This is a genomic window from Cryobacterium sp. TMT2-14 (assembly GCF_004402465.1).
GTDB classification, from domain to species: Bacteria; Actinomycetota; Actinomycetes; order Actinomycetales; family Microbacteriaceae; genus Cryobacterium; species Cryobacterium sandaracinum.
Genome location: NZ_SOFV01000011.1, coordinates 1 through 57671, shown reverse-complemented (window position 1 = coordinate 57671; position 57671 = coordinate 1). Strand labels below are relative to the sequence as shown.

Genomic DNA, 57671 nt, shown 5'->3' with positions numbered 1-57671 from the left:
GCGATGTCCGGCACCCGGGTGCGCCTGAGCTACCGTGAACTTCTGGGACGCGTCGAGCGCTTCGCCGGGGTGCTCCGCGCCAGCGGCGTCGGCCAGGGCGACCGGGTGATCGTCTACCTGCCGATGATCCCGGAAGCCATCGTCGCCATGCTGGCGTGTGCCCGCATCGGCGCCATCCACTCCGTCGTCTTCGGCGGCTTCGCAGCCAGCGAGCTCGCCGTGCGGATCGACGATGCGCGACCGACCGTGATCGTGACCGCCTCCGGCGGCCTCGAACCGGGCCGGGCGGTCGAATACCTGCCTCTGGTCGAACGCGCCCTCGCTCGCAGCAAGGGCTCGGTGCACACCGTCATCGTGCGCGACCGGGAGATGGTCCCCGGCTGCGCCGCCGACTACGCCGGCACCAGCGACGTGGCCTGGCTGGACTGGGCCCACGAGGAGAACGAGGCCTCTCCGGCCGCGCCGATCAGCCTTCGCTCCGACGACCCGCTCTACATCCTGTACACCTCCGGAACGACCGGCAATCCGAAGGGGATCGTCCGCGACAACGGCGGCCACGCCGTGGCGCTGGCCTGGTCGATGGCCAACATCTACAACGTCAAGCCCGGCGACGTCTTCTGGGCGGCCTCTGACGTCGGCTGGGTGGTCGGCCACTCCTACATCGTCTATGCCCCGCTGCTGGTCGGCGCCACCACGGTCATCTATGAGGGCAAACCGGTCGGCACCCCGGATGCCGGGGCGTTCTGGCGCGTGGTGGAGGACTACCAGGTGTCAGTCCTGTTCACGGCGCCCACGGCCATCCGTGCCATCCGCCGCGTCGACCCTGACCTGGTCGAACTGGCGGGGCACGACATCCAGAGCCTGCACGGGCTGTTCCTGGCCGGCGAACGCCTCGACCCGGAGACATACCACTGGGCCAATGACGGGCTGCACTGCCCGGTGGTCGATCACTGGTGGCAGACCGAGACCGGCTGGGCGATCTGCGCGAACCCGCGGGGCATCGCCGACATCCCGACGAAACCGGGCTCGGCCACGTTCCCGGTGCCCGGCTACGACATCGCCATCCTTGATTCCCAGGGCAAGCCGGTCACGAAGGCCGGCAAGGACGGCAACATCGCCATCCGCCTCCCGCTGCCGCCCGGCGCCCTGCTCGGGATCTGGGGCAGCGAAGACCGCTTCGAAAGCTCCTACCTGTCGGCTTTCCCCGGCTTCTACGCCACCGGAGATTCCGGCCACTTCGACGAGGACGGCTACCTCTATGTGATGGGCCGCACCGACGACGTGATCAACGTTGCCGGGCACCGACTGTCCACCGGCTCGCTCGAGGAGGTGCTCACCCTGCACCCCGCGGTCGCCGAGTGCGCGGTGCTCGGCGTGCGCGACCCGCTCAAGGGGCAGCGCGCGGCCGGCTTCGTCACGCTCAAGTCCGGGGCCACGATCGACCACGACACTCTCGGCGCAGAGCTCATCGCGCTGGTGCGGGAGCATGTCGGGCCGGTGGCCGCGTTCCGAGACGTGACCATCCTGGACAGGCTGCCGAAGACCCGGTCGGGGAAGATCCTCCGCAAGACCATCCGGCAGATCGTCGATGGCGAGGCCTACACCGTACCGCCGACGATCGAGGATCCCACGGTTCTCGACGCCCTCAAGCAGGCCGTGCATGGAGTCGGCCCGAACGCCTGAAGCACCAGTCGACCCCCACAGATCACCCCAGCACCATCCCACACAGTCACATCCCTTCACCGGAGCAAAGGAGCCCGCATGGCGGAATCACTGAAAGACAAACTCCCGGACGGAGTAAAACCGTCCACCATCGACTACATCGCGTATGAGAAGACGCCGAAGTTCATCCAGCTGAAGAAGCAGCGCCGCGGGTTCGTGCTGCCGCTGGCCGCCTTCTTCTTCATCTGGTACTTCGCCTTCGTGCTCGTCGCGGCCTACCTGCCCGACGTGATGGCAATCCCGGTCTTCGGCAAGTTCAACCTCGGACTGGTGCTCGGCCTCGGCCAGTTCGTCACCACCTTCGCCATCACCATGTGGTACGTGTCGTACTCGAACCGCCGTCTCGACCCCCTCGGGGCCGAGCTGCGTGCCGAGCTTGAGGAGATGGACAAGAAATGATCGCAACCAGCATTCTGCAGTCCCTGCCGGGCCGCCTGGCCCAAGCCGTCGAACCCGCGGAAAACAACCCCGTGCTGAACATCTCGATCTTCCTCGCTTTCGTGGCGGTCACCCTGATCGTCGTCATTCGCGCCGGGCGCAACAACAAGACCGCGGCCGACTACTACACCGGCGGCCGGTCCTTCACCGGCCCGCAGAACGGGTTCGCCATCGCCGGCGACTACCTCTCCGCGGCGTCGTTCCTCGGCATCGTCGGGGCGATCGCGGTCAGCGGTTACGACGGCTTCCTGTACTCGATCGGCTTCCTCGTGGCCTGGCTCGTCGCCCTGCTGCTGGTGGCCGAGCTCATGCGCAACACCGGCAAGTACACCATGGCGGATGTGCTCTCCTTCCGCCTGCGTCAGGGTCCCGTGCGCGTGGCCGCGGCGACGACCACCCTTGCCGTCTGCTTCTTCTACCTCCTCGCCCAGATGGCCGGAGCCGGCGGCCTCGTGTCGCTGCTCCTCGGCATCAACGACAAGGTCGGGCAGTCCGTCGTGGTCACCGTGGTCGGCGGCCTGATGATCATGTACGTGCTCATCGGTGGCATGAAGGGCACCACCTGGGTGCAGATCATCAAGGCGTTCCTGCTCATCATCGGCGCATTCGCGATGACCGTCTGGGTGCTGGCCATCAACGGCTTCAACTTCTCGGCGCTTCTCGACTCGGCCATCGCCGCCTCGACGAGTGTGCCGGCCGACGCCATCCTGGTGCCCGGCCTGAAATACGGCGAGAACCCGCTCGACTTCGTCTCGCTCGCCATCGCCCTGGTGCTCGGCACCGCGGGCCTGCCGCACGTGTTGATGCGCTTCTACACGGTGCCCAGCGCCAAGGAAGCCCGTCGCTCGGTCGTCTGGGCGATCTGGCTGATCGGTGCGTTCTATCTGTTCACGCTGGTGCTCGGCTTCGGTGCCGCCGCGCTCGTCGGAGCAGATGTCATCCTCGCCGCTCCCGGCGGAGTGAACTCGGCCGCGCCGCTGCTCTCCCTCGCGCTCGGCGGACCGCTGCTGCTCGGCTTCATCTCGGCCATTGCGTTCGCCACGATCCTGGCCGTGGTGGCCGGGATCACGATCACCGCCGCGACCTCCTTCGCTCACGACATCTACATGAGCGTGATCAAGAAGGGCAAGGGTGACCCCGACGCCGAGGTCAAGGTCGCACGTCGTACCGTCGTCATCATCGGCATCCTCTCGATCGCCGGCGGCATCGGCGTGCAGGGGCAGAACATCGCCTTCCTGGTGGCCCTGGCCTTCGCCGTCGCGGCGAGCGCCAACCTGCCGACCATCCTGTACTCGCTCTTCTGGCGCGGCTTCACCACCCGCGGCGCCGTGTGGAGCATGTACGGCGGCCTTGCGGTCACCGTCGGTCTGATCATCTTCTCGCCGGTCTTCTCCGGCACGGAGACGTCGATGTTCGGTGCAGACGTCGACTTCGCCTGGTTCCCTCTGAGCAACCCCGGCATCATCTCCATCCCAATCGGGTTCTTCCTGGGCTGGCTCGGCTCGGTCACCAGCACTCGCAAGGAAGACCCGCTGCTGGCCGCGGAAATGTCCGTGCGGTCCATGACCGGCTTCGGCGCCGAGAAGGCCTCCGAGCACTGATCGAAACCGTACGACCCGCATGACCACTACTCCCCTCGGCTGCACCCCAGCCGGGGGGAGTAGTGTCGTTCCGCGGGCCGGAGGGCCAGACCATCCGCCTGCGCCGAGCCTTTGACGCATGACTGGAGAAGATTCTCAATGAAAGCTGCACGTTTCCACGGCCAGAAAAACGTCCGCATTGAAAGCATCGAAGAGCCGGAGACCCGCAGCGGCACAGTGAAGATCGCAGTCGCCTGGTGCGCCATCAGCGGCACCGACCTTCACGAGTATCTCGACGGCCCGATCTTCATCTCGGCGCCCGGCCACCCGCATCCGCTTTCGCATGAATCCCTCCCGGTCACCATGGGCCACGAGTTCGACCTCACCAGCGAGGGCTTCGACACCCTGATCAACCACAACGACACCGCTGTGAAGATCCTGGTCCACCCCTAGGCAGAACGCTTGAGTGCGTCAGTCTTTGGGTGCCAGCGGCCCCCGCGCGACTCGCGTGGGGGCCGCCTGCGCAACCGGCTTGATCACGATCAGGTCCAGATTGACGTGGGCCGGGCGTTCGACGCTCGACACGATCGTCTCGGCAATATCTTCGGCGGTGAGCGGATTCGGCACCCCGGCGTAGGCCGCGGCAGCCTTCTCCGCATCACCGTTGAAGCGCACCAGCCCGAATTCCTCGGTCTGCACCATCCCGGGGGCAACCTCGATCACCCGGATCGGCTCGCCATTCAATTCCAGGCGCAAGACTTCCATCAGGGCGTGCGCGGCGAACTTCGCCGCGTTATACCCTCCACCTCCGAGGTAGGCGACATGACCCGCAATGGACGTGACCGTGACGATGTCGGCGGCGCCGCCCTCCGCCCGGATCCCGGCCCGCAGCAAGGGCAGCACGGCGCTCGTGACCCGCTTGACCGCGAGCACGTTGATCTCGAACATCCAGGCCCAGTCCTCGATCTTCGATTCCTCGACGGTGTCCAGCCCCACTGCGCCGCCCGCGTTGTTGACCAGCGCGTGCACCGGCCCGGACGCCGCGAGATAGTCGCGCAGCGCGTCCACGTCGGCCTGCCGGGTGAGGTCGGCCGTGAAGACCTGCGCCCCGGTCTCCGCCTGCAGCGTCGCGAGGCGGTCGGCGCGGCGAGCCACCCCCACCACATCCCAGCCCCGCTGGCGGAACAGGCGCACGGTGGCGGCACCGATCCCCGAACTCGCACCGGTCACAACGACTCTTTTTGTACCCATGGTTCCATTCTGGTCGGAGAAGCAGCATGATGAGCCCACGCGCCGCCGGAATACCGCACGTGCAGAAACGACGCGTGCCGCTCTGGGACAATGCGCGCTGGATCGCGATCGCCCTGGTTGTGCTCGGGCACGCCATCCTGAAACTCATCGCCGAGTCGGATGTCGCCTACGAGTTCTATCTGTTCGTCTACGCCTTCCACGTTCCGCTGTTCGTCGCCGTCAGCGGGTACTTCGCCCGGTCGGGCCCGCTCGGCACCCGCCAGCTGCATCGTCTGGTCACCGACATCGTGCTCCCCTACGTGATCTTCGAGACGATCTGGACAGTCGTGCACTGGCTACTCGGCGGCGAATTCCGTCTGGACTACTCGTCCCCCTCCTGGACCCTGTGGTTCCTGATCGCCCTCCTGGCCTGGCGCCTCGCCCTACCCTTCCTCGTGCTGCTGCGCCATCCGCTGCTGATCAGTGTGATCATCTCCGTCGGCGCCGGGTACTTCGCGTCGATCGACAGCACCTTCGCGCTGTCGCGCACGCTCGGGCTGCTGCCGTTCTTCGTCTTCGGCTGGCAGCTACGCCAGTGGAAGCTCACCGACCGCTGGCTGGGGCTGCACGCCACCGCGGTATGGCGCTGGCGGATCGGCGCGTTCACCCTGTTCACGGCACTGCTGGGCGTGATCGTGGCGAACATCGACGCCCTTCGTGAGGCGCAGGTGCGCCAGTTCCTGCTCTACGACGAGGCCTACCCGGCGTTCGGCTACGACCAGCTCTGGGCCGGCGTCATCCGTCTGGGTCTGCTGCTGCTCGCGTTCGCCCTCATCGTGGCATTCCTGGTGCTCATGCCCCGGCGACGGCTTTGGTTCACGCCCTACGGCGCGGCCACGATGTACATCTACCTGCTGCACAGTTTCGTGCTGTTCCTCCTGCGCGAGAGCGGGGTGCTCGGCGGACCCCAGCCGGGCTGGGTGCTGCCCGCGATGATCGGGTTCAGCGTGCTGATCTCCATCGCCCTCTCGCAGCGGATCGTGCGCAGGGTGTTCCACCCGCTGATCGAGCCGCGCGCCCGCTGGCTGTTCCGCAAGAAGGCGCGCACCGACACCGGCACTATCGTGCTTCCGCACCTCGACGCGCCTGCCGGCACGCTCGCCGCCGAGCCTCCCGCAGAGCCTCCCGCAGACGCACCGCCCGCAGACCCTGCCGTCGGCACACCGCGCGACACGCCGCGCTGACCGCTTCGTGACGCTGTGTTGCGGTGTCCGTTGCCAGCTCGACAACCCCCTGCCTAGAATCGCTGGCAGAGCGCTGGAAGGTCCACGCTCGTCGAGGATCACCCGGGAGATCACCTCATGAGCGACAACGCTGCAGACTGGAAGTTTGAAACCAAGCAGGTGCACTCCGGTGCCCAGCCCGACCCGACCACCAATGCCAGGGCCACCCCGATCTACCAGACCACGTCCTACGTGTTCGACAGCGCCCAGCACGCGCAGAACCTGTTCGCACTGGCCGAATTCGGCAACATTTACACCCGTATCATGAACCCGACCCAGGCCGTCGTCGAAGAGCGCGTCGCCGCCCTCGAAGGGGGCACCGCAGCCCTGCTCCTGGCCTCGGGCCAGGCCGCCTCCACGTTCGCGGTGCTGAACATCGCCCAGGCCGGCGACCACATCGTCTCGTCGAGTTCAATCTACGGCGGAACCTACAACCTGTTCAAGTACACGCTGGCCAAGCTTGGCATCGAGACGACCTTCGTCGAGAACCAGGACGACCCCGAGGAGTGGCGCCGGGCGCTGCGCCCCAACACCAAGCTCTTCTTCGCCGAGACCATCGGCAACCCCAAGATCAATGTGCTCGACATCCGTCTCGTGGCCGATGTGGCGCACGCCGGCGGGGTGCCGCTCATCGTCGACAGCACCATCGCCACCCCCTACCTGATCCGCCCGTTCAAGCACGGCGCGGACATCGTCGTCCACTCGGCGACCAAGTTCCTCGGTGGCCACGGTGCCGTCATCGGCGGCGTCATCGTCGACGGCGGCACGTTCGAATGGTCCAAGAACGTGGAGAAGTTCCCCGGCCTCACCGAGCCGGACCCGTCCTACCACGGCGTCAGTTACACGGGCGCGGTCGGCGACGGCATCGCCTACATCATCAAGGCGCGCGTGCAGCTGCTGCGCGACCTCGGATCCGCGATCGCCCCGGCGAGCGCCTGGCAGCTCATCCAGGGCATCGAGACTCTCAGCCTGCGCATCGAACGCCACGTGCAGAACGCCCAGGACATCGCGGAGTGGCTCGAGAACCACCCCGACATCGCCTCGGTCAACTACGCCGGCCTGCCGTCGAGCCCCTGGTACGCCGCCGCCAACACCTACGCGCCCCGCGGTGTCGGCGCCGTGCTGTCCTTCGAGTTGAAGGGCGGAGTGGATGCCGGTCGCGCCCTCGTCGACAACCTTTCCCTGTTCAGCCACCTGGCCAACATCGGCGATGTGCGGTCGCTCGTCATCCACCCGGCCTCGACCACGCACGCGCAGCTCACCCCGGAGCAGCAGCTCACGGCCGGGGTTACGCCGGGCCTGGTGCGCCTCTCCGTCGGCATCGAGAACATCGCCGATCTGAAGGCCGACCTCAAGACCGGCCTGGCGGCCGCCCGCGCGGTTGTGCAGGCATCCCGCGCCAACGCCTGACACGCCCCCAGCCGCTGCCAATCCGGATGGGTATCCCCCCCCCAGGCGGGTGGGTAACCAATTCGACGGAGATTTTGCCCTCCATACCCGGTTTCGGCCCGTTTCAGGCCAAAATCGGCAAAATCTCCGTCGAATTCGTTCGGGTGGCGAGCTGATTCGGCTCCGCCGAGTGCGAACGGAGTGCGAACAGAGTGGAAACCGAGTGGAAACCCAGTGCAACCCGAGTGAAAACCGGGTGCGGCCCGAGTGCCGGCCGGGTACTCCGCGGCGACGGCCGGGCGCGCGGCGCGCTCACCAGACGGTGCGGTGACAATAAGCCGGAAGGGCTGTTCACCCGGCAGAATAGGGAGCCTATGGACTGGCAATATTCGGCAGACACCGTCCCGTCGAGCTTCGTGACCGAAGCCCAGGCGCGGTCGCTGCTCGGCAAACCCCCGGCGACGGGTGCGTGGCGCGACGGCGACCCCGTGGGGAACCGTCGTTTCCTCGACGTCGGTGCGCTGCACTTTGAGGGGGGCAGCAGCCTCGGCGCCGTGCGGATCGCCTACGAGACGTGGGGCGAACTGTCCCCGAGCGGCGACAACGCCGTGCTCATACTGCACGCCCTCACCGGCGACAGCCACCTGGTCGGCCCGGCCGGCCACGGCCACCCGACCGCGGGCTGGTGGAGCAGGATCGTCGGCCCCGGCCTGGCCATCGACACCGACCGCTGGTTCGTGGTTGCCCCGAACATGATCGGTGGCTGCCAGGGCAGCACCGGTCCGGCCTCCCTCGCCCCGGACGGCTCCGAATGGGGCACCCGCTTTCCCTACCTCACCATTCGCGATCAGGTCGCCGCGCAGGTCGCCTTCTCAGACCATCTCGGCATCGACCGTTGGGCCGCCGTCGTCGGCGGCTCGATGGGCGGGATGCACGCGCTCGAGTGGGCCATCGAGCATCCGTCCCGGGTCGCCCGCCTGGCAATCCTCGCGGCACCGCCGGTGACGACCGCCGACCAGATCGCGCTGAATTCGGTGCAGATCGAAGCCATCCGCAGCGACCCGCTCTTCCGCTTCGGCGACTACTACGACGCCGCGGACGGCGACGGCCCGACCCGCGGCCTCGCCCTGGCCCGGCGGATGGCGCTGCTGAACTACCGCAGCTCCGAGGAGCTCAACCTGCGCTTCGAGCGCGGCTGGCAAAGCGAGATCAGTCCGCTCGGCGCGGGCGGCCGGTTCGCCGTCGAGTCCTACCTCGATTTCCACGGCAACAAGTTCACCCGGCGGTTCGACGCGAACAGCTACATCGTGCTGGTCGAGGCCATGAACTCGCACGACATCGGCCGCGGCCGCGGCGGTGTCGCATCCGCCCTCTCCCGCATCGATGCGCTCAGCGTCGTCGTCGGCATCGACAGTGACCGCCTCTTCCCCCTCGAGGGCCAACAGGTCATCGCCGCCCATCTGCAGGGCAACATCGACGACACGGATGCCGTCACGCTCCACTCCGGCTTCGGCCACGACGGTTTTTTGATCGAGAACGAGGCCATCGGCGCGCAACTTCTGCGTGTTCTGAGCCGTCCCGCTCCCTCGCATCGAGCTTGACGCGGTCCCGGATCAAGACGACGTCGACCGGCAGGCCACGGAACGCGACACCCTCGTGAACCGAGTCGTGCCCGTGAATGAGACGTACCCTGACTCGAGACGTACCCGATGAGAGGACACGCGCCATGAAACCCGGTTCCGTCATCATGTTGATCTTTGGCGCGATCCTCTCCCTGCTCGGCTTCTCGCTGGCCCTGGCCGGAGCGATGACCGCCGTGGTCAACGCGCAGGGCGAGGACGGCTACATCACCAGCCCCACCCGCTCGTTCTCGGTACAGTCGTTCGCGCTCACCTCGCCCCGGATCGGCTCGATCGAGCTCAAGGACGTCCCGGCGGACATCGGCACTCTCCGACTCCGCGCGCTCTCCACCTCCGCAGCGGACGTCTTCATCGGCGTCGCGTCTCAGGCCGACGTCGACCGCTACCTGGCCGGAGTGAATAGCACCGAGCTGCGTGACCTGAACATCAATCCCTTCCGTGCGGTGTACCGCGACATTCCGGGCAGCCGCGCTCCCGAAGCCCCCGGCGCCCAGGACTTCTGGGTGTCCTCCGCCGAGGGTCCCGGCACTCAGGAGATCGACTGGGATCTGACGAGCGGCAGCTGGGCGGTCGTCGTCATGAACGAGGATGCCAGTTCCGGCGTCTCAGTCGCCCTGCAGGCCGGCATTCGCCTCGGGTTCCTCGCCCCGCTGGCGGTGGGGCTGCTTCTGGTCGGCCTGTTCATCCTTCTCATCGGCCTGGTGCTGACCGTGTTCGGGGCAATCGGCCTGGGCCGCGGCACACTGCCCGCATCCAGGCCCGGCGCCACGCCCGACACACCGCTCGGAGCAGCAACTTTCGTCGGAGCAGGCCCACCCGGGGCGACCGCGGTCCCTGCCCATCCCGGCGGGCGGACGTTTCCCGCCCGGTTGACCGGAACCCTCGATGAGGGGCTGTCCCGCTGGTTGTGGTTGGTGAAGTGGATCCTGATCTTCCCGCACGTGGTGGTGCTGCTGTTCCTCTGGTTCGGGTTTGTCGTCACCACCATCGTCGCCGGGTTCGCCATCCTGTTCACCGGTCGATACCCGACGGCCCTCTTCCAGTTCAACGTCGGGGTGCTGCGCTGGAGCTGGCGGGTGTCCTTCTACGCCTACTCGGCGCTCGGCACCGACCGGTACCCCCCCTTCAGCCTGGCGTCGTCGGCCGACTATCCCGCCGATCTGCAGGTCGATTACCCGGAGCGCCTCTCGCACGGGCTCGTTCTGGTCAAATGGTGGCTATTGGCGATTCCGCACCTGCTGATCGTGGCGGCCTTGACCGGAAGTGCGACGATCTGGCGGAACGACGAGGGCGACTCGGTCTCGAACACCGTCCCGTCCCTGATCGGGGTCCTGGTGCTAATCGCCGCGGTCATCCTCCTCTTCACCGGCCGGTACCGGCGCAGCCTGTTCGATCTGATCCTCGGCATCGACCGCTGGATCTTCCGGGTAGCCGTCTACACCGCCCTGTTCCGCGACGAGTACCCGCCGTTCCGCCTCGACCAGGGCGGCGCCGACACCCCGGAGGCCGCGGTCACACGAGCACCGATCACACCCGCCGCACCTGCCGGCGGAGCGGCGTCGAGCACGCCCTGAGTCGCCGGTCACGCCCGTCGGTAACGCCGTCGGTCGCGCGGACGCCGACGGATGCCACGGAGCGCGCGGGGGAACGGACACCGGGCCGGTAGGGTTCTGTATAGAGGGCAAATGGGGTGAGAGCGCCGCTATGCAACGAATCTACAAGGAACGTGACCGTCTGCTCCGCAGAGCGGCTCGCCTGTGCGGATTGGCCGGCTCGGCCGCCGCGCTCCTCGCGATGCTTGTCCCGGGCGGCTTGACCGTGAGCACCCTCGCCCGGAGCCTGCCACTGCTGCTGCTGCTGGTGGCCGGCCAGTACCTGCTCGGCCGGTCCGGCCGGATGCGCTGGGTCGCCTTGATCCTGGTCTCCGGCATCGCCGTGATCCTGCTCGTGGGCTGGTCGGGCCAGCGTGCCACCGGCCTGAACCTCGTCGAGCAGGCCATCATCGGCGGCATCGCCGCCGGAGCCCTGAGCTGCGTCGCCCTCGTGCTCGTTGTCAGCGCCGCCCGCCTGCTGGTGCTGTCCCTGGCATTCGGTGCGACCGTTGCCAGCGTGCTCGCCGCCACCCGCGCCTCGTCCGACGCCACCGTGCCTCTCCTGCTCACCTTCAGCGTCTGGCTTGCCATCGCCCTGGTGGCCTGGTGGCTGGCCCAGAGCGTGCCGCGCGTCATGGCGCGCATCGCCTTCATCGGCCGCGCCCACCTCGCCGAGCGCCATGCCAGCGAGCTCGAAGCCCAACGCCGGCAGGATGCCCGGCTGCTGCACGACACCGTGCTGGCCACCCTCACCCTCCTCGCGCACTCCGGCGTCGGCGTCAGCCCGGCCGCACTGCGCCAACAGGCCGGCGACGACGCCCGGTTGCTGCGGCAGCTACGGCTCGGCGGCCTCCCCACCCCGCGCCGCTCCGGGGTCTACACGCTCGAGCCGGCCACCGAGTCAATGCTCGGCAGCACCCTCGAATCGGTCAAGCAGCGGTTCGGGCGGATGGGACTCGATGTGGACTGGCACGGCAGCGGACAGGTTCTTCTGCCCAGCGACGTGCTCGACTCCTTCCTCCTCGCCCTCGGCGAGTGCCTCGAGAACGTGCGACGTCACGCCGGCGTCGCCCGCGCCGACGTGACGATCACTGATGACGACACAACCGTGCGCGCCATGGTCACCGATGCAGGGGTCGGCTTCGACCTCAGCGGCGTTAGCGCCGAACGCCTCGGTTTCGCCGAATCGGTCGTGGCCCGCCTGCGCGACGTGGGCGGCAACGCCCGCCTCTTCTCCTCCCCCGGCTCCGGCACCACGGTCGTGCTCGAGGTGCCCAAGTGACCGTCCCCGGCATCGTCGACGCCCGCCGCCGTGACGCGCGCCGCGCTGTGGCGGCGGGCGGGTCCGACCAGCCGAGCAATCAGGACCGCCAGGAACGCCGGGCTTACCGGCGCAGTTTCCGACGCCCCGAACGCACCGAGCAGACCACGCGCGCCAACCAGAGCGGCCTGGGTGGCCGCCACCTCGGCATCGGCCTGACGTTCAGCGGCGGCTTCATCACCCTGTTCCTGTTCGGGCAGTTCGCCGTGCAGTGGTCCGAATATCCCGACCCGACGCCCAGCCTCATCGCGTGGGGTCTCCTGATGGCGACCACGGTCCTGGCACTGATCACGGTGCAGCGCCTTTCGGCTCGGATGCCGGACTGGCTGTTCGCCGCGGCCATCGCCGCCGGCGCCGCCGTGGTGGCGCTCGACCTGATCGGGTCGTGGGGCGAAACCGACTCCGGCGTCTACCCGACCGCCGCCGCCGCCGTCGGCACCCTGCTCATCTCCCTGGCCACCGTGCGCCGCGGGCACGACCTCGTCTCGGCCGCGATGGCGCTCGGCCTGCTTCTCTTCCTCGGGGCGCTCACCGAGGAGCGCGCCGATCCGCTCACCTTCGCCCCCGACCTCCTTGTGATCAGCCTCGCCATCCTGCCTCCGCTGCTCGGCGTCGCCACGGTGCGGGGATTCCGCCGGATGGCCCAGCGTGAGCTCGACCTGGTGCTGGTGCAGAGCACCATCTCCCAGCCGCAGTTCGCGGTGGGGATGTTCGCCTCCGAGGAACTCGCCCGTATCGACCTCGACGCGGAGACTCTGCTCGACGACGTCGCGAAGGGTCGCACGGCGCTGCCGCTGAGTTCCGAGAAGTCGACGACGGCGGCAGACCTCGCCACGCAACTGCGGCTGCACCTGATCCGGGGCCGCCGGGAGACCTGGCTGCACCACGCGATCACCGAGTCCGAGTTCCTGGGACCGTCCGTCGGCCTGCACGACCCGGCGGGGCTGGCCGGCATGCTCAACCCCGACCAGCGCGATGCCCTTCTGCGCACGATCTGGCTGCTGATCAGCGACACAACCCGCGACGAGGCATCCGTTTCGCTCTCTCTCGGTCCGATCCGACCCACGCACGGCGTCTCCGCTCGCCAGAAGTTACGATTTCCGATCGAATTGACCACGACGGGTGTGCCACGACGTCGAGTGGACCCCGAGACGTGGCAAGCTATCCGAATAGTCGGCCCTCACGTCGATTCCAGCCGGGACGGAAGTCTGCATCTGGAAATCGAATGCAGTATCGACAATCCCGCGGATGCTTAGGGTCCGTGGAACTACGCTGTTGAGCTTCTCATTCGGGGCCAGAAGCACAAGGAGACAGAAGTGACGAACACGACCACGTTGAGCACTGAGGCGCCGAGCAAGGACAACCCCATCCGGTTGGCCCTCGTCGACGACCACCGCATGCTGTTGGGGGCCCTCACCGAGTGGATCCGGGGGGCCGCGGACGACATCAACATGGTCGCCGCCGTCACCACCTGGCCCGAGCTGCTCACCCACCCCGAATTTCCCGTCGACGTCGTGCTCCTCGACCTCGACCTCAAAGACAACATCCCGGTCTCACTGAAGATCTCGACGCTCAAGACGGCCGGCGTGAAGACGGTGTTGATGAGCACCTATTCCGAGGCCGGGCTCGTGCGCGAGGCGCTGGCTGCCGGTGCGCTCGGCTACCTGGTGAAGAGCGAAGAGGCAACGATGATCGTCGAGGCGATCCGCTCCGCCTATGACGGCGACTCCTTCATCTCGGCCGAACTGGACGAGGCCCTCAACAACGGCGCGAACGGCGGTTCTCCCCGCCTCAGCGCGCAGGAGCGCCGGGTGATGGCCCTCTACGGCGCGGGCGAGCCGGTCAAGGCCGTCGCGCACCAGCTCGGCATCTCCGAGGAGACCGCCAAGAGTTACCTCAAGCGCATCCGGGAGAAGTACCGCCTCGCGGGCTTCGACGTGGGAACCAAGGTCGCCCTGCGCAAGCGCGCCATCCACGACGGCATCCTGCTCCAGGGCGACTGACTTCGGCGCTGCCGAACGGCCCGGCTGCCGAACGGCCCGGCTGCCTCGCGCCGACCACGCCGGCCACGCGGATCGCCTGGGTGCCGTCCGGGAGCTCCACACCGTTCCCGCGCCGGGTGCGGTCCAGGAGGAACGTCCCCACGGTGAGCAACAGGGCGAAGAAGCTTTGGCCCAGACCGATCCAGACCGGGGCGACGTAGCCGAAGTTGCCCGCGATGGCGAGGCCGTGAGCAGGTCTGCCTCCAGAGTACGGGGCCGGTGGCCCGAACGAATTCGACGGAGATATTGCTCTAAACAGTGCGTTTGGGCTCAAAAGCGAGGGTTTGACCCAGAATCTCCATTGAATTGATTAGACGCCCGGTACGGCGTTCCGCCGGGGTCAAACAGCGCCCCGCGGTATGGTCGGCTCTGACTCCCGGAGAGCGACGCAACCAGATGGGATTCACCTGGCTACGCGGCCGGTGTGGCGGCCGTCGATGCTGCGGCCTCGGCCAGCGCCGCCTCGAGGCGCTCGACCTTCCCGGTCAGCTCCCCGGTGCGGCGGCCCCGGATGTCGGCCTTGAGCACCAGGGACACCCGCGGCCCCCAGGCTCCGACGGCTTCAGTGGCGGCCTTGACCACCGCGAAGACCTCGTCCCAGTCGCCCTCGATGGTGGTGAACATCGAATCGGTGTGGTTGGGCAGCCCGGATGCGCGCACGATGCGCACGGCCGCGGCGACCGCGTCGTGCACCGACCCTTCGTCATCGTGGGAGCCGGACGGGGCGACGGAAAATGCAACCAGCATGGGGTTACTCCTTCTGATAGGGGGTGGGTGGGAACAGGATCTGCCACACGGCCCAGCCGAGCAGCACGACCTCCAGCACGTTGCGCACGGTCAGCACCAGCACCAGAGCCGGGTCTGCCACGAGCAAGAGGTCGTAGAAGTGCGGGTAGACGAGTTGGGTCAGGGCCGCGATGACAAGCCCGAGCACGGCCGGGAGCCGCCAGGCACGCCCCCGCACCAGCAGCCCGAAAATGATGGGCGCGGCCAGCCAGGTCGTGAACTGCGGCGAGCCGACCTTGTTGACGACGATCAGGGTCAGCACCAGGGCCAGCGCCAGCGGCGGGAACAGGCCGGCCGGTTCGGCGCCTGCACGCATCCGCTGGCAGGCCAGGAGCACCACGGCCAGCCCGCAGAGGGCGAGCAGGGGGGTCATCGCCACGATGGCGACGTTCGTGCCGGTGCCGATGATCTGGAAGGTGAGGATCTGCCGGTCGTAGTAGAGGTAACTGCCCGGCAGACCCAGCGCGGCCGGCCACATCCAGAGGCCGGCGACCGGGGACTCGATCTGGATGCCGCGGTTCGTCTGCTCGCCGACGAAGCTGAGCACGTTCGGCCCGCTGCCGAGCCCGAGCGCCACCAGCACGATGCCCAGGCTCGTGCCGGCCGCGGCGACGAGCACCCGCCAGCGTTCCTTCGAGACGACGAATAGCGCGATCACCAGGGCCACCGGCCAGATCTTCACCCAGGTGACCAGAGTCAGCAGCACGGTGCCCCAGACCGGCCGGGCGCCGACGAACAGCAGCGCGGCGATCGCCAACGGCACGGTGACCGCATCGATCCGGGCGAGGGCGACGGGCCCGAGCAGCAGCAGGAAACCCAGCCACCAGGCCGCCGCGGCCAGGGCACGCCGGTTGCGGCCCCGCCCGAGCAGCAGCGCGAAGGTCCCGGCGTTCAGCAGGGTCACGAGCCCGAGCCAGCCGGCGGCGTAGAGGTCGGGGCCGAACGCGAGCGGCGCCAGGATGGGCAGGAGGGCCAGCAGCGGGTAGACGAAGCCGGTGGTGATGCCCACGACGTCGGCACCGGATGCCACGTCGGTCGCCCAGCCGAGGTAGACGACCTCCACATCGCCCAGCGGCCAGCCGGGGGACGCGAAACAGAGCCACCAGAGCACGCCGTGCACCAGTGCGAAGCCGGCCCAGAGCAGCGTTCGCGATGTCGGCACGCCGGCTCCGGCGGCCAGGTGTTCTGCGACGGATTGGGGCACGCTCCACCTTCGCACACCCCCACGGCTCCGCCGCCGCACCGGGACAGCCAGCGCGGGGCCCAGCGCGGCGGTCAACGCGAGCCGAGCAGGTCCGCGATCGTGGCCGGCACCGCGCCGGCGATGTCGAGCGCGGTGATCGGACCTCCGTTGGACGCCCGGGCCGCTGCCCGGGCGTGCACCAGGGCGGCCGTCGCCGCGAGATGGGCCGGCGCGGCGGCATCCGTCTGGATCGCCCGTGAATGCGTGGCCAGGAGGGCGCCGAGGATGCCGCCGAGCACGTCCCCGGATCCGGCCGTCGCCAGCCAGGAGGGCGCCTTCGACACCGTCAGCCTGGTGCCGTCGGGCGCCGCGATCCAGGTGACGCTTCCCTTGAGCAGCACCGTGACGCCGAGGCCGGACGCGGCGCGCACGGCCCACTCTCCCGGCGCAGCGGCCACCTCGGAGCCGGCCACCGACTCGCCCTGCGGGAAGAGCAGGCGGGTAAGCAGCCGGGCGAGTTCGCGGTAGTGCGGGGTGATCACGACGGGCCCGGTCGCCCGGCCGACCAGGTCGAGGGCCCCAGCATCGCACACCGTGGGCAGCCCCTCGGCCAGGGCGCCGAGCAGCGCGGCCTCGGTCACCCGGTCGCGCGCGGCGGCGTCCTGGCCCGAGCCGAGCAGCCAGGCCTGCACCTGCCCGGGGGCGGTGACGGCCTCCGGGCGTCGCTGCAGCACCAGGTCGCACGCCCGTCTCGGGCCGAGGTAGCGCACCATCCCGACCCCGGTGCGGAGGGCCGCCTCGACTCCGAGCACCGCGGCCCCGGGGTACTCGTCGGAGCCCGTGCGCACGCCCAGCACGCCGCGGCGGTACTTGTCGTCGTCCGCCCGGGGAACCGCGATCCGCTCGCGCGCCCGTGCGTCGTCCCATTCCAGCCATCCCCGTGGTTCGCTCATGCACTCACGATAGGTTGTTTTGAGTGCGTCGGGCCGGCCGCTTCGCCCGCCCACTCGACCCTTGGGGGAAATCCGTGGCTGTTACCGCCCTGTTCGAACCGTTCACCGTGCGCGACGTCACCCTGCGCAACCGCATCTGGGCGGCGCCGATGTGCCAATACGCGGTGCGGGAGAAAGACGGCGTCCCGCGGGACTGGCACCTCGTTCACCTGGGCGCGCTGGCCGCGGGCGGCGCCGGCCTGATCCTGGTCGAGGCAACCGCGATCAGCCCGGAGGGCCGCATCTCCTACGCCGACACCGGCCTCTGGAACGCGGAACAGACCGCCGCCTGGGCACCGATCGTGGCCTTCCTTCATGCGCAGGGCGCGAAGGCCGGCATCCAGCTTTCCCACGCGGGGCGCAAGGCTTCCGTCTGGCCGGCCTGGGGCGGAGACCGGCACGGCACTATGGCGACGGATGACGGCGGCTGGCCGACCGTGTCGGCCTCGGCCGTGCCGTTCCCCGGCTACGCACCACCCGTGGCCCTGGATGCCGCGGGCATCCAGGGAATCGTTGACGGGTTCGCGTCCGCCGCGCTCCGGGCGGTGGAGGCCGGGTTCGACGTCGTGGAGCTGCACGCGGCGCACGGCTACCTGCTGCACCAGTTCCTGTCCCCGCTGAGCAACCGGCGCACCGACGGGTTCGGCGGCGGGCTGCCGAACCGGGCCCGCCTGCTGCTTCAGGTCGTGGCCGCCGTGCGCGCGGCCATCGGCGAGGAGCGCGCCCTGTTCGTGCGGTTCTCCGCCACCGATTACACCCCGGGCGGCTGGACCGAAGACGAGACGGCCGAGGTCGCCGGCTGGGCCGCGGCCGCCGGCGCCGACTTCTTCGACATCTCCTCCGGCGGCAACGTGACCGGGGTGCGCATCCCGCTGGGTCCCGGCTACCAGGTGCCGCTCGCCGAGCACGTGAAAACGGCGGCGGACGTGCGGGTCAGCGCCGTGGGGCTGATCACCACCGCGCACCAGGCCGAGCAGATCGTGGCATCCGGCCGGGCCGACGCGGTCCTTCTGGGCCGCGAACTCCTGCGCGACCCGCACTTCCCGCTGCGGGCCGCCCACGAGCTCGGCGCCGGCGTGGACTACTGGCCGCCGCAGTACCTGCGCGCCCGGTGGCCGGCCGCCTGAGAACGGCTACAGGCGGCGGGTCGCGTCCTGCACTTCGCCGACCAGCTCTTCGATGATGTCCTCGAGGAACAGCACCCCCACGGTCTCACCGGTCGCGGTGAACGAGCGCGCCAGGTGCGCGCCGGAACGCCGCATGGTGGCCAGGGCATCTTCGAGGTCGGTGTCCTCGAAGATCGACGCCAGCAAACGGATGCGCTTGCCCGGGATCGGCTCCGCGTAGCTGCCCTGCCCGACCGAGGTGGCCGTGTCGCCGTCGAGGTCGATGACGTCCTTCAGGTGAACGTACCCGGTTGGTTCACCGGACTCGTTCACCAGAACATAACGGGAGAAACCGTGTCTGGTGACGGCCTTCTCCACGTCTGCGGGGGTGGCCGCCTCGGGCAGGCTGATCAGGCCGTCGAGGTTCACCGCGACGTCCCGCACCTTGCGGGTGGTGAACTCGAACGTGGCGCTGAGTGCCCCGGTGCCGTCCCGCAGCACGCCCTCCCGGGTCGACTGGGAGACGATGGTCGCCACCTCGTCCAACGTGTAGGTGCTGGTGGCCTCCTCCTTGGGCTGGACCCCGAACATTCGCACCACCAGGTTGGCGGTGGCGTTGAGCGTCACGATCACGGGCTTGACCAGGCGGCCGAAGAAGACGAGCGGCGGGGCGAGCACGAGCACGGCCCGGTCGGGGATGGAGAACGACAGGTTCTTCGGCACCATCTCACCGAACACGACGTGCAGGTAGGAGACCAGCAGCAGCGTGATCACGAAGGCGATCACGCCGATGGCCTCCTCCGGTAGCGGGGTCAGGCCCAGCGGGATCTCGAGCAGGTGGTGGATCGCCGGCTCCGAGACGTTCAGGATGAGCAGCGAGCAGACCGTGATGCCCAGCTGGGTGGTCGCCAACATGAGGGTGGCGTGTTCCATCGCCCACAGCGCTGTGATTGCGCGCTTCTCGCCGGCCTCGGCGAGAGGTTCGATCTGGGACCGGCGCGCGGAGATGACCGCGAATTCCGCGGCGACGAAAAAGGCGTTGGCCGCGAGCAGCACGACCAGCCAGACCAGCCCCGCCCAGTCACTCATGGTCACTCACCGTGCGCTCCGTGCCGTTCTTCTTGCGGTCACCCTTTTTGTCCAACTTTTTTTCGGATTTCTTGCCGGTCCTGGTACCGCGGTCGCCCCGGGCAGGCTCGCCGCCCTCCTCGGGCTCGATGGGCTCGCCGGGCTCGCCGCAGGGTGTGAAGCGGAGCCGGTCGATCCGTCGGCCGTCGAGGCGTTCCACGGACAGCACGCCGCCGGCCAGCTGCACGACGTCGCCGACCACGGGCAGGCGACCTAATTCGCTCATCACGAACCCACCCACGGTTTCGTAGGGGCCGTCCTCCGAGATCACGATGCCCGTGCGGTCGAGCAGCTCGTCCGGGCGGAGCATGCCAGGGAATGTCAGAGAGTCGGTAGACAACACCACACCGGCGCGGGTGCGGTCGTGCTCGTCGGCAACCTCTCCGACGAGTTCCTCGACCAGGTCCTCGAGCGTGGCCACTCCGGCCGTGCCGCCGTATTCGTCGACGACGATGGCCATCTGGTAACCGCGGCCGCGCAGCTCGACCAGCAGTCCGTCGAGTTTCATGGTCTCGGGCACCCGGATGGCCTCGGACTGCAGGGCCGATACCGGGACATCCGCCCGGCGACGTCGGGGAACGGCCACGGCCTGCTTCACGTGCACGATCCCGACGATGTCGTCGACGCCCTCGTCGACGACGGGGAAGCGGGAATACCCGGTTTGGCGGGTGAGGTCGATGACGGCCTGGGCGGAGGCGGTGCGCTCGATGCTGGCCACCCGCGGGCGGGGCGTCATCACGTCCGAGGCGGTATGCCCGGAGAAGAGCAGCGTGCGGTGCAAGAGCGTGGCGGTGTCTTTCTCCAGCAGCCCGGCACTGGCCGAGCGCCGCACGAGGGAGGACAGCTCCTCCGCGGTGCGCGCCCCGGACAGCTCTTCCTTCGGCTCGATCCCGATCGACCGCAGCACACCGTTGGCGCTGCCGTTGAGCACGACGACGGCTGGTTTGAACACGGTCGTGAACAGTGTCTGGAACGGGATGACCAGCTTCGCGGTCTGCACGGGCAGGGCGAGGGCGAAATTCTTCGGCACCAGCTCGCCGATGATCATCGAGGCGAGTGTGGCGACGATGACCGCGGTCGTGACCGCGACGACCGGCACCACCGCCGTGGACAGCCCCAGGCCGATCAGCGACGGCGACAGCAGCATGGTCAGAGCCGGCTCCATGGTGTAACCGGTGAGCAGGGTGGTGAGAGTGATGCCCAGTTGGGCGCTGGAGAGGTGCGTCGAGGTGATCCTGAGTGCGGCGATGGTCAGGCCGAGTCGGGTCTCTCCTCGATCGCGGCGGGCCTCGAGCTCCGACCGGTCCAGGTTGACCAGGGCGAACTCGCTGGCGACGAACAGGCCGGTGCCGACGGTGAGGAGGAGCCCCGCGGCGAGCATGATCCACTCATACATGGCGGACCTCGACGACGGCGGCGCCGAAGTTCATGACCGAGACGCCGTTCGGGTGACGGGAAGAATTTCCGGGCGAGAAACCGGGCGCATGCGCAGGAGGGGGGTCGTCCATTATTCCGCTCAGTCTACCGCCCGGCACCGAGGCCACGAGTCGTTCCCGGGTGTCAGGCCCCCCACCTCTACCAGGAGACGGGCAGGGCCTTGCCCTCCTCGTAGCCGGCCGCCGACTGGATCCCGACCAGCGAACGGGTGTGGAACTCCGCGACCGAGGTCGCGCCCGCATAAGTGAACGAGCTGCGCACGCCGGAGGTGATCATGTCGAGCAGGTCCTCGACGGACGGCCGCAGCGGGTCCAGGTAGATCTTCGAGCTGGAGATCCCCTCGGCAAAGAGCGTCTTGCGGGCCAGCCCGTAGGCGTCGAGGCGGTCGAACCGCTGGCGCACAGCCCTGGTGGAGGCCATCCCCCAGCTCTCCTTGTAAATGCCGCCGGCGGCGTCCCGATCGAGCAGGCCGGGTGCCTCGATCGTGCCGGCGAACCAGGATCCGATCATGACGGATGCCGCGCCGGCGGCGAGCGCGAGCGCCACGTCGCGCGGGTAGCGCACCCCGCCGTCGGCCCATACGTGCGCTCCGAGTTCCCGGGCGGCGGCCGCGGTCTCGAGCACGGCCGAGAACTGGGGGCGGCCGACCGCCGTCATCATGCGCGTGGTGCACATGGCGCCGGGGCCGACGCCGACCTTTACGATGGTGGCGCCGGCGCCGACGAGGTCACCCACGGCATCCGCGGTCACGACGTTGCCGGCCACGATGGGGATGCCGAGGCCCAGGTCGGCGACGATCTCGATCGCCCGCGTCATGCCGCCCTGGTGGCCGTGCGCGGTGTCGATCACGAGAACGTCGACCCCCGCGGCGACGAGCGCCCGGGCCTTGGCCGCGATGTCGCCGTTGATGCCGACCGCCGCGGCCACGCGCAGTCGGCCCTGCGCGTCCAGCGCGGGCTGATACAGGGTGGAGCGAAGCGCGCTCTTGCGGCTGAGGGTGCCGATCACCCGGCCGTGGTGCTGCACGGTGGCGAAGTCGAGCTCGGCCGCGGTCATCACGTCGAAAGCGCGGCGCGGGCCTTCGATATCGTCGGCGTCGAGGGAGGTCATCGTGCCGTGCAGGAGGTCTCCGAGGAGCGCGTCGGGCAGCGCCGTCGCCAGCCGGGACGCGTCGATGGCACCCAGGTAGTCGCCGTTCTGGTCGTTGATGACCAATCCCTGGCCGGCCACAGCCGGCACCTGCCGCAGGGCGAGCGCCACGGTGTCCCCCGGGGCGAAGTTGAAGGGGGTGTCGAAGCGGGTGGATTGGGCCTTGACCCATCGGATCGCGGCGTCGAGTTCCTGCAGGTGCATGTCCTGCGGCAGCACGCCGAGCCCGCCGCGGCGAGCAAGCGCGGCCGCCAGGCGCGGCCCGGTGACCGAGTTCATGTTCGCCGAGACGATGGGGATGGTGGCGCCGCTGCCGTCGCCCGGGGCGAGGGAGACATCGAGGCGGCTGCTCACATCCGATTGACTCGGCACAAGGAAGACGTCGGAATACGTGAGGTCGTGGCTGGGTACCGCTCCATAGAACTGCATGGAAATAACGCTAGCGCCCCGCGGGGATGCCCGCAGCCAGGCCCGAGGGGATTAGGCTGGACGGGCAGACCGCACCGGGCGTGCACGACCGCTCGGGACATTCAAAATCAACGTAGAGAGTGGGAACCGGCTGTGTCAAGCCAGTTGACCGGTAGTGGATCCGACGAGACGACGTCGGGTGAATTCGGAGCGAACGAGTGGCTCGTCGACGAACTGTACGAACGGTACCTCGTCGACAAGAAGCTGGTGGACGAGTCCTGGTGGCCCGTCCTCGAGAGCTACCACCGGACCGCGAACGGCCGCAGCGACGGTTCAGAGTCTCCCGCGAGCAGCGCACCCGCAGGCGACGCGCCCGCCGTGATCGCTCCCGACGTGACCACGCCCGCGGCACGCACCCCCGCAACCCCGGCCGCCTCAGCGGCGGAGCCGGCCCCGATCACGGCGCCCATCCCCGTCGTCGGCGGGCAGCGCACCGCGCGCACGACGTCCAGCGCGCCCAAGCGGGTCCCCGTGCCGGCCGACATCCCGATCACGAACTCGCAGCCGACCGCCACCGAGGCCACCGAGGTCGACGTCGTCACCCCGCTCCGCGGCATGTCCAAGAGCCTCGCGGCGAACATGGCGGCCAGCCTGACCGTGCCCACGGCCACCAGCGTGCGCACCATCCCGGCGAAGCTCCTCATCGACAACCGCATCGTGATGAACAACCACATGAAGCGCTCGCGCGGCGGCAAGGTGTCGTTCACGCACCTGATCGGTTGGGCGCTGATCCAGGCGCTGAAGATGTTCCCCAGCCAGAACGTCTACTACAACGAGATTGAGGGCAAGCCCTCGGTCATCGCTCCCGCGCACGTCGGCCTCGGCATCGCGATAGACCTGCCCAAGCCCGATGGCACCCGCTCCCTGATGGTCCCGGCCATCAAGCGCGCGGACACGATGACCTTCGGCGAGTACCTCTCCTCCTACGAAGACCTCGTCACTCGGGCCCGCAAGGGCAAGCTGACGGCGGATGACTTCTCCGGCGCCACGGTCTCCCTCACCAACCCCGGTGGCATCGGCACGGTGCACTCCGTGCCGCGCCTGATGAAGGGCCAGGGCTGCATCATCGGCGCCGGCGCCCTCGACTACCCGGCCGAGTTCCAGGGTTCCAGCGGCAAGACCCTGACCGGCCTCGCCATCTCCAAGACCATCACGCTGACCAGCACCTACGACCACCGGGTCATCCAGGGTGCCGGCTCGGGCGAATTCCTCAAGATCGTGCACGAGCTCCTGATCGGGCAGCACAACTTCTACGAGGACATCTTCTCGGCCCTGCGCATCCCGTACGACCCGATCCACTGGGCGCCCGACATCAGCGTCGACCTGGCCAGCGCCGTCGACAAGACCGCCCGCGTGCAGGAGCTCATCAACGCGTTCCGCGTGCGCGGCCACCTGATGGCCGACATCGACCCGCTTGAATACACGCAGCGCTCCCACCCCGACCTGGAAATCTCGAACCACGGGCTGACCTTCTGGGACCTGGACCGCGAGTTCGTCACCGGCGGGTTCGGCAGCAAACGCCTGATGCTCCTGCGCGACATCCTCGGCGTGCTGCGCGACTCCTACTGCCGCACGACCGGCATCGAGTACATGCACATCCAGGACCCTGCCCAGCGCAAGTGGATGCAGGAAAAGATGGAGAAGAGCTACGTCAAGCCCACGCATGACGAGCAGATGCGCATCCTCGGCAAGCTCAACGAGGCGGAGGCCTTCGAGACCTTCCTACAGACCAAGTACGTCGGCCAGAAGCGGTTCAGCCTCGAGGGCGGCGAGTCCACCATCGCGCTGCTCGACTCGATCCTGCAGGGTGCCGCGGATGCCGGCCTCGACGAGGTCTGCATCGGCATGGCCCACCGCGGGCGCCTGAACGTGCTCACCAACATCGCAGGCAAGACCTACGGTCAGATCTTCCGCGAGTTCGAGGGCACGCAGGATCCCCGCACCGTGCAGGGCTCCGGCGACGTCAAGTACCACCTGGGCACCGAGGGCACCTTCCGTGCCACCAACGGCACGGAGATGCCGGTCTACCTGGCCGCGAACCCGTCCCACCTCGAGGCCGTCGACGGCGTCCTCGAGGGCATCGTGCGCGCCAAGCAGGACCGCAAGCCGATCGGCACCTTCTCCACCCTCCCCGTCCTCGTGCACGGCGACGCGGCCATGGCCGGCCAGGGCATCGTCCTGGAGACGCTCCAGATGTCCCAACTGCGCGGGTTCCGCACCGGCGGCACCATCCATCTGGTCGTCAACAACCAGGTCGGCTTCACCACACTGCCCGGTGACGGACGCACCTCGGTGTACTCGACGGATGTCGCCAAGACCATCCAGGCGCCCATCTTCCACGTCAACGGGGACGACCCCGAGGCCGTGGTGCGGGTCGCGGAGCTCGCCTTCGCCTACCGTCAGGAATTCAAGCGGGACGTCGTCATCGACCTCGTCTGCTACCGCCGCCGCGGGCACAACGAGGGCGACGACCCCTCGATGACCCAGCCGTTGATGTACAACCTGATCGAGGCCAAGCGCTCCGTCCGGAAGCTTTTCACCGAGGCTCTCGTCGGTCGCGGCGACATCACGCAGGAGGAATACGAGGCCTCGCACGCGGATTTCCAGGACCGCCTCGAGCGCGCGTTCATGGAGACGCACGCGGCGCAGTCCTCGTCGATCCCGATCGTCAGCGCGGCCGGTGCCGCGCCGCAGGGCATCGGTGCCGAGAAGCACGGTACCGACAAGCACGACGACGCGGTCGGGGAACCGGCCACGACCGGGGTGCCCGAAGCGGTCGTGCACCTGATCGGCGATGCCTTCCTGAACAAGCCCGCCGGCTTCACCGTGCACAATAAGCTGCAGCAGCTGATGCAGAAGCGCAACGACATGAGTCGCAACGGCAAAATCGACTGGAGCTTCGGCGAACTCCTCGCCCTCGGCTCCCTGCTGCTCGAGCGCACCCCGGTGCGCTTCGCCGGCCAGGATGCCCGCCGCGGCACGTTCGTGCAGCGTCACGCGGTGCTGCACGACCGCATCAACGGCCAGGAATGGCTGCCCTTGGCGAACCTCAGCGAAGACCAGGCCCGGTTCTGGATCTACGACTCGCTGCTCAGCGAATACGCGGCCATGGGCTTCGAGTACGGCTACTCGGTGGAACGCGCCGACGCCCTGGTGCTCTGGGAGGCGCAGTTCGGCGACTTCGCCAACGGTGCCCAGACGGTCATCGACGAGTTCGTCTCCTCCGCCGAGCAGAAGTGGGGCCAGCGGTCATCCGTTGTGCTGCTGCTGCCGCACGGCTACGAGGGCCAGGGGCCGGACCACTCGTCCGCCCGGATCGAGCGCTACCTGCAGCTGTGCGCGGAAGACAATATGACCGTCGCTCGCCCGTCGACGCCCGCGTCGTACTTCCACCTGCTGCGCCGTCAGGCCTACATGCGCCCGCGGCGCCCGCTGATCGTCTTCACTCCGAAGTCGATGCTGCGCCTGCGCGGCGCGACCAGCGAGGTGGCCGACTTCACCACCGGCCGGTTCGAACCGGTCATCGACGACGCCCGGATCACCGACAAGCCGCGCGTCAAGCGGGTGCTGTTCCTGGCCGGCAAGCTCTACTACGACCTGCTCGCCGAACTCGACAAGAACCCGAACCCGGAGATCGCGCTGGTTCGCCTGGAGCAGTTCTACCCGCTGCCCGCCTTCGAACTCAAGCAGGTCGCAGACCAGTACCCCGACGCTGAACTCGCCTGGGTGCAGGACGAGCCGGAGAACCAGGGTGCCTGGCCGTTCTTCTACCTCGAGACGAACAAGCTGGGCCCGCGCCCGGTGACCCTGTTCTCCCGGGCGGCGTCGGCGTCGCCGGCGGCGGGCTCGGCGAAGCGTCACGCGGTCGAGCAGGCCGAACTACTACGCCAGGCGCTTACCCTGTGACCTGCGCCGACCGGCAGAACCGTTCGACAGAATGGGCCGCACCGGACGCTACGGCCCAGTCCTCGACGGGTGAGGCCTGATCGACGGGCTGTGTCACCCCCGCAAGATCAGAGGCGACGACCGCGTAGCGCTGGTCATGACCCGGCGTCGAACCAATTCGACGGAGATTTTCTTCCAAAACAGCATTTCCGGACGTTTTGGGTTGATTGGGGCGGAATCTCCGTCGAATTCGTTCGGGACAGCGCTACTGCACGGCTTCGGACTCGAAAGACACGGCGGGCCACACTTCATCCGGCGTCACGGTCCCCTGATCGCCCGGCGTCAGCACCGGGAACAACCGTTTCGGAACCGCGAACCCCTATCGCCCCTCGGCTATCAGGACTCACTCATCTAGGCTGGCCGCACCGCCCGCCGACGCATCGGCCACCGACAAGGAGATCCGCCATGCCCGCACCGCACGCGAACCGAACCGGTCAGCCCTGCTGGGCCGACCTGATGACCTCCGACCTGCCGCGCGCCCGGGAGTTCTACACACGGCTGTTCGGCTGGACGGCCAGCGATTCCGGTTCGGAGTACGGCAACTACGTCACCTTCCGGAAGGGCGACGCGGACGTCGCCGGCATGAGCTCACAGGAGCCGGGTTCCCGACTGCCCGACGCGTGGACCACCTACCTGTCGGTGACGGATGCCGACGCCGCCGTCGCCGCCGCCCGCGCGGCCGGCGCAGACGTGCTGGCCGAGCCGATGACGGTGGGAACCATGGGCCGCATGGCCATCCTGATGGACCCGACGGGTGCGCCCTTCGGGGTGTGGCAGGCCGACGAGTTCACCGGCTTCGACGTCTTCGGCGAGGCGGGCTCACCGGTCTGGCACGAGCTGAACACCCGCTCCTATTCCGCCGCTCTCGATTTCTACACCGAGGTGTTCGGCTGGAAACCGGTCGTCCTGAGCGACACGGAGGACTTCCGCTACAGCACGATCGGGGCGGAGGGTGAGATGGTGACGGGCGTCTTCGACGCCGCGGAACACCTGCCCGACAGCGTGCCCTCGCACTGGCAGCTCTATCTCGGGGTGCCTGACGTGCACGCGGCCGTCACGACCGTGACAGAGCTCGGCGGCACGGTCGTCCGTGAGCCGTGGACGGCGGAGTTCGGCACCTTCGCGCTGGTCACCGACCCGACCGGGGCCCTGTTCGTGCTCGGCTCGGTCGACGAGCCGCTCCCCGAGGAGAAGAACATCGACGACGCCGGTGAGGAGGACGCCGACCTGCCGATCGGCTAGTGGGCGGACTGGATGGTGCGCAGCTTCAGCAACACCTGGTCGCGCAGGTCTTCGGGGGCCATCTCACGGCATGCGCGCTGCACAGCCTCGGTCAGTGTGCGCCCGACCAGGTGCTCGTCGCTGCAGTCGCTGCAGTGGGCGAGGTGCTCCTGAATGTCAGACGCGTCTTCGCCGCACAGTTCGTTGTGCAGGTATTCCTCGAGTTCGGCCTTGGCCTTCTCGCAGCCATAATCGGTCATGCTGGTGTGCTCCCGGTTCGAGTCTGGCCCGCCGCTGTTCCCAGGCCGCGCTCAAGGGCGTAACCGGCCAACAGGTCGCGCAGGAGGCGCCGGCCACGATGCAGGCGACTCATCACGGTGCCAATGGGTGTTTTCATGATTTCGGCGATCTCCTGGTAAGAGAACCCCTCCACGTCGGCGAAGTAGACAGCCAGCCGGAAGTCCTCCGGGATGGACTGCAAAGCGTCCTTGACGGCGCTGTCCGGCAGGTGGTCGATGGCCTCGGCCTCCGCCGAACGATTCGCCATCGCCGTGCGGGACTCCGCGCCGCCGAGCTGCCAGTCCGCGAGATCGTCGATGGTGCCCTGGAACGGCTCACGCTGCTTCTTGCGGTACGTGTTGATGAAGGTGTTGGTCAGGATGCGGTACAGCCAGGCCTTGAGATTCGTGCCCTGCTCGAACTGTTTGAACGCAGCGAACGCTTTCACGAACGTTTCCTGAACCAGATCCTGGGCGTCGGAGGGGTTGCGCGTCATGCGCATGGCCGCGGCGTACAGCTGGTCGATAAAGGGCAGCGCCTGCTCTTCGAACAGGTCTCGCATTTCGATCGCATCGGTTGTCATCACGGACAATCCTAAGCCGTCGCGTGAAACGACCGCAGGTCGCTCCAGCACCATGGACAGCGTCACCCTGGCCTCCCTCTTTTTTTCATCACCGACTATTCTGATAACCGATGTTGATCTCGAGATATTCCAAGCCTGAGTTCGATCCCTACGGCGACACGTCGCCCGAGGTGACGGATGCCCGCTGGCCCGCTCCGACGGCCGCCGGCCCGCTTTCAGCGTCCGTATCCCTGCCGGGGTCGAAGTCGCTGACCAACCGAGAGCTGGTGCTCAGCGCCCTCGCCGCGCATCCGTCGCTGTTGCGTGCCCCGCTGCACTCGCGGGACAGCGACTTGATGGTCGCGGCGTTGCGTCAACTGGGCACCGTCATCGAGGAGGTCCCCGGCGCCGGGGAGTTCGGTTCCGACCTGAGGATCACCCCCGGGGAGCTGCTCGGGTCGACGACCGTCGACTGCGGTCTCGCCGGCACCGTGATGCGTTTCCTGCCGCCGGTCGCGACGCTCGGCCTCGGGCCGACCACCTTCGACGGGGACGCCGGCGCACGCCGCCGCCCGATGGGCACCACCATCTCGTCCCTGCGGGCCCTCGGCGCCGACATCAACGACGACGGTCGCGGCGCCCTGCCCTTCACCGTGCACGGCACCGGCACGCTAGTCGGCGGGGAGATCACCATCGACGCGTCCACGTCGAGCCAGTTCGTCTCCGGCCTGCTGCTCGCCGCGCCGCGCTTCGGGCGGGGCCTGCACCTGCGCCATTCCGGCGAGCGCCTGCCCAGCCTGCCGCACATCGAGATGACCATCGCCACGCTGGCCCGGCGCGGCGTCACGGTGCACAGCCCGGCCGTCGGCGAGTGGATCGTGGCTCCCGGCCCGATCCAGGGCGCCGAGGTCGACATCGAACCCGATCTCTCGAACGCGGCGCCGTTCCTCGCCGCGGCCCTCGTGGCCGGGGGCAGCGTCACCATCTCCGGCTGGCCCGAGACCACCACCCAGGTCGGCGCCGACCTGGCCGACCTGCTGCCGCGCTTCGGCGCCGAGGTGTCTCGGGAGGGCGACCGGCTCACGGTCTCCGGGACCGGCCGCATCCGGGGCGTGGAGCTCGACCTGTCGACCGGCGGAGAGCTCGCGCCCACGCTCGTGGCCCTGGCCGCCCTGGCCGAGTCCCCGAGCACGATCACCGGGATCGGGCACATCCGGCACCACGAAACCGACCGGTTGGCGGCCCTCGCCGCGGAGATCAACGGGCTCGGCGGTTCCGTCACCGAGCTGCCCGACGGGTTGCGGATCGACCCGCGCCCGCTGCACGGTGGGCCGTGGAACACCTACGACGACCACCGGATGGCGACCGCAGGCGCGCTGATCGGTCTCCTCGTTCCCGGCGTGCTGATCGAAAACATCGACACGACCGCCAAGACCCTTCCCCAGTTCACCGACCTCTGGTCGACGCTCGTTTCCGGAGCCCCGTCGTGACGTGGTGGGCGAGTGCCGACGACGATGAGCCCGAGTTCGACGAGTCGAGCGTGCGTGTGCGCCCCAACCGCAAGGGCAGCAAACCGCGCACCAAGACCCGCCCCGACCACGAGAACGCGCTGACCGGGCGCATCCTCTCGGTCGACCGAGGCCGGTACACCGTCATGCTCGACGAGAACCTGCCTGCCGAGCGCCGAGTGACCGCCGCCCGGGCGAGCGAACTGCGCAAGCAGGCCGTCGTCACCGGCGACCGCGTCGACATCGTCGGCGACACGACCGGAGCACCGGGCAGCCTGTCCCGGATCGTGCGGATCGTGCCGCGCACGACGCTGCTGCGCCGCAGCGCAGACGACACCGACGCCGTGGAGCGAGTGATCGTCGCCAACGCCGACCAGATGCTGATCGTGGTGGCCGCCGCCAACCCGGAGCCGCGCATCCGTCTCGTCGATCGCTACCTCGTCGCCGCCTACGACGCGGGCGTGAATCCCATTCTCTGCATCACCAAGACCGACCTGGCCGACCCCACCGCCTTCCTCCGCAACTTCGCCGGCCTCGACCTGCCCGTCTTCGAGAGCCGCGACGACGCCATGCCGCTGGCGGAGATCTCCGCCGCCCTGGTCGGCCACGACACGGTCTTCGTCGGTCACTCCGGCGTCGGCAAGTCCACTCTCGTCAACGCCCTGGTGCCGGGCGCCCACCGCGCCGTCGGGGTCGTCAACACGGTGACCGGCCGCGGCCGGCACACGTCTTCGTCGACCATCTCGTTGCGACTGCAAACGGATGCCGGCCGGGGCTGGGTCATCGACACCCCCGGCGTGCGCTCCTTCGGTCTCGGCCACATCAACACCGACAACATCCTCAAGGCCTTCACCGACCTGGCCCTGATCTCCCAAAAGTGTCCGCGCGGCTGCACCCACCTGCCGAACTCGCCCGACTGCGCGATCAATGAGGCCGTTAGCGCCGGCAAGCTCGGCGAGACCGGCAAGGTGCGCCTGGACTCGCTGCAGCGTTTGCTCGCCACCTTCGCCGCCGCCCCCACCCACTAGCCCCTGTCACCCACCACCCCGAGCCAGCAGCTCCTGCATTGAACGAATTCGACGGAGATTTTGCTCTAGAAAGCCGTGCAGGGCCAAAAAACGGGTGCCTGACCTCAAATCATCGTCGAATTCGTCAGGGATGGGCGGAAAATGGGTACAGGCGGGACCAGTAGCGTGGGGGGATGACCGATTCCACGCGGCTCGCGACCGGCGACCAAGCCCCTCCGTTCACCCTGTCCGACCAGGACGGGAACGCCGTGTCGCTGGCCGATTTCGCCGGCTCGAAGGTCGTCGTGTACTTCTACCCAGCGGCGATGACGCCCGGCTGCACGAAGCAGGCCTGCGACTTCCGCGACAACCTCAGCTCACTGGCATCGGCCGGCTACCAGGTGCTCGGCGTGTCGAAGGATGCCCCGGTCAAGCTGAAGAAATTCCAGGAGACCGAGCAGCTCACGTTCGCGCTCCTCAGCGACACCGACCTCGCGGTGCACACGGGCTACGGCGCCTGGGGCGAGAAGAACCTCTACGGCAAGACCGTCACGGGCGTGCTGCGTTCCACCGTCGTGATCGACGAGACCGGCATGGTCGAGCTAGCCCTCTACAACGTGAAGGCCACCGGCCATGTCGCGAGCCTGCGCAAGAAGCTCGGCCTGCCGGCCTGACCAAACGGATGCCGCCACGCGGCCGGCACAGTCCCGGCACGGTCCCTGCGCTGCCCCCACCGGCCGCAGGTGGCCCCTACCGGCCCCCGGAGCGCTCGAACGCACGTCTTACCCACCCCGCCGCTGCCGAAGCCGGAGCGGCCCAGCTGCGGCCCTGCTGCGCCGCTACTGCGCCGCTACTGCGGCAAGCCGTCCTCGGGGCGCGCTGACGTCGTTTCTGCGATTACGCGCCGCTGGAACAGCAGCACGAGGACCACGACCGACGGCAGAAGAAGCGCCCAGCCGAGGTCGGGCCGGGCGTAGAACCCCTGGAAGGAGCCGATGGCGACGGCGATCTGCACCATCTGCCAGGTGACGGCAGCGCCCCGGATCCAGGACCGGCGCCGCAGGGAGTTGACCGCGATGGCGGTTACCCAGGACGCGGCGATCAGCACCAGCACCAGGATGGCGAGGGCCGTGGCCAGGGAGGTCGGCGTCGCGATCAGCAACTCGAGAATGAGCCACGCGACCGCGACCCAGAGGAGGGCCGCCTCCGCGCAGAGGATCGCGGCGAGGAGCAGCACGGTCCCCGGCCGACGCACCCGGCCGGCCTGGTTCTCGTCGTCGCCGCTGTGGTCTGACCGTGCATTCACAGAGATATCCCATTCAAAACTATTGATTTGACTCCACCATTATGCGATCATTTTTGAGGCCCGGTTGACGCTCACAGGGACGTGAGTCGATCTGAACGAGTAGATCTACTACCCTTCCTGCAATCGGCAGCCTTTCATCTTCGGCCAATCGGCCAGGCATCCCTGCAATAAAGGAGCACCCCTATGGACTGGCGCGACAAAGCTGCCTGCCTCACCGCCGACCCGGAACTCTTCTTTCCGGTCGGTAATACTGGCCCCGCTGTGGACCAGATCGAGAAGGCCAAGTCGGTCTGCGCCCGTTGCAACGTCACCGAGGTGTGTCTGCAGTACGCCCTCGAAACCGGACAAGACTCCGGCGTCTGGGGTGGACTGAGCGAAGACGAGCGTCGCGCGCTCAAGCGACGCGCGGCCCGGGCCCGGCGCGCGTCCTAGCACCCCCCCCCCGCACCACGGGTTCACAGAGAAAGGCCTAGCTGAACAGCCGGGCCTTTCTTCGTTGCGCGCGACGCGCTCGGAACCCGAGGCGACACCCCACGGCGTCACCCCGCGCCCGGCCCTACGCTTCGCGCATGTACCGCAGCGGGATCTCGATGGTCACTTCGGTGCCGCTGCCCATCATGGTGTGCCAGTCGATACTGCCGCTAAGCTCTCCCTGGATCAGAGTGCGCACGATCTGGGTTCCGAGTCCCGACCCGACCTTGCCCTCCGGCAGGCCCGTGCCGTTGTCCCGCACCCGCACGGTGAGGGTCTCCTCGTTACGCTCGGCCTCGATCGACACCTCCCCCTCGCGTCCGGCCAGCCCATGCTCGACGGCGTTCGTCACGAGCTCTGTCAGCGCGAGGGCGAGCGGCGTCGCGTAGGCGCTGGGAAGAATGCCGAAACTGCCGGACGACTTCGGATGCGCCGTCGTGTTGTGCGCGGACGCCACCTCCATGATCAGCAGCAACACCCGGTCGAACACCACGTCGAAGTCGACCTTCTGGCTGAGGCCCTCGGAAAGTGTGTCGTGCACGACGGCGATGGCGGCCACGCGGCGCATCGCCTGGTTGAGCGCTTCCCTGGCCGTGTCGGAATGCGTGCGGCGCGCCTGGATCCGCAGGAGCGAGGCCACCGTCTGCAGGTTGTTCTTGACCCGGTGGTGAATCTCCCGGATGGTGGCATCCTTCGTGATCAGCTCACGTTCCTGGTGCCGCAGCTCGGTGACGTCCCGGCAGAGCACGATGGCTCCGATCCGTTCGCCCCGGTTGCGGATCGGGATGGCACGCAGCGAGACCGTCACGCCGCGGGCCTCCACGTCGGTGCGCCATGGCGCCCGGCCGGTGACCACGAGCGGCAGGGTCTCGTCGACAACCGCCGTTCCAGTGAGCAGGCTCGTGGTCACCTCGGCGAGGGACTCGCCCTCCAGCTCGTCGGCGAACCCCATTCGGTTGAAGGCGGAGAGGGCATTCGGGCTCGCGAACGTGGTCACGCCGTCGACGTCGAGACGGATGAGTCCGTCCGAGGCGCGCGGGGCGCCGCGCCTCGGGCCGGTGGGGGCGCCCAGATCGGGAAAATCGCCGGACGCGATCATGGCGAAGAGGTCATTGGCGCAGTCGTTGAAGGTCAGCTCCTGCCGGCTCGGCGTGCGCGCCTCACTCAGGTTGGTGTGCCGGGTGAGCACCGCCACCGGCGTGTCCGAGATCTGGGAACCCGTGGAACTGAGCCGCCGCCGCACCGGGATCGCGCGAACCCGGGTAGGGGTCTCCTCGTACCAGTCGGGGGCCGTGGTGTCGACGATCCTCGCCGTTTCGAAAGCCTCGGTGACCTGCTGTCGCCACTCGACCTTGATGCTCTGCCCGACGAAGTCACGATAGAAGAGGGTGGCGGCGCTCGACGGCCTGGCGTGGGCGACGGCCACGAAGCTCCCGGTGCTGCTGGGCACCCACACGACGATGTCCGCGAAGGCGAGATCGGCCAGGAGCTGGCCATCCGCGACAAGCATATGGAGCCAGTCCACATCCTCCGCACTGCTGCGGCCCTGGGCAAGTACGAGATTACTGAGCGTCGACACAGCAATAGCCTAGGTCCCCCGGACACGTGCCACCGCCGTCGTGGTGCCGTCTCGTAGTTTGGGCCATGCTGAACAGATGAGCACAGCAAATGGAAAGCCCGATCGGACCCTGGTTGTCCTACTGTCCGTGATCGGAGCGCTGGTGGTCATCGCCCTCGTCGTCGTCTTCACCGGCGGCGAACCCGAACAGCTTGACGCCGACACCCCGGAAGGCCTCGTCCAGGACTATTCCGCGGCCGTCATCGACGGCGACGAGCAGGCCGCTGGCGCGTACCTCACCGAGGACGCTTTCAATGGCTGCGAGGACTTCGACCGAGGCCCCACCGACAACATGCGGGTCACTCTCGTGTCGACCACCGAGCGGGCCGAGTCGGCCGACGTGAAGGTGTCCATCGTCACCTCCTACGGCAGCGGCCCCTTCGGAGCCGACGAGTACGAGACCCAGGGTGTCTTCGACCTGGTGGCCGTCGACGGCACGTGGTTGATCGATGACGCCCCCTACGAACTCAACATTTGCCCGAATCCGAAGGCCGGTTCCTGATGGTCAGCGTGGTGCTGCTGGTTGCCGTCCTGGTGATCGGCGGTGGTATCGCCGGCATCGTGATCGCGGTGCGCAAATCGACGCCATCCGGGGAGAGCGCGGGCCAGCCCACGGTACGCCGGGTGATCGTATACATTCTGCTCTTCGCCTTGGTCGTGATTGCCGCCATCGGAGTGAGCGGACTGCTCGGGCGCCTCCTCGACACCGGCAACGCACTTGCCTCCAGCGACATCACCGGGCTCGCCCGCTCGCTCGCGTTCACCCTCATCGCCGGCCCGTTCGCGGCCGTACTCTGGTGGGTGCTGTGGCGCCGAATGGACGGCGCGGAACGATCATCCGTCGCCTGGGGGCTCTACCTGGCCGGCCTGTATACGGTCTCCCTTGTCACGTTCAGCACCGCCCTGCTGACCACGGCGGCCGTGCTCGTGCGCGGGGACTGGCAACCGCGTCTCTTCGCCACCGGAGTGGTCTGGGCCGGCGTGTGGGTCTGGCACCTGTGGATGTCCCGGCACGAGGAGAAGAGCCCCACCCAGCTGGTCACCGTGGCCCCGATCCTCGGTTCCGTCTTCGGTCTCGTGATCGCGGTGGGCGGCGCCGTCACGGCCCTCAGCTCTCTTCTTGACGCCGCCGTCGACGCCGCCGTCGACGCCGCACCGAGCCTCACCCCGGGCGAACCCTGGTGGGAGTTGACCCTCCAGGCGCTCATCTGGTTCGCCGGCGGGCTGGTCATCTGGTGGTGGCACTGGATCCGCAGCCAGGCCTGCGACCTGCGCGGCGGCCTCGCCGATCTAATGGTCGTGGCCGTCGGCGTGGCCGGGGCGGCCATCCTGACGCTGAGCGGGATCGGAACCGTGGTGTTCCTGCTGCTCAGACTGGCCTTCGACCGCACCGACCCGGTCACCGACATCCTCGACCTACTGGGTTTCGGCGTCTCGGTCGCCTTCATCGGCGCACTCGTCTGGAGCTACCACCGGGGCCTGACCCTGGCCCGGTCGGACACGACGAGGGTGGCGACGAAGCTTGTGACCTCCGGCGTGGGTCTCGTGGCCGCGGCCTCCGGGCTGGGCGTGGTCGTGAACGCGATCCTCGCCGCCACGACCACCCCGCTCGCCGGTTCAGGAACCCGAACCCTCCTGCTGGGCGGCATCAGCGCCCTCGTCGTCGGCGGCCCGGTGTGGTGGCTGGCCTGGCAGCCTACGACGCCGCTCTCCCCCGCGGAGGTCCGCTCCACGGGACGAAGGGTGTACCTGATCCTGGTGTTCGGCGTGAGCGCGGTCGTTGCCATCGTGACGCTTCTGGTGATCGGCTACCGGCTCTTCGAGTTCGCCCTCGGCGACTTCACCGGGGACAGCGTGATCGACCGGGTGCGGGCCTCGCTGGGGCTGCTGGTAGCCACCGGCCTCGCCGCTGGGTATCATTTCGCTGTCTGGCGACGAGACCGCTCCGTGAGTGCAGAGGCCCCGCAGCCGGCGCGCACCATCGGCCGCGTGCTCCTGGTAACGGACGCCGACCCGGAACCCCTCAGCCTCGCAATCGGCGCAGCGACCGGAGGCGCGGCCGTCTTCGTGCTGAAGCGCGCCGACGGCGCCGGTAGCTCGGCAACGGTGGAGCATCTCGCCCAGGCCCTCACCGGCGTAACCGGAAAGCGGGTGCTGGTCGTCACGGGCCCCGGCGACCGGGTTGAGGTGATCCCGCTTCAGGAATGAGCGCCGGTGCGGCCTTCCGCACCGGGGTCGGCACAAGGGTCGACGCGCAAGTCGACGCGGGGTTCGACGCGGGATTCGACGCCAACGGTGGGCTCAGGTGGCCACCGCTGGCCGGCGCCATCTCGATTCCCGGCGCCGTCGCCCCGTGGCGGGCGCGGGCACCGGCAGCAGCTCCGTGCGCACGAAGCGACGGATGCTGGTGCGCGCCGGGGACTTCGGCGCGGCATCCCGCAGCGTGCGCCCGGCGACGATGGCCGCATCCGTGGACACCTGGTCCTGCGGCACCAGGATCGGCGACTCGATGCCGCCGAACCGGCGGAGCGCCGATACGACCTGCCCGTTCGCATCCAGCCCGACCGCGCCCCGGCGCACCCGGTTCATGACCACGCTGACCTGATCGGTCGTGACCACCTCGGCCAGGTCCACCCAGGCGCGCAGGAACCGGGCCATCCCGACCGGGTCGGCGAGGCCGCAGGCGACGACGTGGTCAGCCAGTCCGAGACCCGTCAGGGTGGCCGCGTTGCGGCGCGGGGCGAACAGGTCACTGGAGATCTCCTCGTCGCTCTCAAGGCTGAACCCAGTGTCGAGCACGACGTAGTCGACCCAGATACGGAGCGCGTTGATGGTGCGCGTCACCCGCTCGGTGGAGAGCTCGGGCCAGCGCGACGGCCGCCCGATGCCGGTGAGCACCCAGAAGGCTCCCTGCGGTGAGTTGTAGCGCTGCGCGATGCGCTCAAATTCGGACCGGGTGAAGCTGTCCGAGCCGGCCAGGCGGCACGCAGCGGCGAAGCCCGGCGCCTCGTCGAGCATCCCCAGGCTCGGCGCCACCGAACCGCTGTAGGTGTCGATGTCCGCCAGGGCGACGGTATGCCCGGCAGCGGCGATCTCCGCCGCGATGTTGATCGCCAGAGTGGTGCGCCCCGGGGCGCCGGCCGGCCCCCAGACGGCGATGACCGTGCCCTGCCGTTTTGTGCCGGGCAAGCCCGCCGGATCGCCGACCCGCAGCGGAATGGCGACCCCGGCGCCGATCAGCGCCTCAGTCTCGGCCCAGTCGGCGGCGGCGTCGACCACGTCGAAGAGGCCGAGCCCGGCCGCATTGCGTCGGTCCTGGTCGTTGGCGGCGAGCGCGATCACCCGGGCGCCGTGGGCGTCGCAGGCGGTGATCAGCTCGGCCGTGAGCGTGCTGCGGCCGGCTCCGACGATCACCACCTCGGGCGCGCGCTGCCGCAGGGCGAGGATCACTTCGCCCGCAGTCGTCGAACGCGCCACGATCACATGGCCCTGCTCGATGATGTCGATCAGCAGACGGTCTTCGGTGTTCCGGTCGAGTGCCAGTGCGATGGTGGCCACGTTTACTTCTCCAGCGGTGCGTTGACGGGCACAACCGCGATGGCGTCGCGGTTCGCGATGGACTCCAGCACCGCCGCGACGGCTCCCTTCGGCACCAGGATCTCAAGTGTTCGGATGCCGCCTCCCGCCTCGAGCCCCGTGGGCTCGACCAGACGCACGACCGCGGCCTGGTCGACGAGCACCGTCGGCGGCCCGAACGTGTTCGGGTCCGTTTTGCGGGCGGACCAGACGTCGACCACGGAGCCGGGACCGATGTTCGAGGCCAGGGCGCTGGTCAGCTCAACGACCACGCTCGTGACCTCAGTGCCGGCGGTGCGCCCGACCGCGGACGCAGGCACGAGTTCCCCGGCGGCGATAGTGCGGGTGACGACCAGCCCGTCATCCGGCAGCCCGTCGGGGGTCACGTACAGGTCTCCCGTTACACCAAGCCGCACCTGCGTGGCCACGAGGTCGGATGCCTCCACTCGGTCCCCGACGGCGAGCGCCGAGCGCGCGGTGAACACGGCCGTGGACCGGTCGGCGGCGGAGACGATCAGATAGACGCCTCCGACGGCGGCGACCACGAGCGCCAGCCCGATCGCGAATCGCGGATCGAACCAGAATTTCGGTCGTGCGTTCCTGGCGGTCTTGCTCACGGGCGCCTGCCTCCCCAATACTGACTCAATTGGTGCTGACTCGATGGAGCCGGATCGATGGTGCCGACTCAATAGTTTCGACTCGAAACTCCGTTTGACCCGGGAATCCGCCTCGACGTCCATCGTGGTCGTCTTCGCCCCCACGCGGGAAAGTTATCCACAGCCTCACTCCGCCCCGATTAGGGCCCGCCCGCCGACGGATAATCGATCCATGAACGATTCCGGGGCTGCTTCCAGTGTGGGCCGGTTCCTCACCCTGGCCGACACCGCGGAGATCCTCTCGTTGACGGTGGCCGAGGTGCTGGAGCTGGTGCGCACCGGTGAGCTGCCGGCCATCCGGCTCGGCACCCAGAGCACCCCGGCGGGCGGCGCAGGCACGATCGGGGCCGGCAGCGCGGGCGTGTGGCGGGTCGAACGGATCGTGCTCGAGTCTTTCATCGAGGCCAAGTACGAAGAGGCCCGGCGCATGTCGCTGTGGCAGCAGTCGGACTTCGGGAACATCCCCGAGCTGTCCGGCGGCACGATCATCCGTCCCGACGACTGACCCGGCTAGATTGATGCATCCTCGTCGTGTGGTTGTGCCGCTCCCGGAGGGTCAGGGCTGACCGCACGGGGGCACGCTGCTCATCCAGGCGGACCGCTGTCCCCGGCGTTGAACCAATTCGACGGAGATTCTTGGTCAAACAACCGTTCTCGGGCCCAAACGGGCTGTTCAGACTCAAATCTCCGTCGAATTCGTTCGGACGAGTTGCTGCGGGCTGTGAACGCGAAAGGCACGGCGGCTCAGCGCGGACGGTTGGCGCAGACGGTTGGCGCAGAGCGTTGGCGCAGAGCGTTGGCGCAGAGCGTTGGCGCAGAGGATTAGGCCAGAGGGTTAGGCCAGAGGGTTAGGCCAGAGGGTTAGGCCAGAGGGTTAGGCCAGAGGGTTAAGCCAGAGGGTTAGGCCAGAGGGTTAGGCCAGAGGGTTAGGCCAGAGGGTTAGGCCAGAGGGTTAGGCCAGAGGGTTAGGCCAGAGGGTTTGGCCAGAGGGTTTGGCCAGAGGGTTAGGGCAGCCGTACGAGCTGGATCTCGCCTACCGGCACGATGCGGTACTGGTGCACCTCCGCTTCGCGGCGCAGGGTACCCGGCGCGTGCAGGGCCAGGTCGATGTGGTCCCGGCCCACCCGGTCGATGGTGCCGGGGAGCACACCCGCACGGGTGTGCACCTCCAAGTTGGAGCGCCGTCGGCAGAGGTCTCGCAACACGAACGCCAGGCCGATGCGGTCCACGACCCGGGCTGCGGATTCGGGCTCGGTGCCGAGCGATCCGGGGATCTCCCCCCGGCGCAGGACGACCCCGGCCACGGCGGCCAGCGGGAGCACGCACTGGGAACCGGCGGAGACGGAGTCCAGCAGGTCACCCGCCAGCCAATCCCGCCCGAATGTGGTCGGCCGCACGGCGATCGTCTCCCCCGTCGCGAGCACGATCCGCAGCACACCCGCACCGGGGACCGACCCGGTCCAGGGCTCTGATCCTTTCCGGGGATCTGCGGCGACGGCGGGAGTGCGCGCGAGGTTGGTCAATCGGTTACGCAGAGACAGCCGACCCAGCCGCAACCGTTCTTCTTCGGCGCGCAGGTCGATCTCCTCGGCGTGCAACTCGTGTTCGAGCTGCCCCTCGAGGTCGTCGAAAAGGTTGTCCCAGCGCACAGTCCCGAAGTTAGCCCGCACGACCAACATCCTGCCCGGGTTATCCACAGGTCTTAAAAGCACTCGACACCACCGTCCCCGGCTGATTGAGTGTCGAGCACGGCCCGTACCCCCCGCGTGGGGGTGCCTGACCCTCGCCAACACCTGCTCCACCGAATGTCTGCTCCATCGCACGCCGGATCCACCCGAACCCTTTGAACCACCCGATTGCCACGGCAGGTGTGCCGCCGGCAGCGGACTCACGCACCTCGGAGGAGTCATGAGCGATCCAGCCAACACCCCGGCACGCCAACCCCGGTCAAGGGACAACAAGTTCGTCCAGGACGACTTCTTCGGCCACCAACCGAGCAGCAGGGACCAGCTGCCAGACCCGGAGCCACTGCTGATCAACCTCACCCGCTGCGTGATCGAGGTGCTTGCCGGCGCCCGAGAGCTCGACCAGCTCGCCCGGTGGGTCAGCGACGACGTTTACCGGCACCTGCTGAAACGGGTGGTGCTCTCGGCACGGGCGCGCGCCGTCAAGGGGCAGAAGGCCCAGCGGCCCGCGTTCACGATCGGGCGGGTCACGATTTCCGAGCCGCGAGACGGCGTGATCGAGGCCGTCGTGATGGTGCACAGTAAGGTTCGCGTTCGCGCCGTGGCCCTGCGCCTGGAAGGGATGGACCAACGCTGGCGGGCCAGCGCTATCAACGTGTTGTGACAACCGGCTCCGCGGGAGAAATGAGCCCTCGCCCCGGGGGCGCGCTCCAAGGGGATTGTTCCCACTGCCGAGGTAGGCGCGCAGTGAAGCGCGACGCGACTCGAACGTGTGTGACCGCTGCGGACCAGTGCGGGACCAGCGCGGAGGTCCGGCCCGGCGGGTCGATTCTCCCATGCTGGCCACAAGACCCGCCGGATGCGCGGCGGCGCTCGAGCGGTTCGGATCCCCGTCGAACTCCGCCGCGCAGCCCGAACGAATTCGACGGAGATTTCGCCGGAATCGACTCTAAAAACTCCGAAAAGGCAGTTTCATCCGAGAATCTCCGTCGAATTCGCTTACCGGACGCGGAGCCCCGCCGTGATGAACGGCATCCACGCGGTGCGGGCGGCTCTGGGCCCCGGGAGCGCCTCCATCGTTCGATGAAGGCGCACGGACCTGACCGGGCTACTTCTTGCCCTGAGCGCGCCGTTCGGAGCGATTGACCGGAACGGGCTTCGAGTCGTCGCCGCGCTGGCCGAACGCGCCGCGCTGGGGCGGTCCGGCCACCACGTCCGTCTCCGCCTCATCGGCGGGAGCCGCGGCGCTCGCCCGGCGGGCACGGTCGGTAGCGGCCTGCTGGATCTGTCCGCGCTGGTTGCGTACTTCGACTCCGCCCGAATCGCTCGGGGCGGTGTAGCTGAGCTTCTCACCCGCGGCCGCGGCCGGGGCGAGTCCCTTGGCGGCGACGATGGGACCGGCGACGGCGCCGGGGGCCTGGCTGACCTCGACCTCGAGGTTGAACAGGAAACCGACGGTCTCCTCGCGAATCTGGCCCATCATCTGCTGGAACATGACGAAGCCCTCGCGCTGGTACTCCACCAGGGGGTCGCGCTGGGCCATGGCGCGCAGGCCGATGCCGTCCTTCAGATAGTCCATCTCGTAAAGGTGCTCGCGCCAGCGGCGGTCGATGACCGACAAGACGACGCGGCGCTCGAGTTCACGCATCGCCGGTGAACCCAGCGACTCTTCTCGGTGCAGGTAAGCGACCTTGGCATCCGAGAGAATCTCACGGCGCATGAAGTCGCGGTTGATCTTGCCGCGGTTGCCGGCCTCGGCAACGACCTCGTCAATGGTCAGTCCCACCGGGTACAGCGTCTTGAGCTCGGTCCACAGGGCATCGAAGTCCCAGTCGTCGCCGTTGCCTTCGCCTGTGTGCACCTCGAGGACCTCGTCGACGACGTCTTCCAGGAAGCGCTGCGTGCGCTCATGGAGGTCGTCGCCCTCCAGGATGTGCCGGCGGTCGCCGTAAATCGCCTCGCGCTGACGGTTCAGAACGTCGTCATACTTGAGCACGTTCTTGCGGATCTCGGCGTTGCGGCCCTCGACCTGCGCCTGCGCGCTACGGATGGCTCGACTGACGACCTTGGATTCGATCGCCATGTCGTCGGGAATCCCCTGGCGGCCCATCAGGCTCTCGGCTGCGCCGGCGTTGAAGAGGCGCATCAGGTCGTCGGTCAGCGACAGGTAGAAGCGGCTCTCGCCCGGGTCACCCTGGCGTCCGCTGCGACCGCGCAGCTGGTTGTCGATGCGGCGCGACTCGTGCCGTTCGGTGCCGAGCACGTACAGGCCGCCGGCGTCGACGACCTTCGCAGCTTCCACGGCGACCTCGGCCTTGACGGCGTCGAACACGTCGTCCCAAGCGGTCTCGTAGTCCTCGGGGGTTTCGACCGGGCTCAGGCCTTTCGCGTTCATCTGGGCGACGGCGAGGAACTCGGCGTTGCCGCCGAGCATGACGTCTGTGCCTCGACCGGCCATGTTGGTGGCGACGGTCACCGAGCCCAGACGTCCGGCCTGCGCGACGATCGCGGCCTCCCGGGCATGGTTCTTGGCGTTGAGCACCTCGTGCCGCACGCCTTTCTTGGCGAGCAAGCGCGACAGGTATTCGCTCTTCTCGACGCTCGTCGTGCCGACCAGGACCGGCTGCCCCTTCTCGTGCCGGGCGACGATATCCTCGACGACCTGGCCGAACTTGGCCTCTTCGTTCTTGTAGATCAGGTCTGACTGGTCGATGCGCTTCATCGGCTTGTTCGTGGGGATGGACACCACGCCGAGCTTGTACGTGCTCATGAACTCGGCCGCCTCGGTCTCCGCGGTACCGGTCATGCCGGACAGCTTCGAGTAGAGCCGGAAGTAGTTCTGCAGGGTGACCGTCGCCAGGGTCTGGTTCTCCGCCTTGACCGCGACGCCCTCCTTGGCCTCGATCGCCTGGTGGATACCCTCGTTGTAGCGACGGCCCATCAGGATGCGCCCGGTGTGCTCATCGACGATCAGCACCTCGCCGTTCATCACGACGTAGTCCTTGTCTTTCTTGAACAGGGCGTTGGCCTTGATCGCATTGTTCAGGAAGGAGATCAGCGGGGTGTTCGCGGACTCGTAGAGGTTGTCGATGCCGAGGTAGTCCTCGACCTTTTCGATGCCGGGTTCCAGCACGCCCACGGTGCGCTTCTTCTCGTCGACCTCGAAGTCGACGTCGGGGATGAGCTTGGTCGACAGGCTCGCGAACTCGGTGAACCAACGGTTGGCCTCGCCGGAGGCAGGACCGGAGATGATCAGGGGCGTGCGCGCCTCGTCGATCAGGATCGAGTCGACCTCATCGACGATGGCGAAGTAGTGCCCGCGCTGCACCATGTCGGAGGACTGCCAGGCCATGTTGTCGCGCAGGTAGTCGAACCCGAACTCGTTGTTCGTGCCGTAGGTGATGTCGGCCAGGTACTGCTCGTGGCGCTGGGCCGGCGTCTGGCCGGACAGGATGCAGCCGGTGGTCATGCCGAGGGCACGGAACACGCGACCCATCAGCTCGCTCTGGTAGCTGGCGAGGTAATCGTTGACCGTGATGATGTGCACGCCGCGGCTGGTGATGGCGTTCAGGTAGGCCGCCGTCGTGGCCACGAGGGTCTTGCCCTCACCGGTCTTCATTTCGGAGATGTTGCCGAGGTGCAGGGCCGCCCCGCCCATCAGCTGCACATCAAAGTGGCGCAGTCCCAGGGTGCGGGTCGAGGCTTCACGCACGGCGGCGAACGCCTCGGGCAGTAAGTCGTCCAGCGACTCACCGCCCGAGTAGCGCTCACGCAGCACCACGGTCTCGTTCTTCAACTCCTCATCGGTGAGGTGGCTGAAGTCATCTTCCAACGCATTGGTGGCCTTCGCATACTGCTCGAGACGGCGCAGCAGACGCCCTTCACCAACACGAAGTACTTTTTCCAGAATTGAGGCCACGAATGCACTCCACTAGTCGTCACGGCGTGTGCACACGCCTGTCGTCGTTGCCGCACGCTCACAACGTCCGGCATGCGGCAACTATAACAAGGCTGGATGGTCAGTTGCTGCGCTCCCGAGAGGGCGGCACGACCTCCCCGGCCTCATCGGCGTTCTCGTCCAGTTCGATCACGCCGTAGTCCCAGCCCTTGCGACGGTAGACGACGCTCGGACGCTTGGTTACGGCATCCTGGAACAGGTAGAAGTCGTGGCCGACGAGTTCCATGAAGTAGAGGGCGTCGTCGACGGTCATCGGTGCGGCCGCGAAAACCTTGCGGCGGATGACGACGGGGTTGTAGACGTCGTCCGGTTCTTCGGTTGCCGGCGTCTCCGCGTTCACGACGGGGATTGCTCCAGTGCGCACCCGCTCGAGCACCTCGGCGTCGGCCGGCTTGATGTCGACCACGCTGAAATCGACGGATGCCGCGTCGTGCAACGAGATGGGACGGTGGGCCCCGCCGCGGTGCAGCTTCTGGCGGTCCTTGGCACGGCGCACCCGTTCGAGCAAGCGCCCCAGGGCGACGTCGAACGCCGCGTACTTGTCGGAGCCGTCGGCTTCGGCTCGAACAATCGGCCCCTTGCCGATCAGGGTCAGTTCGACCCGGTCGTTGCCCGTGGCACCGTTCTTCTCCCGGTGGCGACTCAGCTTGATCTCGAGAGCCAGCGCCTTATCGGCAAGACCGGCGACCTTCTCGGCCTTCTCGGTGGCATACTCGCGGAAACGATCAGTGATCCCTAGGTTTCGTCCAACGATGTTAATTTCCATGACGACCTCCAGATCTGGCGAACCGCCCGTATCTGGGCGATTATTACGCGCCTTCACGACCCACCGTAGCCGTGCGCGCCGGATAAGTCACAGCCTTTTGTCAATCTGTTTTCGATGTACTTTCGGCAACGGGGAAACGACGCCGTGTTTCCGCCAGAGTGGCCACGCCGACGACCTCGCCGCCCGCAGCGAGCAGGGCACGTCGCACCTCGAGCACGGTTGCCCCAGTGGTCAGGATGTCGTCGACGACCAGGATACGGAGGCCGGACAGCGACCGGTTCGCGACCAGCGAACCCGTTCGATTCCGGCCTCGCTCTGCGCTGCCCAGTCCGACCTGGTCCTGCGTCTCGCCCACGGTACGGAGCAACCGAGTCGGCCGGAGCCCCGAGTGACGGAGCAGCAGCTCCACCGGGTGATAGCCACGGATGCGCCACGCCTGCTGTGACGAGGGGACGGTCACGAGGTGCACCCCGACACCCTCCGGTATCGTGGCCAGCGCCGCAGCCACGGCGACCCGGAGCGGACCGGCCAGCGCGCCGGCGGCATCCGTTCGGCCACCGTCCTTGAACGCTCCCAGGACCCGCCTGGCCACGCCGGAGTAGTCCAAAGCGGACCACACCAGGACACCCGATCGTTCGGAGCTGTGCGCCCGCGGTGCCAGGGCTGCCCGGCAGACCCCGCACAGGGCCCGGTCGGGCATGCCGCAGCCGCTGCACTCGGTGGGCATCAGAACTGCCCACGCGTCGAGGGCAGCCCGGGAGAGGCCGGCTGGAGGGCGCATCCCGCCATCGTGGGGCCAGGCCCGGCCGGCCCGGGCGCGGGGCTCGAACCGGTGCAGAACCGGCTTCCGCACGATCGGTGGAGGGGCTACCCGCCGATGCCCTGCTGGGTGGCCAGGAGGGTGACACCGCCGAGTCGTTCCTGCCAGCCGGCACCGCGCTGCACCAGGAGACCGCCCGTGGACGAGAGCGCACGCAGGTCGCGCAGGTTGTTGCTGCCGACCATGGTGACGCTGTCCGGCGCGGACTCGAGGCGCGTGGTGAGTCCACCCAGCTGCAAGGCCACGATCCGTCCCTCACCGCTGGGGAGGCGGGTCAGGCAGGCCACGGTGAGTCCGTCGATCCAGGCCGCGTCCACGGCCGTGCCTCCCGGCGCGGCCAGAAGCACCGCGTCGCCCAGCGCGACCGGGGTGCTCTTGTCCCGGGTGATGGCGCTGACGACAAATCGGCTGTCATTGCCCGACTGGAGCAGGGCGATCAGCCGAGTGCCGTCCCGCGACACGCGCAACGACTGGATCGCCGAGACTTCCGGCCACGGTGTAGGGACGGCGGTCGCTTCGCCGTTCGGGCCGTACACGAACAGTTCACCGGGGCGGGCGGCGGGCACCGACCAGACGAAGCCGTAATTGTCGATGGCAGGCGCGATCAGCCCCTGGCGGGGATCGAGCTGCACCGGGTCGTCACCGACCCTGACGCCGTACACTCCCGCTCCCGTCAGCACCGCGGCCGCGGTCTGACCGGGCGAGAGGGTGACGGAGGTCGGGTCCAGGGCGACGATCGAGCCGGACAATCCGGCGATCGGGCTGATCGAGGAACCGCTTGCCGCCAGGAATCCGAATTCGCCCTCGCGCAGGATCAGCGCCCGGGCGTCGACGCGGGAATTCGCGGTCGGGGCGTTCGCACTCAACTCGGCGATGTCCTGCAGGTTGCGGTTGACGGTGATGGTGGCGGACAGCCCGGGCGGAAGGCTGTTGGACAGTTGGGCCTTCATTCGCTGCAGGGTGACCCGGTCGGCGTTCAGCGCTTCGCTGTTGAGGTCGACCTTGGCGTCCCTGGCGATGACCTGCACGGCATCGGCGGTGAGCTTGGTGCCGTCGGGGAACGCCGTCACGACGGCTCCGGTGAACCAGGGGCTCGGGCCGTCGAGCAGTCCGTTGACGATCTTCGTCAGAGTAGCCCCACTGCGCGGGTACCAGCGCAGATCGGGCACCAGGTAGCTAAAGCCCGGGTCGAAGAAGTAGAGCGCCTGGGCGGTGAAGACATCTTGAAAGATATTCCGATCGACGACCGTGCCGTTCGGGGCCGCGCCGATGCGCCACTGGCCGCCGACCTGCACGAACTGGTAGCGCAACGCCACCGCGGTGGGCGACTCGACCTCGCGGTACTCGCCGCGCTCATCCACCTCGGCGACCGGATTCACCGAGAACTGCATCTGACCCTCGCCGACGGAGACGATGCTGCGCCCGGTGGCGTCGTCGATGGTCACCCCGGAGTCGGGCTCCCAGGAGCTGCTGTAGTTCGGAGCCAGGAACTCCCGCGCTATCGCGTAGTCGTTGTCGGGGCTCGTCGCCGCGTCGATGAAGCCGCGCAGGATCGCCTCGGGGGTGGCGTCCTTCTGCGGTCGCGAGGGCAGGAACACGGGTGCCGGGGTGGCGCCGGGCTGCACGGTCTGCCCCGCGCGCACGCCTCCGTCGCGCGGGATTCCCGCGCATCCGGTCAGGGCCACCGCGAGCGCGACCAGGCCAGCGAACATCCGGGTTCGACTACGCATAGTGCCCTCCCGTTTCTCCGGCGGCCGTGCCGCCGCCTGCATCGGCCGGGGGCAGCGGGCTCGGCGAGCTCGACAGCGTTCCGTTCGCGCTGCGCGGCAGGGTCAGCCGGAAGCACGACCCCTCCCCCGGGTGCGACCAGACCTGCAGCCAGCCGCCGTGCACGACGGCGTCTTCGAGGGAGATCGACAGGCCGAGGCCGGTGCCGCCGATGGTGCGCTTGCGCGACGGGTCGGCCCGCCAGAACCGGTCGAAAACGTGGGCCATCTCGGCCTGGCTCATACCCATGCCGTAGTCGCGCACCGACAGGGCCACCGCGCTCTCGTTGCTGTCGACGGACACGATGATCGGCTTGCCCTCTCCGTGCTCGATGGCATTGCCGATCAGGTTGTGCATGATGCGGCGGATGCGGCGGGGATCGACGTCCGCGTCGAGGTGCCCGCCCGGTGCCACCAGGGTCAGCACCGTGCCCTTGGAGTCGCCGAGCGAGCGCAACCCTTCGATGGCGTCCTCGGCCAGGTGCACCAGGTTCGTGGGCTCAGTCTCCAGCTGCACCGACCCGGCGTCGTATTTGCTGATCTCGAGCAGGTCGCTCAGCAGCAGCTCGAAGCGCTCGACCTGCGTGTGCAGGAGCTCGGCCGTGCGTTCGACCGCCGGCGGGAACGTGGCACGGTGGTCATAGAGAACGTCGCCGGCCAACCGGATCGTCGTCAGCGGGGTGCGCAGCTCGTGCGAGACGTCCGACACGAAGCGCTGCTGCACCTCGGACAGGTCGGCGAGTTCCTTGATCTGGCTCTGCAGGCTGTCCGCCATGCCGTTGAAGGAACGGGCCAGCGTCGCGATGACGTCTTCACCTTTTTCCGGGATGCGCACGCCGAGGTCACCGGAGGCCAGCCGCGCGCTGGTGGCCGCGGCCACGCGGATCGGGGTGACCACGAAGCGCACTACAATCCAGGTCACGCCACCGATCAGCAGGATCAGCACCAGGCCGGCGATGCCGAGGGTTCGCTGCACGAAAGCCAGGGTTGCCTCGGCGTCGGCCAGGCTGTACCCGATGTACAGCTCGTACCGGCCGGCGACCGGCACGGTGAGCTGGGAACCGACGACGATGCCGGGAACCAGCGCGCCGTCATCCGTCGCAAGCGTCACCGACTGCCAAAACTGCTCCCCGGCTTTCTCCTGCACCTGGAGGCGGAGAGCGGGCGTGATCACGCCGGTCGAATCACCGAATGACGAGGAGTCCTGCGGCGCCACAGTGGAGGCGTCCTGCCCGGGAGACCGGAAGATGGCGATCATCTGGGACGAGGATGCCGCGGTAATCAGGGTGCGGGCGGAGCCCACCAGGGTCTGCACCTCCACCCGGTCCGCGGCGTCGGAGGCGTCGAAGATGCCCTGGGCGGCGGTCGTGGCCCGGTTCGAGTCGACGAGCACCTGGTTCAGTCTTGATTGAAACAGGTCGTTGCCCACACTCGCGGAGATGTAGACCCCGACCACCATGATGGCCATCCCGGACAGCGCCACCGTGATGGTCACCGTGCGGAACTGCAGCGAGGAACGCCACAGTCCGCCGATCCTGGCCGGCCAGTCCCGCCAGTCCCGCCAGTCCCGCCACACGCTGCGGTCGTTACCGGTGCCACCGAACACGAGGAACCTAGCCGGCCGCGCCGGCCCGATAGCCGACCCCGCGCACCGTCATGACGATGCGCGGGTTGTCCGGGTCGTCTTCGACCTTGGCGCGCAAACGCTGCACGTGCACGTTGACGAGGCGGGTGTCCGCCTTGTAGTGGTAGCCCCAGACCTGCTCCAGGAGCATTTCCCGGGTAAAGACCTGCTGGGGCTTGGACGCAAGTGCCAGCAGCAGGTCGAATTCGAGCGGGGTGAGGTTGATCTGCCGCGAACCGCGCCGCACCTCGTGCCCGGCGGCATCGACGACCAGGTCCCCGATCTGCAGGTTGGCGGGGGTCTCCGATGAAATCGGGCGCAGGCGCGTGCGGATCCGGGCGACCAGTTCCTTCGGGTTGAACGGCTTGACCATGTAATCGTCAGCGCCGGACTCGAGGCCCTTCACGACATCCGTCGTGTCGGTTCGCGCGGTCAGCATGATGATGGGCGTGCCGGATTCGGCGCGGATCAGGCTGCAGACCTCGATGCCGTCGAGGCCGGGCAGCATCAGGTCCAGCAGGACCAGATCGGGCTTGACGGCGCGAAAGACCTCCAGGGCCAGGGAGCCGTCGGCGCAGAAGACCGGCTCGAAGCTCTCCGCGTGCAGCACTATGCCGATCATCTCGGCCAGCGCGGTGTCGTCGTCTACGACCAGAATGCGTGCGTTCATCAAACCGTTTTCCACTCAGTCACCCAAAATACCCCGGTGAGTCATGCAATCACTGGCTCAAGAGTAGTCGACGGCGCCGCAGGAAAGCTCAACGCGCTCATTCCACACCGAGGTATGCCAGCATAGGTTTCGTGACCGACCCGCAGAACTGGCACTCCCCGACCGATGACGGGCGCAGCATCCCGGTCGGCGACGAGCAAAAACCGCCCCTCGCGCCCGCCGGTTTTGTGCCCCCGGCAAAACCGACCGCTGCTCCCGGCGCGAATACGCCGCCGGTCTGGGGTCCCCCACCGACCTGGACGCCCCCACCCAGACCGGGACTGATCCCTCTGCGCCCGCTGGGTTTCGGAACCCTGCTGTGGGCGCCGTTCCAGGTTCTGCGTCGCAACCCGAAGGCGACCTTCGGCAGCGCGCTGCTCGTTCAGGCGGGCGTCGCCCTGATCGCCGTCGTCATCGTGGGTCTGGTCTCCTACTTCGCGCTCGCACGGGTGGAGAACTCTCCACTCGAGGACCGCGACGCGCTCGAGGCCGGCGCGACCCTCAGCATTGTGCTCTCGGCCATCGTGCCGCTGGCTCTGGCGGTGGTCGCATCCGCTCTGTTGCAGGGCGTCATCGTGATCGAGGTGGCCCGGGCCACGCTCGGAGAGAAGCTGCGGCTGGGCGCCCTGTGGCGCGCCGTGCTGCCGCGCCTCTGGCCGCTGGTGCTCTGGACCCTGATGCTGAGTTCGGCCCTGATCGCGGCCATCGCCCTCGTGGCCGGACTGGTGGTGTTCTTCGTCTCCCTCGGCGGAGCGGGCGTGGGTCTGGCGGTGGTCACCGGCATCCTCGGTACGGTCGCCCTTCTCGTGCTCGGCATCTGGCTGTTCACGAAGACCTCGCTCGTGCCGAGCATGATCGTGTTGGAACGGCTCGGCATCCGGGCGGCGGTGGGGCGGTCCTGGTCGCTGACCCGCGGCTACTTCTGGCGCACGTTCGGCGTGCAGTTCTTGGTGGCGACGGTCGTGAACGTCGTCTCCCAGATTGTGACGACGCCGCTGTCGCTCCTGTTCGGTGCCGCCATCTCCGTGGTCGACCCGAACGCCGCCTTCGATGCGTACCTCCCGTCAGTGATCCTGTACGTTCTGACCATCCTCATCGGCCTGGTGCTCGGCGCCGTAGCAGCCGTGGTGCAGTCGGCCGCGACCGCCCTGATCTACATCGATCTGCGGATGCGCAAGGAGGGCCTCGACCTCGAGCTGGCCCGATTCGTCGAATCGGCCGCCGGCGCCGGTGTAGACCCCTACCGGTCGAAGCCGGCACACGCCTCGGAGACTGCCTGAGCATGATCGCAGGGTCGCACATCCACACGGTGATCCGGGCGGCGATACCGGTCGATCCCGGCGCGCCCGAAGCGCGGAAGTGGCTGCGGGAAGAGCTGGCCAAGGCTCCGTACGAGGCCGCCAAGCCCACCTGGTTCGACCGGTTCTCGACATCGATTCTGGACTGGTTCGCCTCCCTCACCGCGCCCTCGGCCGACGGTTTCGCCGCCTGGGTGCCCCTGCTCCTGACCGTGGCCGTGGTGGTCCTGGTCGTCGCCGCCCTCCTCATTTTCGGCCTGCCCCGGCTCAACCGGCGCAGCCGGCTCGCGTCCGACCTCTTCGGCGTCGACGACCGTCGCGGCGCCGCCGACCTGCGTCGTGCCGCGCTGGCCGCCGCCTCCCACCGGGACTGGAATCTGGCGAGTGCCGAGATGTTCCGGGCGCTGGCGCGCGGACTGTCCGAGCGCACCATCCTGATCGTGACGCCGGGCACCACCGCGCACTCCTTCGCGGCGCGGGCCGCCGAGGCCTTTCCCGGCGAACGGGTGCGACTGAGCGAGGCGGCCGAGCTCTTCGACGGGGTGCGCTACCTGGGGGTCGACGGCACCGAGCAGCGCTTCCTGGCCCTGGCGGCGCTCGAGAGCGACCTGCGGGCCGCCCGGCCGCCGCACCTCGAGGACCCAGCCCCGACGAAGCAGCCATGAGTCTTCTCATCGAAACGGCCTCACAGTCGGCCGAAAACGCCGTCTCCTCCACACCAACCCTGCGCGAAGCCGGACGCCGGGCGCGGTACTGGCTGCTCGCCGGCGTCAGCGCACTGATCGTCGCCGTCGTCAGCACCGTCCTCGCTGCGGGCGGCGGCGTGGGCGGTAAGCCCCTCGAGGCCGACAGCGCGGCCCCAGCCGGCGCGCGGGCGCTCGTCGAGGTACTCCGCCGACAGGGTGTCAACGTCACCGCCGCCGACACCCTCGCGGAGGCGCGGAGCCTGGCCGGCGCCGCCGCCAACCCCACCGTGTTCTTCTTCGACGAGAGCGGCTACCTCACCGACGACCAGCTGAGCGCGATGTCCGCCCTGGCCCCGCGCACGGTGGTGGCCTCCCCCGATTTCCTGGCGCTGCAGACGCTGATCCCCTCGGTGGGCTTCGGCGGCGTGTCCCAGACCGCGGTGTCCCGTGCCGCCTGCACGGTCGCGGCCGCGGTCAAGGCCGACAAGCTCTCCCCCGGCGGCTCCACACTCACGATCCCGGCCGACGACGCCGAGCTGAGCGGATGCTTCACCTCGGGAGAGAACGCCTTCGCCCTGGTCGAACAGGCAACCGCCGACCGGACCCTCACCCTGCTCGCCGACGGCACCCTGTTCAGCAACGAGAAGATCGGCCAGGCCGGCAATGCCGCTCTCGCACTCAACCTGCTGGGCGCGGGGGACGACCTCGTCTGGTACCTGCCAACGATCGCCGATGTGCCGGGAACCGGAACGCCGTCGCTCGGCGAACTGACGCCCGGTTGGGTTACCCCGACCCTGATCCTGCTGGTGCTGGTCACCGTGGCCGCGGCCGTCTGGCGTGGGCGGCGCTTCGGGCCTCTCGTCGCCGAGAACCTGCCGGTCACCGTGCGGGCCAGCGAGACGATGGAAGGACGGGCCCGGCTCTACGCGCGCAGCAACGCCCGTCTGCGCGCCCTCGACGCACTGCGGGTGGGCGCCGTGCAGCGCCTCGCCGGCCAGGTCGGGTTGTCGCGGCTGGCGAGCCTCGACGATGTGATCGCCATGGTGGCCACCGTGGTCGACCGGCCGCCGGCCGACGTTCGGACCGTGCTGGTGGACGCCGTTCCGGCATCCGACTCCGATCTCGTCGCCCTCTCCGACCGCATCCAGGAAATTGAGCGGGCCACGGCCCGCGCGACCACGCCCCTGCCACCCGGAAGAATGGACTCATGAGCACTCATACTCCTGTCGATACCCTGCGAGGCTCCCTCGCCCAAGTCCGCACCGAGGTCGGCAAGGCCGTCGTCGGACAGGACGGCGCGGTAACCGGGCTGATCATCGCGCTGCTCGCCCGCGGCCACGTGCTGCTCGAGGGTGTGCCGGGCGTCGCCAAGACCCTCCTGGTGCGGTCCCTGAGCCACTCGCTCAGCCTGGAGACGAAACGGGTGCAGTTCACGCCGGACCTGATGCCGGGCGACGTGACCGGCTCACTCGTCTACGACGCCCGGGTGGGCAACTTCGAGTTCCGCAAGGGCCCCGTCTTCACCAACATCCTGCTGGCCGACGAGATCAACCGCACCCCGCCGAAAACCCAGTCGGCCCTCCTTGAGGCGATGGAGGAACGCCAGGTCAGCGTCGACGGGCGCTCCCTCCCGCTACCGGACCCGTTCATCGTCGCGGCGACCATGAACCCGATCGAATATGAGGGCACCTACACGCTGCCCGAGGCCCAGCTCGACCGGTTCCTGCTCAAGCTCGTGCTCGACGTGCCGGAGCGCGACGCGGAATTCGAGGTGCTGCGGCGCCACGCCGAGGGCTTCAACCCCCGCGATCTGGCCGGTGCGGGCGTCACCGCGGTTCTCGGCGCGGAGGAGCTGAAGACGGCCCAGGCCGCCGTGGCATCCGTGGGCGCCAGTCCGGACGTTCTCGCCTACATCGTCGACCTGGCCCGCGCAACGAGAAGCAGCCCGTCGGTCAAGCTCGGCGTCAGCCCGCGCGGCACGACCGCGCTCCTCGCCGCGGCCAAGGCGTGGGCCTGGCTGAGCGGCTATGACTCGATCACCCCCGACCATGTGCAGTCGATGGTGCTGCCGGTCTGGCGGCACCGCGTGCAGCTGCGGCCGGAGGCGGAACTCGAGGGCGTGTCCGTGGACGCGATCCTGCGTGCCGTGCTCGCCCAGGTGCAGGTGCCGATCTAAGTGACGCTCACCGGTCGGTTCGTTGCCCTCCTCGCGCTCGGCGTCGTGCCGATCGTGATACTCGGGAGTACCCCGGGGATGGCGACGGCCGTGCTGGGACTATGGGTGCTCGCCCTGGTGGGTCTCGGCATCCTGGACCTGGGCCAGGCCGGATCGCCGCGGAAGATCGTGCTCTCCCGCAGCATGCCCTCCCGGGTGCGCCTGGGCGAAAGCGTGACGAGCGACCTGTACCTGACCAACACCGGGGGTCGACGACTGACCATGGTGGTGCGGGATGCCTGGCAGCCGTCAGCCGGGACGGGCAACAACCGCACGCCGCTGGTGCTGCCTCCTGGCGAACGACGGCTGGTGTCGCTGCGAATGACGCCCACCCGGCGCGGTGAACGCCGGGTGGACCAGGTCACGGTGCGCTCGTTCGGGCCGCTCGGGCTGTGGGCCCGTCAGGCCACCCTCCGGGCACCGGGCCAGATTCGGGTGCTCCCGCCCTTCAACTCGCGCAAGCACCTGCCGTCGCGCATGACCCGACTCAAGGAGCTCGACGGGCGCACCAGCCTGCTCGTGCGCGGCCAGGGCACCGAGTTCGACTCCATTCGCGAATACGTGCGCGGAGACGACGTACGCTCGATCGACTGGCGGGCCACGGCCCGGCACAACGACGTCATGGTGCGCACCTGGCGCCCCGAAAGGGACCGCCGGGTGGTCATCCTGATCGACAGCGGCCGCACCTCGGCCGCGCGCATCGACGACGAGCCGCGCCTCGACACGGCTTTCGAGGCGTCGCTGCTGCTCGCCGCGCTGGCGGCCGGGGCCGGCGACCACGTGGACTTCATCGCCTACGACCGTCGGGTGCGCGGCCGCGTGCAGGGTGCGCAGGGAGCGGAGCTCCTTTCGCGCATGGTCGACACCATGGCCCTGATCGAACCGGAGCTGATCGAGACTGACTGGTCGGCCGTTCCCGGGGAGGTGCGCGCGGTGACGAGCCGCCGGGCCTTGGTCGTACTGATCACGTCGATCGACGCGGCCGGAGCCTCGAGCGCCCTGCTGTCGGTGCTCCCCCAGTTGACCCGCAGAAACACCGTGATCGTCGCATCCGTCACCGACCCAACCACCCTGGAGGCCACGCGCCCGCGCGGCAACCGGGAGGAGATCTACCGGGCGGCGGCCGCCGAACGGGCACTGCTCGACGTGGCCAGGGTCTCGGCCGCCATCCGACGCCAGGGCGCCGAGGTCGTCACCGGCTCCCCCGCCGACCTGCCACCCGCACTGGCCGACCGCTATATCGCGCTCAAGGCCGCCGGCCGGCTCTAGGCGCTAGGCCGCGTAGATCCGAGTGCTGCCGGCCTCGAATTCGGCCAGGTCGCCGGTCTCACCCGCCCGCACGGCACGCCGGCCGAGCACGAGCATGTAGGCGAGGAAGGCGAGGAGGGCGGCCGCGCCGATCCCGATCTTCACCGGCCACGGCCACGGGGCCGGGGTGACGAAACCCTCGATCACCCCGGAGACGAAGAGCACGAAGACCAGACCGATGGCCACCGTCGAGAGGGCGCGGGCATCCTCGGCCAAAGCCTGCGCGCGAGTGCGGGCCCCCGGGGCGATCCAGGCCCAGAAGATGCGCAGTCCACCTGCCGCGGCCACGAAAATAGCGGTCAGTTCGAGCATGCCGTGCGGTGCAATGTACAGGAAGAACACGTCGCCCTTGCCGTAGGCGAACATGACTGCGGCCGTGATGCCGACGTTCTGCGCGTTCTGCAGCACGATGTAGGGCACGTAGACGCCGAGGATCCCAAAGGCGATGGCCTGGGCGGCGATCCACGCGTTATTGGTCCAGACCAAGCCGGTGAAGGATGCCGCGGGATTCTCCGAATAGTAGTTGACGAAATCCTCGTTGACGAGTTTCTGCAGCTCGGCGTCGGAGCCGACGGCGGCCAGGGCCTCAGGGTTGCCGGAGATCCAGAAACCGTAGAGGCCCGCGACCACAATCGTCACCACCGCCACGGCAAGGGTCAGCCACCGTAGGCGGTAGAGGGCGGCTGGCAACTGCAGCACGAAAAAGCTCGGGATCTGGGAAACAACGTTCGCGCTCGCCCCCGTGAACCGCAGCCTCGCCCGGGACAGCGCCACCGAGAGCCGGTCACCCTCCAGCGTCGAACCGGCGGTCGACTTGATCGCCGACAGCTGGGTCGCGCCGGACTGGTACCGCTCGATCAGCTCGTCTGCCTGCGCGCCGGAGAGCCGCCGCTGCGTACCGAGCTCAGCCAGGCGGTCCCACTCGGCGCGGTGCGCCGCTGAATATGCGTCAAGGTCCATCTGCTCTAATAGTAGACATGGAGCAGCCCGGCAAGGTGGCCGATCACGGCCAGTATTCGTGGAGCGAGCAGGAATTGGTCACCGGCGAGGCCGTTGCCCTCGATGTAAGGGCGGCCAGCATCATCCTGCGCGCCGCCGGAACGATCATCGATTATGTTGCCTACATCCTCCTCTTCCTGGGGGTGGCCTTTCTTGTGGCCGGCCTCACGGGCGTGGCAATCGACGACGCACTCGGACGGGCGCTCGGGATCGCAGGCCTGGTGGTCTGCCTGCTCATCGTGCCGATGGCCGTCGAAACGGCCAGCGGCGGACGGTCCCTGGGCAAGCTCGCCATCGGCGCCCGCATCGTTCGCGACGACGGCGGCGCGATCCAGCTGCGCCACGCGTTCATCCGCGCCCTGCTGGGCATCATCGAGATCTACTTGACGTTCGGCGGCATCGCCGCCACCACTGCGCTTCTGAACAGCAAGTCCAAACGCCTGGGCGACCTGCTGGCCGGCACGTACAGCCAGCACGAGCGGGTGCCCCGCCTCACTGATCGAACCGTCCCGCTGCCGCCCGTGCTCGAGGCCTGGGCGCAGACGGTCGACATTGTGCGGCTCCCCGATCGCCTGTCCCGCCGCATCGCGCAGTTTCTCCGCCAGGCCGACAAGCTGACTCCGGCTACGCGGCTGCGCCTCGCAGACAGTCTGTCCACCGAGGCCGCCCCGTTCGTGTCGCCGAAGCCGGAGGTCCCGGCGGAGGTCTTTCTGGCCGGGGTCGCCGCGGTGCGCCGAAGCCGGGAGTCCACGGCGCTGAAGCTCGAGCGGGAGCGTCTCGACCGTCTGCAGCCCATTCTGCATAGCCTCCCGCACGGTTTCCCCCAGCGGTAGGGCAACGGACCTCTCCCCGGCCGTTCCCGCGACGTATCCGACGAAGAATGTGGCGCTGCCGCCCGCGGGGCGCCCTCGCACCCGGGCCCGTGTGTGTGTGGCTAACTCAGGACATCTGTTGCCCGCAGTAGACGGCCGCCGCGGGTTAGTGCGGCATTGGTGCGGATGCCCGGCACGGCCCGGCTGGATCTCCTGAGTTGGCCACGACCGCTGCTGGATGTGCGCCGCGGGGTGGATGGGGCGGGGGCGTCGCTGTTGGTGGCCACCGGGCGGGGCGGTGGTGGTGGTTAACGCACAATGGCCACCCGTTGGGGTGGCCATTGTGTGTGTTGCTACGTTGAGTCCGGCGGTGTCCTACTCTCCCACAGG

The 57671-nt window shown here is 68.4% G+C and carries 48 protein-coding genes and 1 pseudogene (1 of these 49 running past the window's edge); 28 read left to right on the top strand and 21 right to left on the bottom strand.

Annotation, left to right across the window (positions count from 1 at the left end):
- The 4 genes and pseudogenes from E3O28_RS05275 to E3O28_RS05260 form a co-directional block, all read left to right on the top strand.
- Positions 1 to 1683: the 3' portion of an AMP-binding protein gene (locus tag E3O28_RS05275; RefSeq protein WP_134343264.1), read on the top strand. Its footprint begins 252 nt before the window's first position; 1683 of the gene's 1935 nt are visible here — the last part of the coding sequence; its start codon lies beyond the left edge, outside the window; it ends in the stop codon at positions 1681 to 1683.
- 78 nt (positions 1684 to 1761) lie between these two features.
- Positions 1762 to 2121, top strand: coding sequence for a DUF485 domain-containing protein (locus E3O28_RS05270; protein ID WP_104099874.1), 360 nt, complete (start codon positions 1762 to 1764; stop codon positions 2119 to 2121).
- Positions 2118 to 3761, top strand: coding sequence for a cation acetate symporter (locus tag E3O28_RS05265; protein ID WP_104170207.1), 1644 nt, complete (start codon positions 2118 to 2120; stop codon positions 3759 to 3761). The genes E3O28_RS05270 and E3O28_RS05265 overlap by 4 nt, the downstream gene beginning before the upstream one ends.
- Positions 3762 to 3899: 138 nt before the next feature.
- Positions 3900 to 4118: pseudogene (locus E3O28_RS05260) on the top strand (2,3-butanediol dehydrogenase); the annotation flags it as partial.
- A 93-nt stretch (positions 4119 to 4211) separates the two neighbouring features.
- Here E3O28_RS05260 and E3O28_RS05255 read toward each other — a convergent pair.
- The gene (locus E3O28_RS05255; RefSeq protein WP_134343265.1) at positions 4212 to 4991 is read right to left on the bottom strand and encodes an SDR family oxidoreductase; all 780 of its coding nucleotides are present in this window, start codon (positions 4989 to 4991) and stop codon (positions 4212 to 4214) included.
- A 26-nt stretch (positions 4992 to 5017) separates the two neighbouring features.
- On the opposite strand from E3O28_RS05255, the gene E3O28_RS05250 reads away from it, so the two are divergent.
- The 7 genes from E3O28_RS05250 (at position 5018) to E3O28_RS05220 (ending at position 14198) form a co-directional block, all read left to right on the top strand.
- Complete coding sequence (locus E3O28_RS05250) at positions 5018 to 6214, top strand: acyltransferase family protein (RefSeq protein ID WP_134373602.1); 1197 nt, start codon at positions 5018 to 5020, stop codon at positions 6212 to 6214.
- A 117-nt stretch (positions 6215 to 6331) separates the two neighbouring features.
- Positions 6332 to 7663, top strand: a complete 1332-nt coding sequence (locus tag E3O28_RS05245; protein WP_134415359.1) for a bifunctional o-acetylhomoserine/o-acetylserine sulfhydrylase — start codon at positions 6332 to 6334, stop codon at positions 7661 to 7663.
- Between the two features lie 353 nt (positions 7664 to 8016).
- Complete coding sequence (locus E3O28_RS05240) at positions 8017 to 9243, top strand: homoserine O-acetyltransferase (protein ID WP_134343267.1); 1227 nt, start codon at positions 8017 to 8019, stop codon at positions 9241 to 9243.
- A 125-nt stretch (positions 9244 to 9368) separates the two neighbouring features.
- Positions 9369 to 10856 carry a DUF4389 domain-containing protein gene (locus tag E3O28_RS05235; RefSeq protein ID WP_134415358.1) on the top strand — a complete coding sequence of 496 codons (1488 nt, stop codon included), beginning with the start codon at positions 9369 to 9371 and terminating at the stop codon, positions 10854 to 10856.
- 130 nt (positions 10857 to 10986) lie between these two features.
- Complete coding sequence (locus tag E3O28_RS05230) at positions 10987 to 12156, top strand: ATP-binding protein (protein WP_134343269.1); 1170 nt, start codon at positions 10987 to 10989, stop codon at positions 12154 to 12156.
- Entirely contained in the window at positions 12153 to 13451 is a 1299-nt protein-coding gene (locus tag E3O28_RS05225; RefSeq protein WP_134401755.1) for a hypothetical protein, read from the top strand. The genes E3O28_RS05230 and E3O28_RS05225 overlap by 4 nt, the downstream gene beginning before the upstream one ends.
- Positions 13452 to 13511: 60 nt before the next feature.
- Positions 13512 to 14198, top strand: a complete 687-nt coding sequence (locus E3O28_RS05220) for a response regulator transcription factor (RefSeq protein WP_255408575.1) — start codon at positions 13512 to 13514, stop codon at positions 14196 to 14198.
- A gap of 450 nt (positions 14199 to 14648) precedes the next feature.
- Here the strand turns inward: E3O28_RS05220 and E3O28_RS05215 are convergent, their stop codons facing one another.
- The 3 genes from E3O28_RS05215 to E3O28_RS05205 form a co-directional block, all read right to left on the bottom strand.
- A complete protein-coding gene (locus E3O28_RS05215; RefSeq protein WP_104099865.1) occupies positions 14649 to 14984 on the bottom strand; it encodes a thiamine-binding protein in 336 nt (111 codons plus the stop codon).
- Between the two features lie 4 nt (positions 14985 to 14988).
- A complete protein-coding gene (locus E3O28_RS05210) occupies positions 14989 to 16227 on the bottom strand; it encodes a glycosyltransferase 87 family protein (protein WP_166784751.1) in 1239 nt (412 codons plus the stop codon).
- A 71-nt stretch (positions 16228 to 16298) separates the two neighbouring features.
- Positions 16299 to 17159, bottom strand: a complete 861-nt coding sequence (locus E3O28_RS05205; protein ID WP_134415357.1) for an ADP/ATP-dependent (S)-NAD(P)H-hydrate dehydratase — start codon at positions 17157 to 17159, stop codon at positions 16299 to 16301.
- Positions 17160 to 17233: 74 nt separating this feature from the next.
- On the opposite strand from E3O28_RS05205, the gene E3O28_RS05200 reads away from it, so the two are divergent.
- Positions 17234 to 18325, top strand: coding sequence for an NADH:flavin oxidoreductase/NADH oxidase (locus E3O28_RS05200; RefSeq protein WP_134343273.1), 1092 nt, complete (start codon positions 17234 to 17236; stop codon positions 18323 to 18325).
- Between the two features lie 6 nt (positions 18326 to 18331).
- Here E3O28_RS05200 and E3O28_RS05195 read toward each other — a convergent pair whose 3' ends face one another.
- The 3 genes from E3O28_RS05195 to E3O28_RS05185 all read right to left on the bottom strand — a co-directional run bounded on the left by E3O28_RS05195 (position 18332) and on the right by E3O28_RS05185 (position 22447).
- Positions 18332 to 19393, bottom strand: a complete 1062-nt coding sequence (locus E3O28_RS05195) for a hemolysin family protein (protein WP_104099862.1) — start codon at positions 19391 to 19393, stop codon at positions 18332 to 18334.
- Positions 19386 to 20828 carry a hemolysin family protein gene (locus E3O28_RS05190; RefSeq protein WP_134415356.1) on the bottom strand — a complete coding sequence of 481 codons (1443 nt, stop codon included), beginning with the start codon at positions 20826 to 20828 and terminating at the stop codon, positions 19386 to 19388. The genes E3O28_RS05195 and E3O28_RS05190 overlap by 8 nt, the downstream gene beginning before the upstream one ends.
- A 179-nt stretch (positions 20829 to 21007) precedes the next feature.
- Positions 21008 to 22447 (bottom strand): GuaB1 family IMP dehydrogenase-related protein, encoded by a 1440-nt coding sequence (locus tag E3O28_RS05185; RefSeq protein ID WP_104099860.1) that lies wholly within the window; start codon positions 22445 to 22447, stop codon positions 21008 to 21010.
- A 132-nt stretch (positions 22448 to 22579) separates the two neighbouring features.
- On the opposite strand from E3O28_RS05185, the gene E3O28_RS05180 reads away from it, so the two are divergent.
- A complete protein-coding gene (locus tag E3O28_RS05180) occupies positions 22580 to 26392 on the top strand; it encodes a multifunctional oxoglutarate decarboxylase/oxoglutarate dehydrogenase thiamine pyrophosphate-binding subunit/dihydrolipoyllysine-residue succinyltransferase subunit (protein ID WP_134415355.1) in 3813 nt (1270 codons plus the stop codon).
- A 444-nt stretch (positions 26393 to 26836) separates the two neighbouring features.
- Positions 26837 to 27673: a VOC family protein gene (locus E3O28_RS05175; protein ID WP_104099858.1), complete on the top strand. Its 837-nt coding sequence runs from the start codon at positions 26837 to 26839 to the stop codon at positions 27671 to 27673.
- On the opposite strand, the gene E3O28_RS05170 is transcribed toward E3O28_RS05175, so the two are convergent.
- Positions 27670 to 27912: a zf-HC2 domain-containing protein gene (locus E3O28_RS05170; RefSeq protein WP_104099857.1), complete on the bottom strand. Its 243-nt coding sequence runs from the start codon at positions 27910 to 27912 to the stop codon at positions 27670 to 27672. The genes E3O28_RS05175 and E3O28_RS05170 overlap by 4 nt on opposite strands.
- Positions 27909 to 28514: a sigma-70 family RNA polymerase sigma factor gene (locus tag E3O28_RS05165; protein ID WP_233191227.1), complete on the bottom strand. Its 606-nt coding sequence runs from the start codon at positions 28512 to 28514 to the stop codon at positions 27909 to 27911. The genes E3O28_RS05170 and E3O28_RS05165 overlap by 4 nt, the downstream gene beginning before the upstream one ends.
- A 110-nt stretch (positions 28515 to 28624) precedes the next feature.
- Between E3O28_RS05165 and aroA the strand changes: the two genes are divergently transcribed.
- The 3 genes from aroA (at position 28625) to bcp (ending at position 31682) form a co-directional block, all read left to right on the top strand.
- Positions 28625 to 29983: a 3-phosphoshikimate 1-carboxyvinyltransferase gene (gene aroA, locus E3O28_RS05160; protein WP_134415354.1), complete on the top strand. Its 1359-nt coding sequence runs from the start codon at positions 28625 to 28627 to the stop codon at positions 29981 to 29983.
- A complete protein-coding gene (gene rsgA, locus E3O28_RS05155) occupies positions 29980 to 31029 on the top strand; it encodes a ribosome small subunit-dependent GTPase A (protein ID WP_104099854.1) in 1050 nt (349 codons plus the stop codon). The genes aroA and rsgA overlap by 4 nt, the downstream gene beginning before the upstream one ends.
- A 173-nt stretch (positions 31030 to 31202) precedes the next feature.
- Entirely contained in the window at positions 31203 to 31682 is a 480-nt protein-coding gene (bcp, locus tag E3O28_RS05150) for a thioredoxin-dependent thiol peroxidase (RefSeq protein WP_104099853.1), read from the top strand.
- A 176-nt stretch (positions 31683 to 31858) separates the two neighbouring features.
- On the opposite strand, the gene E3O28_RS05145 is transcribed toward bcp, so the two are convergent.
- Complete coding sequence (locus tag E3O28_RS05145; protein ID WP_241973024.1) at positions 31859 to 32314, bottom strand: hypothetical protein; 456 nt, start codon at positions 32312 to 32314, stop codon at positions 31859 to 31861.
- Positions 32315 to 32497: 183 nt separating this feature from the next.
- Between E3O28_RS05145 and E3O28_RS05140 the strand changes: the two genes are divergently transcribed.
- Positions 32498 to 32746: a WhiB family transcriptional regulator gene (locus tag E3O28_RS05140; RefSeq protein ID WP_035837005.1), complete on the top strand. Its 249-nt coding sequence runs from the start codon at positions 32498 to 32500 to the stop codon at positions 32744 to 32746.
- Between the two features lie 124 nt (positions 32747 to 32870).
- Here the strand turns inward: E3O28_RS05140 and E3O28_RS05135 are convergent, their stop codons facing one another.
- Entirely contained in the window at positions 32871 to 34364 is a 1494-nt protein-coding gene (locus tag E3O28_RS05135; protein WP_134373626.1) for a PAS domain-containing sensor histidine kinase, read from the bottom strand.
- A 76-nt stretch (positions 34365 to 34440) separates the two neighbouring features.
- On the opposite strand from E3O28_RS05135, the gene E3O28_RS05130 reads away from it, so the two are divergent.
- On the top strand, positions 34441 to 34905 hold the full coding sequence (locus E3O28_RS05130) for a hypothetical protein (RefSeq protein ID WP_134343276.1): 465 nt from the start codon (positions 34441 to 34443) through the stop codon (positions 34903 to 34905).
- The gene (locus tag E3O28_RS05125) at positions 34878 to 36611 is read left to right on the top strand and encodes a DUF5671 domain-containing protein (RefSeq protein ID WP_241973023.1); all 1734 of its coding nucleotides are present in this window, start codon (positions 34878 to 34880) and stop codon (positions 36609 to 36611) included. Before E3O28_RS05130 ends, E3O28_RS05125 begins: the two co-directional genes overlap by 28 nt.
- 93 nt (positions 36612 to 36704) lie before the next feature.
- Here the strand turns inward: E3O28_RS05125 and E3O28_RS05120 are convergent, their stop codons facing one another.
- Positions 36705 to 37961 (bottom strand): regulator, encoded by a 1257-nt coding sequence (locus E3O28_RS05120; RefSeq protein WP_174721879.1) that lies wholly within the window; start codon positions 37959 to 37961, stop codon positions 36705 to 36707.
- A 2-nt stretch (positions 37962 to 37963) separates the two neighbouring features.
- On the bottom strand, positions 37964 to 38596 hold the full coding sequence (locus tag E3O28_RS05115) for a hypothetical protein (RefSeq protein ID WP_134415353.1): 633 nt from the start codon (positions 38594 to 38596) through the stop codon (positions 37964 to 37966).
- 211 nt (positions 38597 to 38807) lie between these two features.
- Between E3O28_RS05115 and E3O28_RS05110 the strand changes: the two genes are divergently transcribed.
- Positions 38808 to 39140 (top strand): helix-turn-helix domain-containing protein, encoded by a 333-nt coding sequence (locus tag E3O28_RS05110; protein WP_104099849.1) that lies wholly within the window; start codon positions 38808 to 38810, stop codon positions 39138 to 39140.
- A gap of 499 nt (positions 39141 to 39639) precedes the next feature.
- Here the strand turns inward: E3O28_RS05110 and E3O28_RS05105 are convergent, their stop codons facing one another.
- Positions 39640 to 40305, bottom strand: a complete 666-nt coding sequence (locus tag E3O28_RS05105; protein WP_241973022.1) for a hypothetical protein — start codon at positions 40303 to 40305, stop codon at positions 39640 to 39642.
- Positions 40306 to 40543: 238 nt separating this feature from the next.
- Between E3O28_RS05105 and E3O28_RS05100 the strand changes: the two genes are divergently transcribed.
- Positions 40544 to 40984 carry an Rv3235 family protein gene (locus tag E3O28_RS05100; protein WP_233191219.1) on the top strand — a complete coding sequence of 147 codons (441 nt, stop codon included), beginning with the start codon at positions 40544 to 40546 and terminating at the stop codon, positions 40982 to 40984.
- A 444-nt stretch (positions 40985 to 41428) separates the two neighbouring features.
- On the opposite strand, the gene secA is transcribed toward E3O28_RS05100, so the two are convergent.
- From secA to mtrA, 6 genes are all read right to left on the bottom strand, one after another.
- Positions 41429 to 44239, bottom strand: coding sequence for a preprotein translocase subunit SecA (gene secA, locus E3O28_RS05095; RefSeq protein WP_104099848.1), 2811 nt, complete (start codon positions 44237 to 44239; stop codon positions 41429 to 41431).
- A 100-nt stretch (positions 44240 to 44339) separates the two neighbouring features.
- Positions 44340 to 45044, bottom strand: a complete 705-nt coding sequence (gene raiA, locus E3O28_RS05090) for a ribosome-associated translation inhibitor RaiA (protein ID WP_134401761.1) — start codon at positions 45042 to 45044, stop codon at positions 44340 to 44342.
- Between the two features lie 100 nt (positions 45045 to 45144).
- Positions 45145 to 45825 (bottom strand): phosphoribosyltransferase family protein, encoded by a 681-nt coding sequence (locus tag E3O28_RS05085; protein WP_134415352.1) that lies wholly within the window; start codon positions 45823 to 45825, stop codon positions 45145 to 45147.
- An 86-nt stretch (positions 45826 to 45911) separates the two neighbouring features.
- On the bottom strand, positions 45912 to 47594 hold the full coding sequence (locus tag E3O28_RS05080; protein WP_166784750.1) for an LpqB family beta-propeller domain-containing protein: 1683 nt from the start codon (positions 47592 to 47594) through the stop codon (positions 45912 to 45914).
- On the bottom strand, positions 47587 to 49236 hold the full coding sequence (mtrB, locus tag E3O28_RS05075; protein WP_233191217.1) for an MtrAB system histidine kinase MtrB: 1650 nt from the start codon (positions 49234 to 49236) through the stop codon (positions 47587 to 47589). The genes E3O28_RS05080 and mtrB overlap by 8 nt, the downstream gene beginning before the upstream one ends.
- Before the next feature lie 7 nt (positions 49237 to 49243).
- Positions 49244 to 49924, bottom strand: coding sequence for an MtrAB system response regulator MtrA (mtrA, locus tag E3O28_RS05070; protein ID WP_104099844.1), 681 nt, complete (start codon positions 49922 to 49924; stop codon positions 49244 to 49246).
- A gap of 131 nt (positions 49925 to 50055) precedes the next feature.
- Here mtrA and E3O28_RS05065 point away from each other — a divergent pair, with 131 nt between their 5' ends.
- Genes E3O28_RS05065 through E3O28_RS05045 form a run of 5 tightly spaced genes read left to right on the top strand, consistent with a single transcriptional unit; the run spans position 50056 to position 55431 of the window.
- Positions 50056 to 51243, top strand: a complete 1188-nt coding sequence (locus tag E3O28_RS05065; RefSeq protein WP_134415350.1) for a hypothetical protein — start codon at positions 50056 to 50058, stop codon at positions 51241 to 51243.
- Between the two features lie 2 nt (positions 51244 to 51245).
- Entirely contained in the window at positions 51246 to 51926 is a 681-nt protein-coding gene (locus E3O28_RS05060; protein ID WP_134415349.1) for a DUF4129 domain-containing protein, read from the top strand.
- Positions 51923 to 53158, top strand: a complete 1236-nt coding sequence (locus tag E3O28_RS05055; RefSeq protein ID WP_104099841.1) for a DUF4350 domain-containing protein — start codon at positions 51923 to 51925, stop codon at positions 53156 to 53158. The genes E3O28_RS05060 and E3O28_RS05055 overlap by 4 nt, the downstream gene beginning before the upstream one ends.
- Positions 53155 to 54123: a MoxR family ATPase gene (locus tag E3O28_RS05050; RefSeq protein WP_134415348.1), complete on the top strand. Its 969-nt coding sequence runs from the start codon at positions 53155 to 53157 to the stop codon at positions 54121 to 54123. The genes E3O28_RS05055 and E3O28_RS05050 overlap by 4 nt, the downstream gene beginning before the upstream one ends.
- A complete protein-coding gene (locus E3O28_RS05045) occupies positions 54124 to 55431 on the top strand; it encodes a DUF58 domain-containing protein (RefSeq protein ID WP_134415347.1) in 1308 nt (435 codons plus the stop codon).
- Between the two features lie 3 nt (positions 55432 to 55434).
- On the opposite strand, the gene E3O28_RS05040 is transcribed toward E3O28_RS05045, so the two are convergent.
- A complete protein-coding gene (locus E3O28_RS05040) occupies positions 55435 to 56430 on the bottom strand; it encodes a stage II sporulation protein M (protein ID WP_134373640.1) in 996 nt (331 codons plus the stop codon).
- A 17-nt stretch (positions 56431 to 56447) separates the two neighbouring features.
- Here E3O28_RS05040 and E3O28_RS05035 point away from each other — a divergent pair, with 17 nt between their 5' ends.
- The gene (locus E3O28_RS05035; protein ID WP_134343288.1) at positions 56448 to 57302 is read left to right on the top strand and encodes an RDD family protein; all 855 of its coding nucleotides are present in this window, start codon (positions 56448 to 56450) and stop codon (positions 57300 to 57302) included.
- Positions 57303 to 57671 lie beyond the last annotated feature (369 nt).

Bases quoted from the DNA above. Each gene is read 5' to 3' on its own strand.
- E3O28_RS05215 (WP_104099865.1), bottom strand. From the start codon at position 14,984: ATGCTGGTTGCATTTTCCGTCGCCCCGTCCGGCTCCCACGATGACGAA.
- E3O28_RS05080 (WP_166784750.1), bottom strand. From the start codon at position 47,594: ATGCGTAGTCGAACCCGGATGTTCGCTGGCCTGGTCGCGCTCGCGGTG.
- E3O28_RS05040 (WP_134373640.1), bottom strand. From the start codon at position 56,430: ATGGACCTTGACGCATATTCAGCGGCGCACCGCGCCGAGTGGGACCGC.
- E3O28_RS05235 (WP_134415358.1), top strand. From the start codon at position 9,369: ATGAAACCCGGTTCCGTCATCATGTTGATCTTTGGCGCGATCCTCTCC.
- E3O28_RS05250 (WP_134373602.1), top strand. From the start codon at position 5,018: ATGATGAGCCCACGCGCCGCCGGAATACCGCACGTGCAGAAACGACGC.
- E3O28_RS05035 (WP_134343288.1), top strand. From the start codon at position 56,448: ATGGAGCAGCCCGGCAAGGTGGCCGATCACGGCCAGTATTCGTGGAGC.
- E3O28_RS05240 (WP_134343267.1), top strand. From the start codon at position 8,017: ATGGACTGGCAATATTCGGCAGACACCGTCCCGTCGAGCTTCGTGACC.
- E3O28_RS05140 (WP_035837005.1), top strand. From the start codon at position 32,498: ATGGACTGGCGCGACAAAGCTGCCTGCCTCACCGCCGACCCGGAACTC.
- E3O28_RS05050 (WP_134415348.1), top strand. From the start codon at position 53,155: ATGAGCACTCATACTCCTGTCGATACCCTGCGAGGCTCCCTCGCCCAA.
- E3O28_RS05055 (WP_104099841.1), top strand. From the start codon at position 51,923: ATGAGTCTTCTCATCGAAACGGCCTCACAGTCGGCCGAAAACGCCGTC.
- aroA (WP_134415354.1), top strand. From the start codon at position 28,625: ATGTTGATCTCGAGATATTCCAAGCCTGAGTTCGATCCCTACGGCGAC.
- E3O28_RS05165 (WP_233191227.1), bottom strand. From the start codon at position 28,514: ATGACAACCGATGCGATCGAAATGCGAGACCTGTTCGAAGAGCAGGCG.
- E3O28_RS05265 (WP_104170207.1), top strand. From the start codon at position 2,118: ATGATCGCAACCAGCATTCTGCAGTCCCTGCCGGGCCGCCTGGCCCAA.
- E3O28_RS05085 (WP_134415352.1), bottom strand. From the start codon at position 45,825: ATGCGCCCTCCAGCCGGCCTCTCCCGGGCTGCCCTCGACGCGTGGGCA.
- E3O28_RS05175 (WP_104099858.1), top strand. From the start codon at position 26,837: ATGCCCGCACCGCACGCGAACCGAACCGGTCAGCCCTGCTGGGCCGAC.
- E3O28_RS05205 (WP_134415357.1), bottom strand. From the start codon at position 17,159: ATGAGCGAACCACGGGGATGGCTGGAATGGGACGACGCACGGGCGCGC.
- mtrA (WP_104099844.1), bottom strand. From the start codon at position 49,924: ATGAACGCACGCATTCTGGTCGTAGACGACGACACCGCGCTGGCCGAG.
- raiA (WP_134401761.1), bottom strand. From the start codon at position 45,044: ATGGAAATTAACATCGTTGGACGAAACCTAGGGATCACTGATCGTTTC.
- E3O28_RS05230 (WP_134343269.1), top strand. From the start codon at position 10,987: ATGCAACGAATCTACAAGGAACGTGACCGTCTGCTCCGCAGAGCGGCT.
- E3O28_RS05195 (WP_104099862.1), bottom strand. From the start codon at position 19,393: ATGAGTGACTGGGCGGGGCTGGTCTGGCTGGTCGTGCTGCTCGCGGCC.
- E3O28_RS05245 (WP_134415359.1), top strand. From the start codon at position 6,332: ATGAGCGACAACGCTGCAGACTGGAAGTTTGAAACCAAGCAGGTGCAC.
- E3O28_RS05100 (WP_233191219.1), top strand. From the start codon at position 40,544: ATGAGCGATCCAGCCAACACCCCGGCACGCCAACCCCGGTCAAGGGAC.
- E3O28_RS05170 (WP_104099857.1), bottom strand. From the start codon at position 27,912: ATGACCGATTATGGCTGCGAGAAGGCCAAGGCCGAACTCGAGGAATAC.
- E3O28_RS05190 (WP_134415356.1), bottom strand. From the start codon at position 20,828: ATGTATGAGTGGATCATGCTCGCCGCGGGGCTCCTCCTCACCGTCGGC.
- E3O28_RS05110 (WP_104099849.1), top strand. From the start codon at position 38,808: ATGAACGATTCCGGGGCTGCTTCCAGTGTGGGCCGGTTCCTCACCCTG.
- E3O28_RS05270 (WP_104099874.1), top strand. From the start codon at position 1,762: ATGGCGGAATCACTGAAAGACAAACTCCCGGACGGAGTAAAACCGTCC.
- E3O28_RS05185 (WP_104099860.1), bottom strand. From the start codon at position 22,447: ATGCAGTTCTATGGAGCGGTACCCAGCCACGACCTCACGTATTCCGAC.
- E3O28_RS05130 (WP_134343276.1), top strand. From the start codon at position 34,441: ATGAGCACAGCAAATGGAAAGCCCGATCGGACCCTGGTTGTCCTACTG.
- E3O28_RS05255 (WP_134343265.1), bottom strand. From the start codon at position 4,991: ATGGGTACAAAAAGAGTCGTTGTGACCGGTGCGAGTTCGGGGATCGGT.
- bcp (WP_104099853.1), top strand. From the start codon at position 31,203: ATGACCGATTCCACGCGGCTCGCGACCGGCGACCAAGCCCCTCCGTTC.
- E3O28_RS05060 (WP_134415349.1), top strand. From the start codon at position 51,246: ATGATCGCAGGGTCGCACATCCACACGGTGATCCGGGCGGCGATACCG.